The sequence below is a fragment of the Methylorubrum subtropicum genome (assembly GCF_038442325.1).
GTDB lineage: Bacteria > Pseudomonadota > Alphaproteobacteria > Rhizobiales > Beijerinckiaceae > Methylobacterium > Methylobacterium subtropicum.
Genome location: NZ_JBBXMW010000005.1, coordinates 57,672 through 114,569, shown reverse-complemented (window position 1 = coordinate 114,569; position 56,898 = coordinate 57,672). Strand labels below are relative to the sequence as shown.

At 69.4% G+C, this 56,898-nt stretch carries 50 protein-coding genes (2 of these 50 running past the window's edge); 22 read left to right on the top strand and 28 right to left on the bottom strand.

All coding sequences use genetic code 11. The features are described from left to right. The 7 genes from AAHG03_RS09450 to AAHG03_RS09420 all read right to left on the bottom strand — a co-directional run. Positions 1–1,119, bottom strand: partial view of a phage tail tape measure protein gene (locus AAHG03_RS09450; protein WP_342150374.1) — the 5' portion only. Its footprint begins 861 nt before the window's first position; 1,119 of the gene's 1,980 nt are visible here — the first part of the coding sequence; its start codon is at positions 1,117–1,119; the stop codon falls past the left edge of the window. A gap of 273 nt (positions 1,120–1,392) precedes the next feature. Beyond that, on the bottom strand, positions 1,393–1,773 hold the full coding sequence (locus tag AAHG03_RS09445) for a phage tail assembly chaperone (RefSeq protein ID WP_342150373.1): 381 nt from the start codon (positions 1,771–1,773) through the stop codon (positions 1,393–1,395). Further along, positions 1,774–1,962 carry a hypothetical protein gene (locus AAHG03_RS09440; RefSeq protein ID WP_342150372.1) on the bottom strand — a complete coding sequence of 63 codons (189 nt, stop codon included), beginning with the start codon at positions 1,960–1,962 and terminating at the stop codon, positions 1,774–1,776. A 177-nt stretch (positions 1,963–2,139) separates the two neighbouring features. Further along, complete coding sequence (locus tag AAHG03_RS09435; protein WP_342150371.1) at positions 2,140–2,490, bottom strand: hypothetical protein; 351 nt, start codon at positions 2,488–2,490, stop codon at positions 2,140–2,142. Beyond that, positions 2,487–2,762, bottom strand: coding sequence for a hypothetical protein (locus tag AAHG03_RS09430; protein WP_342150370.1), 276 nt, complete (start codon positions 2,760–2,762; stop codon positions 2,487–2,489). Before AAHG03_RS09430 ends, AAHG03_RS09435 begins: the two co-directional genes overlap by 4 nt. Before the next feature lie 160 nt (positions 2,763–2,922). Beyond that, positions 2,923–4,182, bottom strand: coding sequence for an AAA family ATPase (locus tag AAHG03_RS09425; protein ID WP_342150369.1), 1,260 nt, complete (start codon positions 4,180–4,182; stop codon positions 2,923–2,925). After that, positions 4,179–5,114 carry a DUF7146 domain-containing protein gene (locus tag AAHG03_RS09420; protein WP_342150368.1) on the bottom strand — a complete coding sequence of 312 codons (936 nt, stop codon included), beginning with the start codon at positions 5,112–5,114 and terminating at the stop codon, positions 4,179–4,181. The genes AAHG03_RS09425 and AAHG03_RS09420 overlap by 4 nt, the downstream gene beginning before the upstream one ends. An 879-nt stretch (positions 5,115–5,993) precedes the next feature. Here AAHG03_RS09420 and AAHG03_RS09415 point away from each other — a divergent pair. After that, a complete protein-coding gene (locus tag AAHG03_RS09415; RefSeq protein ID WP_342150367.1) occupies positions 5,994–6,791 on the top strand; it encodes a hypothetical protein in 798 nt (265 codons plus the stop codon). 167 nt (positions 6,792–6,958) lie between these two features. Here AAHG03_RS09415 and AAHG03_RS09410 read toward each other — a convergent pair whose 3' ends face one another. The 3 genes from AAHG03_RS09410 to AAHG03_RS09400 are packed head-to-tail and all read right to left on the bottom strand — an operon-like array spanning position 6,959 to position 9,641. Then, entirely contained in the window at positions 6,959–8,158 is a 1,200-nt protein-coding gene (locus AAHG03_RS09410; protein WP_342150366.1) for an NAD(P)-binding domain-containing protein, read from the bottom strand. A 47-nt stretch (positions 8,159–8,205) separates the two neighbouring features. After that, positions 8,206–8,778, bottom strand: a complete 573-nt coding sequence (locus AAHG03_RS09405) for a GNAT family N-acetyltransferase (protein WP_342150365.1) — start codon at positions 8,776–8,778, stop codon at positions 8,206–8,208. A gap of 2 nt (positions 8,779–8,780) precedes the next feature. Further along, positions 8,781–9,641 (bottom strand): HalD/BesD family halogenase, encoded by an 861-nt coding sequence (locus AAHG03_RS09400; RefSeq protein ID WP_342150364.1) that lies wholly within the window; start codon positions 9,639–9,641, stop codon positions 8,781–8,783. Between the two features lie 444 nt (positions 9,642–10,085). On the opposite strand from AAHG03_RS09400, the gene AAHG03_RS09395 reads away from it, so the two are divergent. The 3 genes from AAHG03_RS09395 (at position 10,086) to AAHG03_RS09385 (ending at position 14,013) form a co-directional block, all read left to right on the top strand. Further along, positions 10,086–11,069 (top strand): isopenicillin N synthase family dioxygenase, encoded by a 984-nt coding sequence (locus AAHG03_RS09395; RefSeq protein WP_342150363.1) that lies wholly within the window; start codon positions 10,086–10,088, stop codon positions 11,067–11,069. A 102-nt stretch (positions 11,070–11,171) separates the two neighbouring features. After that, positions 11,172–12,512, top strand: a complete 1,341-nt coding sequence (locus AAHG03_RS09390) for a nucleotidyl transferase family protein (protein WP_342150362.1) — start codon at positions 11,172–11,174, stop codon at positions 12,510–12,512. 247 nt (positions 12,513–12,759) lie between these two features. Then, the gene (locus AAHG03_RS09385; protein ID WP_342150361.1) at positions 12,760–14,013 is read left to right on the top strand and encodes an MFS transporter; all 1,254 of its coding nucleotides are present in this window, start codon (positions 12,760–12,762) and stop codon (positions 14,011–14,013) included. Between the two features lie 7 nt (positions 14,014–14,020). Here the strand turns inward: AAHG03_RS09385 and AAHG03_RS09380 are convergent, their stop codons facing one another. From AAHG03_RS09380 to AAHG03_RS09370, 3 genes are all read right to left on the bottom strand, one after another. After that, positions 14,021–16,552 (bottom strand): ATP-binding cassette domain-containing protein, encoded by a 2,532-nt coding sequence (locus AAHG03_RS09380; RefSeq protein ID WP_342150360.1) that lies wholly within the window; start codon positions 16,550–16,552, stop codon positions 14,021–14,023. Between the two features lie 217 nt (positions 16,553–16,769). Beyond that, positions 16,770–17,798: a sugar ABC transporter substrate-binding protein gene (locus tag AAHG03_RS09375; protein WP_342150359.1), complete on the bottom strand. Its 1,029-nt coding sequence runs from the start codon at positions 17,796–17,798 to the stop codon at positions 16,770–16,772. A gap of 56 nt (positions 17,799–17,854) precedes the next feature. Beyond that, on the bottom strand, positions 17,855–18,784 hold the full coding sequence (locus AAHG03_RS09370; RefSeq protein ID WP_342150358.1) for an ABC transporter permease: 930 nt from the start codon (positions 18,782–18,784) through the stop codon (positions 17,855–17,857). A 298-nt stretch (positions 18,785–19,082) separates the two neighbouring features. Between AAHG03_RS09370 and AAHG03_RS09365 the strand changes: the two genes are divergently transcribed. The 7 genes from AAHG03_RS09365 (at position 19,083) to AAHG03_RS09335 (ending at position 26,995) form a co-directional block, all read left to right on the top strand. Further along, positions 19,083–20,450, top strand: coding sequence for a histidine kinase (locus AAHG03_RS09365; RefSeq protein WP_342150357.1), 1,368 nt, complete (start codon positions 19,083–19,085; stop codon positions 20,448–20,450). After that, positions 20,447–21,139 carry a response regulator transcription factor gene (locus AAHG03_RS09360; RefSeq protein ID WP_342150356.1) on the top strand — a complete coding sequence of 231 codons (693 nt, stop codon included), beginning with the start codon at positions 20,447–20,449 and terminating at the stop codon, positions 21,137–21,139. Before AAHG03_RS09365 ends, AAHG03_RS09360 begins: the two co-directional genes overlap by 4 nt. Positions 21,140–21,297: 158 nt before the next feature. Continuing rightward, positions 21,298–21,831, top strand: a complete 534-nt coding sequence (locus tag AAHG03_RS09355; RefSeq protein WP_342150533.1) for a gamma carbonic anhydrase family protein — start codon at positions 21,298–21,300, stop codon at positions 21,829–21,831. A 790-nt stretch (positions 21,832–22,621) separates the two neighbouring features. Beyond that, entirely contained in the window at positions 22,622–24,769 is a 2,148-nt protein-coding gene (locus AAHG03_RS09350; RefSeq protein ID WP_342150355.1) for a TonB-dependent receptor, read from the top strand. Further along, on the top strand, positions 24,769–25,077 hold the full coding sequence (locus AAHG03_RS09345) for an iron transporter (protein ID WP_342150354.1): 309 nt from the start codon (positions 24,769–24,771) through the stop codon (positions 25,075–25,077). Before AAHG03_RS09350 ends, AAHG03_RS09345 begins: the two co-directional genes overlap by 1 nt. Further along, complete coding sequence (locus AAHG03_RS09340; protein ID WP_342150353.1) at positions 25,074–26,651, top strand: PepSY-associated TM helix domain-containing protein; 1,578 nt, start codon at positions 25,074–25,076, stop codon at positions 26,649–26,651. Before AAHG03_RS09345 ends, AAHG03_RS09340 begins: the two co-directional genes overlap by 4 nt. Beyond that, the gene (locus AAHG03_RS09335; RefSeq protein WP_342150352.1) at positions 26,648–26,995 is read left to right on the top strand and encodes a DUF3325 domain-containing protein; all 348 of its coding nucleotides are present in this window, start codon (positions 26,648–26,650) and stop codon (positions 26,993–26,995) included. Before AAHG03_RS09340 ends, AAHG03_RS09335 begins: the two co-directional genes overlap by 4 nt. A gap of 12 nt (positions 26,996–27,007) precedes the next feature. Here AAHG03_RS09335 and AAHG03_RS09330 read toward each other — a convergent pair whose 3' ends face one another. Then, positions 27,008–27,235 (bottom strand): hypothetical protein, encoded by a 228-nt coding sequence (locus tag AAHG03_RS09330; RefSeq protein ID WP_342150351.1) that lies wholly within the window; start codon positions 27,233–27,235, stop codon positions 27,008–27,010. A gap of 135 nt (positions 27,236–27,370) precedes the next feature. Between AAHG03_RS09330 and AAHG03_RS09325 the strand changes: the two genes are divergently transcribed. Continuing rightward, complete coding sequence (locus tag AAHG03_RS09325) at positions 27,371–27,544, top strand: hypothetical protein (RefSeq protein WP_342150350.1); 174 nt, start codon at positions 27,371–27,373, stop codon at positions 27,542–27,544. On the opposite strand, the gene AAHG03_RS09320 is transcribed toward AAHG03_RS09325, so the two are convergent. Further along, complete coding sequence (locus tag AAHG03_RS09320; protein WP_342150349.1) at positions 27,545–28,438, bottom strand: glycine betaine ABC transporter substrate-binding protein; 894 nt, start codon at positions 28,436–28,438, stop codon at positions 27,545–27,547. A 135-nt stretch (positions 28,439–28,573) separates the two neighbouring features. Here AAHG03_RS09320 and AAHG03_RS09315 point away from each other — a divergent pair, with 135 nt between their 5' ends. Further along, positions 28,574–29,197, top strand: a complete 624-nt coding sequence (locus AAHG03_RS09315; RefSeq protein WP_342150348.1) for a hypothetical protein — start codon at positions 28,574–28,576, stop codon at positions 29,195–29,197. Positions 29,198–29,280: 83 nt separating this feature from the next. Beyond that, the gene (locus tag AAHG03_RS09310) at positions 29,281–29,565 is read left to right on the top strand and encodes a hypothetical protein (protein WP_342150347.1); all 285 of its coding nucleotides are present in this window, start codon (positions 29,281–29,283) and stop codon (positions 29,563–29,565) included. 63 nt (positions 29,566–29,628) lie between these two features. Here AAHG03_RS09310 and AAHG03_RS09305 read toward each other — a convergent pair whose 3' ends face one another. Both AAHG03_RS09305 and AAHG03_RS09300 read right to left on the bottom strand, forming a co-directional pair. Beyond that, entirely contained in the window at positions 29,629–36,876 is a 7,248-nt protein-coding gene (locus AAHG03_RS09305) for a choice-of-anchor I family protein (protein ID WP_342150346.1), read from the bottom strand. Between the two features lie 457 nt (positions 36,877–37,333). Next, positions 37,334–37,603 carry a hypothetical protein gene (locus tag AAHG03_RS09300; RefSeq protein WP_342150345.1) on the bottom strand — a complete coding sequence of 90 codons (270 nt, stop codon included), beginning with the start codon at positions 37,601–37,603 and terminating at the stop codon, positions 37,334–37,336. A 366-nt stretch (positions 37,604–37,969) separates the two neighbouring features. Between AAHG03_RS09300 and AAHG03_RS09295 the strand changes: the two genes are divergently transcribed. Next, positions 37,970–39,118 (top strand): DUF2778 domain-containing protein, encoded by a 1,149-nt coding sequence (locus tag AAHG03_RS09295; RefSeq protein ID WP_342150344.1) that lies wholly within the window; start codon positions 37,970–37,972, stop codon positions 39,116–39,118. A gap of 102 nt (positions 39,119–39,220) precedes the next feature. Here the strand turns inward: AAHG03_RS09295 and AAHG03_RS09290 are convergent, their stop codons facing one another. From AAHG03_RS09290 to AAHG03_RS09255, 8 genes are all read right to left on the bottom strand, one after another. Continuing rightward, positions 39,221–39,436 (bottom strand): DUF3606 domain-containing protein, encoded by a 216-nt coding sequence (locus AAHG03_RS09290; protein WP_342150343.1) that lies wholly within the window; start codon positions 39,434–39,436, stop codon positions 39,221–39,223. 55 nt (positions 39,437–39,491) lie between these two features. Next, on the bottom strand, positions 39,492–40,637 hold the full coding sequence (locus tag AAHG03_RS09285) for an acyltransferase family protein (RefSeq protein WP_342150342.1): 1,146 nt from the start codon (positions 40,635–40,637) through the stop codon (positions 39,492–39,494). 107 nt (positions 40,638–40,744) lie between these two features. Beyond that, entirely contained in the window at positions 40,745–41,122 is a 378-nt protein-coding gene (locus AAHG03_RS09280; protein WP_342150341.1) for a restriction endonuclease, read from the bottom strand. 57 nt (positions 41,123–41,179) lie between these two features. After that, on the bottom strand, positions 41,180–42,502 hold the full coding sequence (locus AAHG03_RS09275) for an AmpG family muropeptide MFS transporter (RefSeq protein ID WP_342150340.1): 1,323 nt from the start codon (positions 42,500–42,502) through the stop codon (positions 41,180–41,182). 127 nt (positions 42,503–42,629) lie between these two features. Beyond that, positions 42,630–44,669, bottom strand: a complete 2,040-nt coding sequence (locus AAHG03_RS09270) for a family 2A encapsulin nanocompartment cargo protein cysteine desulfurase (RefSeq protein WP_342150339.1) — start codon at positions 44,667–44,669, stop codon at positions 42,630–42,632. Further along, a complete protein-coding gene (locus tag AAHG03_RS09265; RefSeq protein ID WP_342150338.1) occupies positions 44,656–46,047 on the bottom strand; it encodes a family 2B encapsulin nanocompartment shell protein in 1,392 nt (463 codons plus the stop codon). Before AAHG03_RS09265 ends, AAHG03_RS09270 begins: the two co-directional genes overlap by 14 nt. A 396-nt stretch (positions 46,048–46,443) precedes the next feature. After that, a complete protein-coding gene (gene cysE, locus AAHG03_RS09260; protein ID WP_342150337.1) occupies positions 46,444–47,310 on the bottom strand; it encodes a serine O-acetyltransferase in 867 nt (288 codons plus the stop codon). 115 nt (positions 47,311–47,425) lie between these two features. Then, on the bottom strand, positions 47,426–47,617 hold the full coding sequence (locus AAHG03_RS09255) for a hypothetical protein (protein ID WP_342150532.1): 192 nt from the start codon (positions 47,615–47,617) through the stop codon (positions 47,426–47,428). A 253-nt stretch (positions 47,618–47,870) separates the two neighbouring features. Between AAHG03_RS09255 and AAHG03_RS09250 the strand changes: the two genes are divergently transcribed. From AAHG03_RS09250 to AAHG03_RS09240, 3 genes are all read left to right on the top strand, one after another. After that, positions 47,871–48,299 carry a protein tyrosine phosphatase family protein gene (locus tag AAHG03_RS09250; protein WP_342150336.1) on the top strand — a complete coding sequence of 143 codons (429 nt, stop codon included), beginning with the start codon at positions 47,871–47,873 and terminating at the stop codon, positions 48,297–48,299. Positions 48,300–48,500: 201 nt separating this feature from the next. Beyond that, positions 48,501–48,917 (top strand): YeeE/YedE family protein, encoded by a 417-nt coding sequence (locus AAHG03_RS09245; RefSeq protein WP_342150335.1) that lies wholly within the window; start codon positions 48,501–48,503, stop codon positions 48,915–48,917. Further along, positions 48,914–49,336, top strand: a complete 423-nt coding sequence (locus AAHG03_RS09240; protein ID WP_342150334.1) for a YeeE/YedE family protein — start codon at positions 48,914–48,916, stop codon at positions 49,334–49,336. Before AAHG03_RS09245 ends, AAHG03_RS09240 begins: the two co-directional genes overlap by 4 nt. On the opposite strand, the gene AAHG03_RS09235 is transcribed toward AAHG03_RS09240, so the two are convergent. The 3 genes from AAHG03_RS09235 to AAHG03_RS09225 form a co-directional block, all read right to left on the bottom strand. Beyond that, the gene (locus AAHG03_RS09235; protein ID WP_342150333.1) at positions 49,333–49,623 is read right to left on the bottom strand and encodes a hypothetical protein; all 291 of its coding nucleotides are present in this window, start codon (positions 49,621–49,623) and stop codon (positions 49,333–49,335) included. The two genes, AAHG03_RS09240 and AAHG03_RS09235, sit on opposite strands and share 4 nt — an antisense overlap. Before the next feature lie 227 nt (positions 49,624–49,850). Further along, positions 49,851–50,108, bottom strand: coding sequence for a hypothetical protein (locus tag AAHG03_RS09230; protein ID WP_342150332.1), 258 nt, complete (start codon positions 50,106–50,108; stop codon positions 49,851–49,853). Positions 50,109–50,194: 86 nt separating this feature from the next. Then, positions 50,195–50,593, bottom strand: a complete 399-nt coding sequence (locus AAHG03_RS09225) for a flagellar biosynthesis repressor FlbT (protein WP_342150331.1) — start codon at positions 50,591–50,593, stop codon at positions 50,195–50,197. 204 nt (positions 50,594–50,797) lie between these two features. Here AAHG03_RS09225 and AAHG03_RS09220 point away from each other — a divergent pair, with 204 nt between their 5' ends. From AAHG03_RS09220 to mqo, 4 genes are all read left to right on the top strand, one after another. After that, positions 50,798–51,979, top strand: coding sequence for a flagellin N-terminal helical domain-containing protein (locus AAHG03_RS09220; protein ID WP_342150330.1), 1,182 nt, complete (start codon positions 50,798–50,800; stop codon positions 51,977–51,979). A 207-nt stretch (positions 51,980–52,186) separates the two neighbouring features. Beyond that, positions 52,187–53,386 (top strand): flagellin N-terminal helical domain-containing protein, encoded by a 1,200-nt coding sequence (locus AAHG03_RS09215; protein WP_342150329.1) that lies wholly within the window; start codon positions 52,187–52,189, stop codon positions 53,384–53,386. 170 nt (positions 53,387–53,556) lie between these two features. After that, positions 53,557–55,128, top strand: a complete 1,572-nt coding sequence (locus AAHG03_RS09210) for a PepSY domain-containing protein (RefSeq protein WP_342150328.1) — start codon at positions 53,557–53,559, stop codon at positions 55,126–55,128. A gap of 222 nt (positions 55,129–55,350) precedes the next feature. Then, positions 55,351–56,898, top strand: the 5' portion of a protein-coding gene (gene mqo / locus AAHG03_RS09205) for a malate dehydrogenase (quinone) (RefSeq protein WP_342150327.1). Its footprint extends 141 nt past the window's final position; only the first 1,548 of its 1,689 coding nucleotides appear in the window; it begins with the start codon at positions 55,351–55,353; its stop codon lies off the right edge, out of view.

Below are 56,898 nucleotides of genomic sequence, written 5' to 3'. Positions count from 1 at the left end.
GATCTCGGCGCGCTTGAGCGGATCGGCAACGCCCTTGATCTTTTCGAGAAGCTTCAGCGTTTCTTCGAGCGGGTTCATTACGAACCGTCGGCGCATCTTGGTCGAGTTGATGCCGAGCGCATCCAACCCCTCGCCAGCGCTCTTGGAGAACTCCTTGCCCAACTTCATCACGTTCAGCAGCGCTTCGAAGCCGGTCGCTGCTACGTCCGTTCGAACACCTACTTCCTTCATTGCCGCAGCGAACGGAAGGATCTGTTCGATAGACAGTCCAGACGCACGGCCCGTCGCGCCGGCTCGCGTCACGAAGTCGAGCAACCCCGCCTCTTTGGAGGCCGAGCTATCCGCCATCTTGTCGATAGCGTCAGCCATGGCCTCGATACGCTTTTGATCGGCCTCATAGATGTTGCCGAGCTGCGCGAGGTTCTGGCCGGTCTCCTCCGCGCTGAGGCCCCAGGCAACCGTTGCCTTGGCGCCGAACTCCGTGAAGCGCATCAGGTCTTGGCCCGGCCGCCCGGCAAAGCCTGCGCTCGCCAGCATCGAGGCGAGTTCTTCCTTGGTTTTACCAGTGGCCCGAGAGAGATCCAAAAGCTTGTCGCTGTAGGCCTTAAGCGGCGTGCCAGTGCCGTCGGTCGCTTTGCCCACGTCGATCAGGGCGCGCTCAAAACTGATGGCCTGCTCAGTCGCTGTTTTGAGCCCCTGACCGACAACGTAGCCCGCTGCGCCGACACCGAGTTCGCGCCCCCCAAGGCCGCCGCCGATGCCCTCGCCGAGGCCCGTCCCAAATTTGCCAGCACCGCCCCCGCCGCCGCGCCCTCCGCCGTACCCCGATGGCGGCCGTGCAAAGCGGCCCCCGCCGTATGAGCCGCCGAAGCCGCCCCCGCCGCCTGCTCGGGCGGCCTGGTACATCTCCTGCCGGTAGCGCCGCGCTGCGACGGTCGCCCGCTCCAAGTCGCGGACGGTGCGGCCGAGCCCATTGCCGCGGAACCCGATGTCCCCGCCCTTGCCGACATCCTTCAGAGCGCGCTTCATCTGCTCAAGCTGCTTGATGAACTTCGCGGCCTCGCTGGCGCCCGAGTACCGAAACCCGAGCTTCGCCACCAACTCCTCAACGACGGCCATTCCTGCCCCCTCGCGCGTCTCGTGCCGCCCGGTCCTTTGATGCCTTCATAGACTTTGCGCCTGCCGCCTCCCGAAGGTCCAAGATCTCGTGAAAGTCCGCGAGATCATCGAGCGTGTAGACCGTGCGCAGCTCGGCCAGCGTGCAGATATGGGGGTGCGCAAAGCCCGGAGTTGGTCGAAGCAAATACATGCGATGAGAGTTCGGGGCTGATAGGTTCGGAGCGACGCGGCTTATCTCTCTAGGCTTGAGCTGCCCTGCGGGATCGTTGTCGCCTACGTCGTCCCAAGGCTGCCCAGGCTTGCGGACAAAAAATCCCGAAGCTGTACCTCCATCGCGAACCATGCGACTTCGACGGCATCCTCAATTGAGGACGGACGGACACCCATAATAGCCGGATCGCCGTTGACTTGGCACATCGACACAAGGTCTTTGATTAAATCCGTAACATTGCCGGCCTCAAGCTGATTGCGCATCGTTACCGTAACAAAGGTCTTGAGTGCGGTTTCTCGCGTCGTCTTGACTGCGACGCTGGCGAGCAAGACGGCATCGCCCCCGAACACGTCGTTGACTTTAACGTACAGGGCCAGCCCTTCCTCTGCACTGAGCTTGTCGCAGCGGTAAACTGCGTCGCCGATTTTTCTTTCCGCCGCCATTTAGGCCGCACTCCTCTTGCCTTGGGCGCTCAGCCCGACCTCTGGCTTCGCCAGAGCGTCCCGCATCAGGCGCCGGCCCATCTCGCTTACCGACAGGTTCGCGGCCCGCGCCGCCTCAACGAGGCCGGTGCGCAACTCGCGATCAATGCGGATGAAGAGATGATCCGGGTACTTCTGCGGCACGCTCACCACCGAATTGTTCGAGGATCAGTAAAGCACAATTCCGAACACGTGTCTTACGCTCATTTGGAATGGCTACTTCTGGAATCTTACTCGATGGTGTTCGATAGTTGCTTCTAGTTGTTTCTCGTTTCAGGCGGCATGTCGCCCGCGCAATGCTGAGGCTGGCGACCGATGGCGCGGGCCTCACTGCATGATGGCGACACAGCCCGAGCCCTCGCATCGGGCGTGGATGTGCCCATTGCTGGCATCCTTGATCCAGACGAGGCGGCCCGAGCACTCCGGGCAGGCCGCAACTCCGGCACTCTCCGGGTCGGCGGCGATGGCGGCCATGATGGCAGGGAAGCCGTCGGCGGAAATCTCCGTCCGGGCTTCGGCCTTCAGGCCCTCGGCGAGCCCGCGCAGCGCCTCGATGGCCGCGCGCTGGCGCACCTCGCCCGCGTCGTCCCGGAGTTCGATCGTCAGGGCCGAGATGAGGGCCATGTCGGCGGAGTGCTTCAGGCCGGCGCGGTACGCATCGAGTTCACGTGGCGTCATGCGGTGCGGGCCTCGGTCTGGGGGCGGTGCAAGGCGGCGTAGCTGGCGAGGATCTGGCGCCGGTCGAGTGGGGCCAGGTGGTCGAGGGCGGCCAGTGCGAAGGGGAGGCGCGAGGCGTCGCGCTCGGCGCGGTGCAGTTCGTTGGCGAGGGCTTCGCCGCGCGGGCCGGTGGCAAGGCGGACGATGGCCCGCATGGATCGCAGCCGGGCCAGCCGCTCGGCCCGGTCGATGTCGTCGGCCCACGGGCCGAAACGGTCGGTGAGGGCGATCATGGGCGGGTTTCCCCACCTTGAAAGGTGTGGTGGGGACAGGTGGGGACGTGGGGGCCGTAAGTGGCCGTTCCCCACCTCCCCACTTCCCCGCTTCCCTTATAGGGAAGAGGGGTGGGGGTGGGGGCGGCCACAGCCTTCACGGCAGGGTGGGGAAAGAGGTTCATGCAGCCTCCCCAACTTCGACGCAGGGGCGGGGACGGCTCTTTTCGTCGTGGCCCTGCACGACGACGAACATTCCGGTTTCGATCCAGACCCGCAGCATCCGCTTGACCTTCTCGCGGTCGGCCTTGTCGTCTGGATTGAGCTTGAGGGCGTGGGCGATCGGGCGCCCGACCCACTCCTTGGCCTGCACGTTCTCGCGCCAAGGGCCGCCGGACTGCACCGCAGCCTGCGCAGCGCGCAGGTCCGCCACCGACAGGGCCTCAAGCGGATCGGGCCATGTCCACGGCGTCACGACGCCGATGTAGTCGCCATCGTTGTCGAGCGGCCCGTTGCCGAGTGCGACGGACTCCATCTTGAACCACGTCGAGCCCTCGGGCGGCGGCGCGAGATTGGCCTTGCCGTTGTCCACCCGGAAGTGCGCGCGGCGGTTCTCGACGCCGGCCCTCTCCGCCTCCTCCTTCGTCATGCCGTTGAGCGTGCGCGCCGAGCGGGCGGCCGACAGGAGCGCGACGGCGCCCCGGCTGTCCTCGATCGTCACCTCGTTGCCGTTGGTCTTGCGGGCGTGGTGGATCAGCTCGACGGCGCAGTTGGTCTCCTCGGCGATGCGGGCCCATGTCTTGGCAACCCGGTCGATAGCGCCGTTGTCGTTCTCGCTGACCCGGTGCGAGGAAACGAACGGGTCGATCACTAGCACGTCGATCTTATTCTCGCGGATCGTGGCCTTGATTGCTTCGACCACGGGGGCGGCCACCGTCACGCCGTCGCGGTTCTGCTGGGCAATGACGATTTCGGTGTCACGGCCGGAGTTGATGAACAGGCGCCCGCCGATATCCCGGTGCTCTAGATCGTACTTCAGGGCGATCGCCATCACGCGGCGTTGCAACTCGTCGGCCGGGTCCTCGCCGTTCCAGTACCAGACCCGCAGCGGCTCCGTCGGACGCTCGCCAAGCAGGTCCTTGCCGCTGACCATGGCGACGGTCTCGACCAGGGCGAGCGACGACTTGCCCAGGCCGCCGGGGGCGATCGTCGCGCTGACGTACCTGCGGATCAGATGCCGGCCGTAAACCCATTCACGCGGCGGTATCTTCGACGGTTCGCACCACTCGAAAGGCGTCGCCTTGATCTGCGCTGCTACGGCCTGCGTAGGTTCGGAGTCGTCCTCAGGCGGCGGAAAGCGGTCAGCCTCCTCGTCGTCTGGAACTGGCGTGTAGGGGCGGCGCTCGTAGTAGGGGGAGGCGTCGTGCGGGTTGAAGCTCATGCGGCAATCCCTCCCGCCTGAAGCGCGTCGTTGAGGTCGCCGGAGACGCGAGGCACGATGATCTCGACGGCGCAGCCGGCCCGGTGCCAGCGGGTGCCGACTTCGCGCCCGGCGCGGTCACTGGCGCCGCCGTCCCCGGTCTCTCCGAGGATGGTCAGGCCCTCGACGCCGGACAGGACGGGGAAGCTGCGGATCGCGTCTACGCTACCGAGCGCCCACACGGGCCGGATGCCGAGTTGCCGGGCGGCAAGGCCGGTCTCAACGCCCTCGCCGATCGCGAGCCCGAGGCTGACCGCCTCAAACGCGTCGAGCATCACGGCAGCCTCGGCGATGGTGCCGAGCATTTTGCGTTCGATCTTGCGCCCCTCCGGCGTCAGGCCGATCCGGTGAATGCCGGTGATCTCGCCCGTGTGGATGTTGCGGAAGGGGGCCACCATCGCGGGGATGAACCCCGTCCCCCACGGGCAGCGCCGGTGAAACCGGATGGCTTCGCCAGCTACGTCGTCGGACAGGTCGAGGCCGCGCGAGCGCAGATAGGTCTCAACGAGCGTGCCGCGGGGATCTCCGGCAGCGTTCCAGATCGTGCTCGCCTTCCGCTGCCGGCTGGCTTCGTCCTCGGCCTCGCGGCGCTTGGCGTCGATCCGCCGTTGCCGGCGCTGCATGTTCTCGATCGGGTCCGGCGCGCGGCGCTCCTTGTGCTCGCGCCAGTGGTCGAGCGGAAGACCGAGCGCTGACGCGACGTGCTCCTCGCAGTCGCGCCAGTCGTCACCGCAATAGGAGTGTACGACGAAGCCCTTAGGGGAGGTCGTAGCAATCCTCACGGACAGGCTACGATCCTTTCGGCTGTGGCCGGGGCCAGGGGCCAGAACTTGCCGACCGGTGACCTGCCCATTCAGGGCGGATGCGATCTCGCTGAGAGTCAGAGCAACCATGCGAGCGCCTCCTTTGAGCAGGCACTCGATGATTGCGCGCGGACGCTGTCGGCCCTATTTTCAGTTTCGGTTCTTTGCCGAGCCGTTGATTCAGCGCCGTTGCGGGCTCCGACCCCCGCAGCGGCGTTTGTTTCTTCGGTACGCACAACCCGTTCCTTTCGCGGTTGTGCGATAAGGAACAAGAGAGCGCAAAATCAGTAGGTTACGAGCGCTTCCCAAGCTGAATGTCGTCGGTTCGATCCCGATCGCCCGCTCCAACGCGTCCGCTGAAGCGCCAGCCTGTCCAGCGCTCTGCCGCTGACCTCGCGTTCCCCCGGGCCTCGTTCTTCACGGCCCGTTGGGTGATGCGAAGCGTCTCCACCTTGCGTGATTGGCCGACCGTGCCGCGCGAGGAGCGCGCCGTGGTCGAAGCTTGCGAGCCGCCGCTGCCCCAGGCGCTCGAGCCGCCCGCGCCTTCCTGATCCGCCGCCGGCGACCGCGTTCCCTTCCGTGCCGATCCGGTCCTTGCGGCGATCGAGCGCCACAGCCGAAGAGGTTCGAGGATCATCCGCGTGGTGCCCGCCGGTCCGCGGCCTTCGGGCTGATCCGGGTGTGGGCGTTGTCCCGCGTACCCGGGAGATGCTAGAGCATCGCCCTGGATATCGTATCCAGGACGATGCTCTAGGTTCATGTGCCGCATCGGCTTTCTCTGGCAAACCGGTACCCGCCTTTCGGGCCGATGCTCTGGAGCCGTATCCGACCTGATTGCATCAGGTCGGCGTCTCTGAGATCTTGGTTTGCTGAGTATTCTTTCGACGAAGCGCCCGCTTCGTCGGAATGTGTTCTCGATATGATTACCTTTCCGCACGATGCGGTTCGGCGGGAGATGAGGAGATCGGCTTGAAGCAGATCGGAATCTTCTTGGCCCATCTGCGCTCCGCAAGAATAGACGCCCATTTTCAACGCTTGGCGGATGAGACGCGGTCCATCCTGCCGTGGACGATGGGCTTCAATCCGGGCCGCGGAGCGGATCTGGATATCGGAGTCGCATACGAGCCGGCAGCGAAGGCGATGCCGCGCCGCTGGCAGGCCATGGTGGAGAATGGCGGCGTCCGCAACGGTCTCCTCGACGTCGCGATCTTCTCGAGTCTGCTGGCGATCGAGGCCGACCATGTCTGGGTCGTCGAGTACGACGTCGATTTTGCGGGACGTTGGTCGGACTTCTTCACGCAGTTCGAGAACTGCCACGCCGATCTCCTGACGACCAGCGTCGTTTCTCAAGCGGACATGCCCGGATGGCATCATTGGCCGCGGGTGAGAGCGCCCGTCGCCTTGTCGGAAACGCAGTTGCACCGGGCCTTCCTGCCCATCATGCGCCTCTCGCGGAGGATGGTGGGCGCCTACGTCCGAGAGGTGAATGCCTGGAATTGGACCGGTCACTACGAAGCCATCGTGCCGACGGTCGCGATCCACCTGGGGCTGCATGTCGAGGATATCGGCGGAACGGGGCGGTTTTGCCCGGAAGAGCGTCGCGGGAAAAATTATAGCAACAATATCGGCGGGCCGAAACTGAACAGCGGATCCTTCATCTTTCGCCCGATCCGTCCGCGGTATTTTCACGAGAGCCCGCAGGATTTCGAGCAGAAAGATCTGTTGTATCACCCCGTCAAAGCCGATGTCGCGCCGTGGGAGATCTAGAGCATCGGCCCGAAAGCCGGTGCCCGGCTTTCGGGCCGATGCTCCAGGTCGTCGTTCTGCCGCGCCGTCTTGCGGCGAATCGGTGTCCACGTCGCCGGAATGCGCCCTGGACACCGATTCCTCATCGCGCAGCCGACGTGGCGACCGCGGTGCCGGGCCGAACGTATTCAGGCGGCCAATGCGGACTGACCGATGGCCCTCGAGATCCGCCGGGACGTGAACCCGGCGCCGACGGAGAATCGCATGATGGGGCCGGCGCTCGGCGCCGTGATCGGCCCGGCGAAATACAGGCCCGGCACGCTGGATTCGAAACTCGAGGACAGGCTCGGGGCGGCGGCGACCACGGCGATCCGCTTCCTGATCTCCTCGCTGAGGAAGCTCAGCTTGCGCACGTCCGTCCGGTAGCCGGTCGCCGCGATGACGTGGTCGGCCACGAGCGTCTCGGTTCCCGATGCGGAGCCCAGTTCCAGCCGGACACGGCTGCCGTCCTCGGCGGCCGCGACGAGGTGCCGGCCCAGATGCATCGCCACGCCCTCGATCCGATCGCGCATGAACCAGCCCGCGGCCGGGCCCAGCGTCCGCTTCAGGGTGCGGATCTTGTAGTCGTCGGGGAAGTAGGGATAGATCCAGGGAAGCACCTCGGTGAGGATGAGGTTCTTCCATCCGGGGCCGACCCCGGTCATGGGCTGCCGGATGCGCTCGTGGATCGGGCGCGGCCACCGCTCCTCGGCGTTGAAGTCGAGAGCCGGCCGCCGGGCGACCAGCCGTGCGTTGGCGCCCGCCTCGTGCAGCAGGACGGCGAGGTCGATGGCCGAGGAGCCGCCGCCCACGACGATGACGTCCCGGCCCTTGTACTTCCCGACCGCCTTGTTCGCCGAACTGTGCGACCGCAACGCGTCGGGAAGGTCGGCCAGCACGTCCGGGATGTTGCGGAAGTAGGACAGGCCGACGGCCAGGACGACCTTGCGGGTGGTGAAGCTGCCCGCATCCCTGAGATCGATGCGGAAGCCGCCCGCGGTCCGGTCCACGAACCGGACCTCGTCGTCGAGCGCGTCCGGCACGAACCGCTGCTGGAAGGCCAGCCCGTATTCGCTGAACATCTTCAGCGAGACCGGCAAGCCCATATGCTGATAGGGCATGCCGCGTTCCGCGCAGTACTTCTCCAGGGTGTACGACCCCCTGGGATCGTACAGGGTGCTGGAGATGCCGGCGGATTTCAGCATCATGCCGTCGGGCATGGCGGTGAGCCAGGTATGCATCGGCGTCCCGACGACGCGGCACTCGGACCCGGCGGCACGCAGGTGGGCGGCGATCGAGAGGCCGTAGGGTCCGGCGCCCACGATCGTCGTATCGACATGAGAAAGCATTCACGGCCTCGTTCGGAGGTTATCGTTCCACGCGACGACGGTCGGGATCAGGCGCGGCGCATCGCGATATGCGAGATCTGATCCTCGATGTACTGCTCTCCGTAGGCAATGAAGCCGAACGAGGCATAGAATGTCTTCAAATAATACTGCGACGAGATCTCGATCGGCAGGGCGCCGCGGGTCGTATCGATGCGTTCGAGAACCCGCGCGACCAGGGCCTTGCCGAGTCCCACCCGGCGCAGGTCGTGCCGGACGGTCACCCGCCCGAAGCTGACGGCGCCCGGCTTGAACAGGCCCTCGGGCACCGCGCGCGCGTAGGCCACCACCTCGTCGGCGAAGGTGCAGACGAGGTGGGCGCAGGTGAGGTCCTTGCCGTCGATGTCGGCGTAGGCGACGTTCTGCTCGACGATGAAGATCGCCTGCCGCAGCTTCAGGATGCCGTACAGGGTCCGGGGCGGCAGTTCGTCGAAGCGGTACCAGGACCAGCGCAGGCCGGCCTCAGTCACGCTGCGGTCGTCGGGACGGTCGAGGCCCGGCAGGCCGTCGCCGTCCCAGGGGGGAGAGGCCGCCTCGTCGCAGATGCGAGGCCTCGCCCGGCGCAGGGATGTCGGTTCCGACATGGTCAGGCCGCCGTGCAGGCCGGCGCGCGCGCCGCCCGGCCGGCATCGGAATCGGGCGCGTAGAGGAGGCTCGCCGTCTCGCCGTAGCTGCCGACCGGCTCGGTCTGGAACGCGAGGTTGACCACCCACCGCTTCTCGCCCCGGGCGGTGAGCGGGGCGACGCGGTGCAGGTTGAGGTCGGCCCGCAGGAGATAGGCGTCGCCGACGCCGTGATAGCGCTGCTCGACGAGGTCGTTGTCCCGCGACCACGCGACGAGGTCGGCGATGCCGGTATCGACGGAGCGGTCCTTGCGCCGACAGAGATCGTGCCAGTTGACGATCATCTCGGCCTCGCCGCCGCCGCCGGGCGCCGGCGCCTCCGCGAAGATCACGAGGGCGAGCGGCGGGTCGTCGAGATGCCAGCCATGGGTGTCGCCGGTGGTCTGGAGGAAGTTCGCGACCATGAACTCCTCCGGATGGCGGCAGGAGTAGATGCGCCGGCCCGCGACGCGCTCGACGAAGCTGCGGATGGCATGGTGGTAGTACAGGCCCGCCAGCTCGGACGAGTTCTTCCGGATCAGGCTGCCGCCGAGCACCGACAGGCGCCGCGGCGTGTCGTAGCCCGGCATGTCGAACCCGCGCCGCATCGCGACCTTCTCGAGCTTGGACATCTCGAGGCGGAACTGCGCCAGGGCGCCCCCCGACAGGAAGGCCGGGAGGCGAACGTACCCGTAGCGCACGAACTGCTCGTGCAGGGCGGCCAGTTCCGCAGCGGAACCGTCGCCCGGTAATTCCATGGTCGAGAGCGCGTCCGCCAACAGATGCGATACGCCGAACGCGTCGGATCTCTGCTCCAAACTCTCGTTTGCGGCATGAGCGAGCATGCGTGTTTCCTCCGGCCTTGCGGCAACAGCTTCTTGATTACTTAGTTTTTGGGAATTCGCCCCTGGCGTGAGGCTTGAGGATAGGGACACGGGGAAGGCGAGGCGGTCAAGGGTAAATTTCTTTAGAGTCGAAAAATATCCAGCGCATTAACCCTCAGGTTTGCTGTTGTGCACGAAGAGGAGCCGGAATGCGCGGTCTCTCGCCAAAGACGGGCAATTTGCCCGCGCGCCATCGGGCAAATTGCCCGACATCCGGCCGCCCGGCTCAAGAACAGGAATGCTTTTGGTGAGGTATTACAGCGTCTTGGTGCCGATCGTTCGGTATCGAACCATGATCTCGGACGGTCATTTTGACTTGTGTGAGGATTCTCGGCGGTTGCAAATGCGTCCGGGCCGGACAAGAACCGCCCCAACGGATACGAAGAAACAGCGCCGGAGGAATCTGTGGAAATTCAGACGATTCCCGTCATCGATGTCGGTCCGCTCAGGTCGGACGACCCTTCCGGATGGGAAGACGTGGGTCGTCAGCTCGGCGATGCCTGTCGGGAGATCGGCTTCTTCTATGTCGTGAACCACGGCATCCCCGAAAGCCTGATCGAGGAGACGTTTTCGAGCGCGTCCGAGTTCTTTTCTCTGCCGCTCGACGAGAAGATGAAGCTGTCGATGGCCCGCCGGAGCCGGTGCTTTCGGGGCTACTCGCCGGTCCTGTCGGAATTGGCCGACGGCAAGCGGAATTCGTACGAGTTGCTTGAGTTCAGCGTCGATCTCCCTGCGAGCGATCCCGACGTGGCCGCCGGTAAGCCGCTCCACGGCCCCAACATCTGGCCCGACCTCCCGGCCTTCCGGGACCGGGTGAACCGGTACACCGAGCAGCAATGCGGACTCGGCTTCGACCTGATGAAGGGGATCGCACTGAGCTTGGGGCTCGAACCGGACTACTTCACCAAAGCTTTCGCAGGCCGTTCCTTCTGGCAGTTCAGGACGGTTCACTACCCCGAGCCGGAGAACGTGCGGCGGATGTCCGACGCGTTGCCGACCGATCCGTCGCTCGGCGGCATCGAGATCGGCGACTTCAATTGCGGCGCCCACACCGATTACGGCTGCCTGACGATCCTCCTGTCGAACAGCCCCGGATTGCAGATCCTCGGGCGGGACGGGCGCTGGTTCGACGCCCCCGTCATCCCCGGCGCCTACATCTGCAACATCGGTGACATGCTCCAGTACTGGACCGGGAAAGCCTACGTCGCGACGAAGCATCGCGTCCTGACCGATCGGTCGCGGATCTCGCTGCCGTTCTTCTTCCAGCCGAACTACGAAACCCTCGTCGATCCGTCCGCGGTGCAGCCGGACAGCGATGCCGCGGCCCTCAAATACGGGCCGTATGCCTACGAGAAGTACAAGGGCATCTATCCGAACTGTCCCGCCTGAACCCCGCCCCTCGACCGGAGGACGGCCTCCGGTCCCGGCGCTCGACCGACGCCGGCCCGATGCCGATCGGGTCGGCCACGCTGCTTGCCGAGGATGGACAGGATGCTGCGCCGACCGGAAATCTTTGGGCGTTTGTTCGTTCGCGGCCGGACGACCGTCTATGCCGCCTCGGCCCTCTCGGGGGTCGCGGCCGGCGCCGCCGTGTCGGGCGCGGGCATGGCCGGCCTCGTCGCCGCGCTCTGCCTGTGTGCGGCCGGCACGGTCCTCCTGCCCCGGTACGTCCGGCGCGGCATCGCGCTGGAGGACGCGCTCAACCTGCGCACCGGCCTCCTCCTTCCGGGACGCGCCGTCCGGGCCGCCGCGGGCGCGGGACCGGTTCTCGCCGGCCTCTCGGTTCCCGCCGCCGCCTCCGCCGTTCCCGGCGTCGTGTGGCTCGGGCTCCTGCTGTGCCTCGCCTCGGCCGGCACCCAGGCGTTCGCGGCCCGGCTCGCCTATCGCGGCCGGGGGGACCGGGTCTCGAACGCGGTCCTGGCCTATGCCCCGCCGCTCTGGTCCCTGGCGCTCGCCCTCCATCCGGCGACGGCGCCGCTCGGCCTCGCGCTCCTGGCCGCCGCGGCGGGCCTCTTCGCCGTCGATCTCGTGCGCGGGCTCGGTTCCGACCACGCGGCCCGGTCGCGGCAGCGCGGCGGCATCGGCCTCTTCTTCGGCACGTTCAACCCGGTCCACCGGACGCATATCGACATCATCGCCACCGCGATCCGGACGCGCGGGCTCGAGCGGGTCTACGTCCATCCGACGACGGTGCCCAAGCTCCACCGCGATGCGCTGGCCTCGGGCGAATTGCGCTACGACCATCGGGACGGCATGCGGGTCTATGCCCGGACGGCGAAGGCCGACCCGAACAGGAACTACTTTCCGACCGGAAATATGTTCTACGAGTACGAGGTCCGCAACGAACTGCTCAAGGCCTCGATCCGGGACGCGGGCCTCGACGGCGTCGTGCAGGTGCTCGAACGGCCGGCGCTCTACGAGCGCGAAGGCTTCCTCGGGCTCGCCCGCCACATTCAATCGCTCCATCCCGGCAGCCGCTTCCACGGCCTGCACGGCAGCGATCCGGGCGGCATGTGGGTGCGCAACATCTTCGAGGCCTGCGGGCGCATCGTGCCCTATCCGGTGCCCCGCACCGACCGGATCTCGGCCACGGCGATCCGGAAGGGGGCGACCGGCATGACGACGCCGACCGTCGAGCGCTTCCTGGCCGCCGTCCGCGGCGGCCAGGGCTTCACCTTCCCGAGCGGCTTGACCTTCCCGAGCGGCTTCACCGACCGCCCCGGCGACCCCTCCGCTCCCGAGCGCGCCGCCCCCGCATCCGCCGGCCCGCGCGCCGCGGCGACCGCGCCCGTCCCCGCCGAGGGCGACGGATATCTCCGTTCCGGCGCCTGATCGCGCGGCTCCTTCGGACGGCACTTAGAGCCGTGCTCGATCAAACGGGAACGTGCGCACGGCTCTAAGCTTTTGTTTTGCCGCGCATTCTTTCGACGAACCGGCAACCACTTCGTCGGAATGCGCTCTAGCGCATCGTCCTGGATATCGTATCCAGGATGATGCGCTAGGTTCTTGTGCCGCATCGGCTTTTTCCGAAAGCCGGTTCCCACCTTTCGGGCCGATGCTCTAGCTCCACGAGGCTTCCATGACGACATCGCAGCCGACCGCCGCGGAGGCCTCTCCGGGGGCCGCCTCCGGCCATGGGCCGGGCGCGCAGGAGGCCGGCGCGGCGAAGTGGATCGCCGTGCTCTCGCTCGGCGTCGCCTCCTTCGCCCTGGTCACGAGCGAGTTCGTGCCGGTCGGCTTCCTGCCGGCCATCGCCCGGGAGTTCGACGTCAGCGCGGGTCAGGCGGGGCTGCTGATCACGGTGCCGGGCGTGGCCGCGGCGGTGACGGCGCCCCTGGCGGCGGTCTTCAGCGGCCGGCTCGACCGGCGGCACATCCTGCTGGTCCTGACCTTCCTGTTCGTCGCCTCCAACGTCATGGTCGCGGTCTCGACGAGCTTCGGCCCGGTCCTGTTCGGGCGCGTCCTGCTCGGGATCGGGGTCGGCGGGTTCTGGACGATCGGCGGATCGCTCGGCCCCCGCCTCGTCCCCGGCCCCGGCTCGGTCCGGGCCACCGGCATCATCCTCAGCGGCATCGCCCTCGGCACCGTCGTCGGCGTTCCCCTCGGCACGGTGATCGGCGAGACGCTGGGCTGGCGTCAGGCGTTCTGGGCCACCGCCGCCGTCTCGCTCGGCATCCTGGCGGTGCAGTGGCGCGTCCTGCCGAGCCTGCCGTCGCGGACCGCCGCGTCGTTCGGCGGGCTGCGCGCCTGCGCCGGCTACGGCCCGGTCGCGATCGGGCTCGTCATGACCCTGCTGACCTTCAGCGGCCACTTCGCGGCCTACACCTACGTGACGCCGCTGGTGGCCGTGAACCCGACGATCGACGCCGCGCTCGTCGGCCTGCTGTTCGCGATCTACGGCGTGGGCACGATCCTCGGCAACCTGTCGGCCTCCACCCTGATCGGGGCCGACGTGCGGCCGGTCCTGCTCGCCGCCTACACCGGGATCGGCCTCGCGGTCGTGAGCCTCGGTCTTCAGCCGCAGGGGCTCGCCCCGGTCTCGGCCTGCCTGCTGGTCTGGGGCATCGGCTACGGCGCGCTGCCGGTCTCGCTCCAGACCTGGATGTTCCGGGCCTATCCCCAGGCGCCCGAGAGCGTCACCGGCCTGTTCGTCTTCACCGTCCAGTTCTCGATCGGCGCCGGCTCGCTGCTCGGCGGCACGTGCCTCGACCTCATGGGCCCCTCCGCGCCGTTCTGGGCCGGCGGCCTGTGCGCGCTGACGACCGTCCCGCTCGTCCTGCTCGGGACCGGGGCCCTCGCCACGAGCCGCCCGTCCGCCGGCCGCAACGCCTGAGCACCGGTCACGTCATCGCGGCCGATACGATGGCCTCCTCGCGCGCCTCGGCCGCGTCGAAGGCGGCGACGACGCGCCCGGCCCGGGCGACGACGATGCGGTCGGACAGGCTCAGCACCTCGGAGAGGTCCGACGAGATCGCCAGCACCGCCTTGCCCTCGCCCGCCGCCCGCCGCAGGGCGGCGTGGATTTCGGGAATCGCGCCGACATCGACGCCGCGGGTCGGCTCGTCGGCGAGGATCACGTCGGGAGCCTGCGCCAGGGCGCGGGCAAGCACCACCTTCTGCTGGTTGCCGCCCGAGAAGGTGCCGAGGGGCCCGCCCGCATCGATCGCGGTCACCCGCAGCGCGTCGAGCCAGGGGCGGGCCATGCGGGCGCGCATCGACTGCCGCGGATAGAGGAAGCGGCGTCCCGGCCGGGTCGCCAGGATGCCGAGCACGATATTCTCCTCCACCGACAGGCTCTCGAACAGCCCCTCGGTCTTGCGGTCCTCGGTGACGTAGACGAGCCCGGCCCGCACCGCCGGCCCGGCCCCCGAGAACGCGACCGGCCGCCCGTGCAGCCGGATCGCGCCGCCGCCGCGCCGCGGCGCGTAGAGGCCGACCGCGTGCCGGGCCGTCTCGGTGCGGCCGGCGCCGACGAGGCCGGTCAGGCCGACCACCTCGCCGGCCTTCACCTCGAAGCTCATGTCCCGGACCGCGGCGCCCGCCCGCACCCGCACGACCGCAAGGGCGGGCGGGGCGCCGTCGCGATCCGCGGGCGTTTTCTCGCGACGCGGCGCGGCTTCGTCCGGCACGGTGCGGCCGACCATCATCCGCACGAGGTCCGCCCGCGTGACGCCCGCGACCGGGCCGGTCGCGACGCGGCGCCCGTCGCGCAGGACCGTGACGGTGTCGGCCTGCGCCAGCACCTCCTCGAGGGCGTGGGTGACGAGCACCACCGCGCTCCCCTGCGCGCGCAGGTGCCGGATCAGCCGGAAGAAGGTGGCCCGCTCCGGCGGGGTCAGGGCCGCCGTCGGCTCGTCGAAGACGATCAGGCGCGCCCGCCGCCGGACCGCGCGGGCGATCTCGACCACCTGCCGCGCCGCCGTGTCGAGATCGCCCGCCCGCGTCCGCGGGTCGATCCGCCAGCCCCAGGCCGCCATCGCGGCCCGCGCCTCCGCCCGCGCCCCCGCACGGTCGAGGAGGAAGGGCTCGGCGCCGAGCTGAAGGTTCTGGGCGACGGTGAGGTCCGGGACGAGGCTGCTCTCCTGATAGACCATCGCGATGCCGGCCGCGTTCGCGTCCGCGGGCGTGGCGAAGGCGAGCGGGCGGCCGTCGAGCGCGATCGTTCCCGCATCGGGGCGGGTCTCGCCCGCGACGATGCCCGAAAGCGTCGACTTGCCCGCCCCGTTCTGACCGACGAGGGCGTGGATTTCGCCGTAGGCGAAGGCGAGGTCGATGCCGTCGAGGGCGACGGTGCCCGCGTAGCTCTTGCCGATCCCGCGCAGGTGCAGGCCGCCGCCGGGCGCGCCGGCAGACTCGGGAACGGTCGCCTCGGGCAAGGTCGCTTTGGGAACCATCGCCTCGGGAACGGTGCCGCCGGGCGCGGCGTCCGTGACGGCTGCGGCGCGCCTGCCCTCGCGTCTGCGGGCGAACCCGATGCCGGCCCCGACGGCGAGCAGCAGGCTCGCGCCGATCACCGCCGAGGCGGCGTTGCCCGGCGCGTTCAGCCTCAGGAGTCCGCCGGACAGGAGGGAGAGGCTGGCTGCGCCGACGAGGACGTTGACGACGCCGCCCCGCCCGCCCGTGAGGCTGGCGCCCCCCATCACCAGGGCGGTCAGCGCGGCCACCTCCCAGCCCGATCCGACGTTCGAGCCGGCGGCGTCCTGGCGGGCGGCGTAGAGGATCGCGGCGCCGGCCACGATGGCGCCCGCCGCCGGATAGACCCAGAACCGCACCCGCTCCACCCGCACCCCGGATTGGCGGGCCGCCCGCGGGTCGGACCCGGTGGCGATCACGTGCATCCCGAGCCGCGTGCGCGTCAGCATCGCGTGCAGCCCCAGCGCGACGGCCCCGAGCACCAGCAGGTTCACCGGAACGCCCAGGATCTGGCCGCCGCCGAGGAACTGCCAGACCGCGCCGTCATGGGCGGCGGATGCCAGCGCGAAGGTGAATTTCTGCGAGACGAGGTCGTAGACGCCCCGCAGGACGAGGAGCATGGCCATCGTCGTGAGGAACGGGCGCAGCCCCGCCACCGCGACGAGGACGCCGTTGACGGCCCCCAGGCCGGCGCCCAGCGCGATCACCGCCGGCACGGTCAGGCCGAGGGAAAACCCGTAGACGCGAAACAGCAGCAGGGCCGCGAGGTTGGCGAGCGCGAAGATCGCCCCGAGCGACAGGTCGATGCCGCCGGCGAGCACGACGAGGAACAGGGCGAGCGCCACCAGCCCCGGCTCGGCGAAGTCGGTCGCGAGGAGCTGGAGATTTCCGACCGACAGGAAGTTCGGCACGAGGAGCGCGAAGGTCGCCGTGATGACCGCCAGGACCGCGGCGGCCATCCGGGTCTCGGGCGTGCCGGAGCGCTTTCCGACGAAGTGGATGCCGGTTCGTCGAAAGGAAGCGCGGCCCAACAAAGGCTTGGAGCTGCGTCCCGACCCAATGGGGTCGGGCGCAGCTCCAAGGCGCTCGACGGCTCGACGCATGGAAACATCCTCGACGCTCGGCACGGGACGCCCCGCCCCCTTTGTCGAAGGAGGCGGGCGTCCCCAGGAAGGATTAGCGGTCGGCCGGCGGATCGAGGTCGAAGCAGGAGGCCCGGTCCTTGCGGCCCTCGACCCAGTAGCTGTTCGAGAGATAGACGAGCTGCTTCGTGCCGGGCTTGGCGCCGTTCTGCAGCACGGTGAGGACCGCGTCGGTGATCTGCCCGCCCTGCACGTCGGAGCGGTAGGACAGCACCTTGTGGAACAGGCCCTGCTCGACGGCGTCGCAATCGGCGCGGGGGCCGTCGGTGGTGGCGTAGACCTTGACCTTCCCCTGCAATCCGGCCGCCTTCACCGCCTGCGCGGCGCCCTGCTGCATCGTGCCCCAGAAGCCGTAGGTGGCGCACAGGTCCGGGTGCTGCTGCAGCACGGTGGCGGTGATCGCGTTGGCCCGGTTGCTGTCCCAGTTGGCGGCCTGGCTGGAGACGACCTTGATCGAGGGTTCCCCCTCGAACACCTCCATCGCGCCCTGGAGCTGTTCGAGGCTCGCCGCGGCGGTGGCCTCGCCCTGCACCAGCGCGACCTTGCCCGAGGAACGGCCCCCGCCGCATTGCCGCACGATGTCCTGCGCGACCTTGCGGCCGAGATCGACGTTGTCGACGCCGACATAGGCGTCGGTGGCGGTGTTGGACATCATGTTCACCTGGATGACCGGGATGCCGGCCTCCATGGCCCGCTTCAGCGGACGGGCCAGCACCGAGACGTTGGCGTTCTGGACGATCAGCACGTCGGGCCGCTCGTTGATCACCGCGTTGACCGCCTGCAACTGCGCGTCGGGGCTGAAGTTCGGATCGCGCACGACGAAGTTCACGCCGTAGCGCTCGAAGTTGTCGCGCATCACCTTGGTCCAGATCATGCCGATCGTGGTCGAGAGCGTCAGCGGCACCCAGGCGACGGTCTTGCCCTTCACCGCCCGGTCGAAGGCGGGGCGCAGCTGCGCGCGCGGATCGCCGGGCGCGGGTGCTTGCGCGAGCGCCTGCCCGGCCGGCTGGAGCGCGGATGCGGTCAGGCCCAGCAGGGCGAGGGCGCGTGCGGTCCGTCTCATGGTGTCCTCCCTTGAAGCTTTTTCGTGATGGTTCGTGGCGGGGCGCGGGGGGGGCTTCAGATCCCCGCCGCCGGGGCCTCGCCGCGGCGCAGCACGCCGTCGGCGAGGAGGACGAGGAGCAGGGCCAAACCCTTGGCGATGCTCTGCATCTGCGAGCCGACATCGAGGATCGTCATCGCGTTCATCATCAGGCCGACGAGGATCGTGGCGGCCATCACGCCGAAGATCCCGCCCCGTCCGCCCGAGAGGCCGACGCCGCCGAGCACGACGACGAGGAGCACGTCGAAGATCAGCGTCGAGTTCGCGAGCTGCAGATCGACGAGGCCGGACGAGGACAGCATGATCAGCCCGGCGACGAAGGCCGCGAGCGCCGAGACCAGATATTGCAGCCAGGCCGTGCGCAGCACCGGCAGGCCCACGACCGCCGCCGTCCGGGGGTTGATCCCGGCCGCGCGCACGAAGCGCCCCGGCACGGTCCGCTCGAGGAAGAGGTGGGTGAGGACGGCGCAGGCCGCCAGCACCAGGGGGGGCACCGGAACGCCGCCGAGGCTGCCGCCGAGACCCGCCAGCCAGCCGGCGTCGGCGGGCAGGTGGATGCTCGCCCCCGGCAGGATGCTGGACCGGGCGAGGCCGACGAACAGCATCGCGGTCGCCAGCGTCGCGAACAGCGGCGGGATGCCGGCGAGCGTGGCGGCGCCCGCGTTGACCGCCCCCATCGCCAGCGCGAGGCCGGCGCCGCCGAGGAGGGCGACCGGCAGCGGGACGCCGGCCGCCAGCATCTTCGCCACCGCGCCGGTCGAGATCAGCGCGACGGCCACCTGCGACAGGTCGATGTTGCGCCCCATCACCACGAGCGCCATGCCGAGCGCGAGGATGCCGACGACGGAGATGCTGCGCAGCAGCGCGAACAGGTTTCCCGCCGTCGCGAACCGGTCGAGCGTGAGCGCGAGGGCGAGCGCGCCCGCGGCCGCCGCCAGGGCGACCACGGCCGACCGCTCGATCCGCCGACGCCCCCAAGGTGAGTGAAGAATCAAACCAAAATATCCGGCAGGCAAGATCGGCGCATTGCCACAAATCTCCACGGATATGATGGATGAATACAGACGAATACCGATTTGAGGCTACTGGCATTCCGAGGAAATGCAACCCCGAACAGGGTGGTTCGACATGGGCAATTTGCCCGACCTTCGCCGTATCATCCTGCGCCGTCTCGCTTGCGCGGGCGGGATCGTGCGAAGAATGATCCGGGTACAACGTCCGGTATCGATGGAGGACGCCGCGCCGATGCGATTGCTGCCGGGTCTGGTTCTGCGCTTCGTCGGGGTCGCGATGCTCTGCCTGGCGGCGACGTCTGCCTGGGTCCTGTTCGACGCGCACCGGAGCATCCAGGCGCAGGCCGCGGCTTCCGCCGACCGGGTCGTGCGGGTGCTGCAGTCGCATGTCTGGCTCGGCAGCGCGCATGCCGCCGCCCGGCTCGCCTCGCCCAACTGGCAGACGGCCGCGACCCTGCGGGAGATCGCCCCCACGGTCTGCGTCTCGTTCCTGCCGGCCGGGGAGGCGCCGCAGCGGCTCTGCAGCGACTGGGCCGGCTATCGCGACAGCGCCCCGCGCTGGTTCGAGACGTTCTACGACGCGGTGTTCGGGGAGAGCCTGCCGGTCACGCGGCCCCTGATCATCCAGCGAAAGGAGGCCGGGCTCGTGGTGGCCTCGCCGCTGCCCGAGGCCGCCATGCGGCAGGCCTGGCACGAGGTGCTGCTGGCCACCGGCGCCGTCTTCGCCGCCGTGGTGGGCTTCAGCGTCCTGGCCTTCCTGATCCTGGGCCACGCGCTGCGGCCGGGCCTGACCATCATCCGCGGCCTGAAGGCGCTCGGCGGCGGCCGGACCGATCTCCACCTGCCGCGGTTCGGCGCGAGCGAGTTCCGCCTGATCGCGGAGGCCGTCGAGGATCTCGCCGAGCGCTTGGCCCACACCAACGCGGAGCGCCTGCGGCTGACGCGGCAACTGCTCCAGATCCAGGAGGACGAGCGGCGGCTGCTGGCGCGCGAGCTGCACGACGAGTTCGGGCAATGCCTCACGGCCACGAGCGCGCTCGCCGCCTCGATCGAGATGGGCGCCGCCGAGCGGCCGGATCTGGCGAGCGACGCGGTCGCCATCGGGACGATCGCCTCGCGCATGATGGGCACGCTGCGCGACGCGCTGGGCCGCCTGAGGCCGCCTGATTTCGACGAGATCGGCCTCGGGGCGAGCCTCGACCAGTTGATCCAGAGCTGGAACCTCAAGACGGTCCGCAAGCCGGTCTTCTCGCTGAGCGTCCGCTGCGACCTCTCGGTGATGCCGGCCTCGGCCGCGCTCAACGTCTACCGCATCGTCCAGGAATGCCTGACGAACGCGGTCCGGCACGGGACGCCGGACCGCGTGCAGGTCAGCCTGACGGGGAGCGGACGGACCGGCGAGGCGATCTCCGTCGTCGTGGAGGACGACGGCGGCGGCGATCCGGCGCGCATCGCCAACGCGTCGGGCTTCGGCATCCTCGGCATCCGCGAGCGGGTCGCGGCGCTCGGGGGGCGGCTCGCCATCGCCCGCGCGGAAGGCGGCATCCGGGTCGCCGCCCTGATCCCGCTCACCACCGAACCCCTCTGCGAGGCCGCATGAGCGAGGACGTCACCATCCTGCTCGTGGACGACCACCCGGTCGTCCGCGAGGGCTACCGGCGGCTCCTCGAGCGCCAGCCCGGACACCGGGTCGTCGCCGAGGCCGAGACCGCCGCGGACGCCTACAAGCTGTACAAGGCCTGCACGCCGACGATCGTCATCATGGACTGGTCGCTTCCGGGCCCGAGCGGCCTCGAAGGGCTCCGCCACATAAGGCAATGGGACAAGCAGGCCCGCATCCTCGTCTTCTCGATGCACCAGAACATCGGCTTCGCCCTCAAGGCGCTGGAGGCGGGCGCCTGCGCCTACGTGACGAAGAGCAGCCCGCCCGCCGAACTGGTGAAGGCGATCCGCACCGTGCTCGCGGGCGGGCGGGCGCTCAGCGAGGACATGGCGCGGGCCGTCTCCGCCGGGACCGCCTCGCGCCCGGCCACGCCGATCGCGGACCTGTCGCCCCGGGAAGTCGAGATCCTGCACCTCGTCGCCTCGGGCTTGACGACCGAGGCCATCGCCGAGGCGCTGAACCTCAGCACCAAGACCGTGCAGAACAAGCATTACGGCATCAAGGCGAAGATCGGCGCGCGCACCGACGCGCATCTCGTCTGGCTCGCCATGCAGGCCGGCCTCGTCAGCGAGCGCACGGTCGACCTGATGCCGATGATCGCCGAACCGAACGCGCGGAGGGTGTAGGGCCCCCGGGCGGACGCGGTGACGGGCCGGGCCTTCGCCCCCCGCCCGCGGCCGGGTCGCCCGCGATGGCGATCACGCCCCGCCTCGACATCCTCCGCCGGACGCTCGACATGGGAACGGGCGCCTGCGGCGGGCGGGCGGACGGACGAGGAGGCACCATGACGCTCTACCGGCTGGGCGAGCACGCCCCGACCATCGCCGACGCGGGCCGCATCTGGATCGCGCCGGGGGCGCACGTGATCGGCCGGGTGCGGCTCGGCCTCGATGTCGGCGTGTGGTTCGGCGCGGTGATCCGCGGCGACAACGACCCGATCACGGTCGGCGACCGCACCAACATCCAGGACAACGCGGTGCTGCACGCCGATCCGGGCTTTCCGCTCACCCTCGGCGCGGGCGTCACGGTCGGCCACGGCGCCATCGTCCACGGCTGCACCATCGGCGACGACACGCTGATCGGCATGGGCGCGACCGTCCTCAACGGCGCCCGCATCGGCCGCGGCTGCATCGTCGGCGCCAACGCCCTGGTGCGCGAGGGGGCGGAGTTCCCCGACGGCAGCCTCATCGTCGGCGTGCCGGCCCGCGGCATCGCCTCGGGCGACCCGGACTACGCCGAGGCGACGCGGAAGGCCGCAGAATCCTATGTCGGCAACGGGCGGCGCTTCCGCGCGGACCTGAAGCCGATCGAAGGCTGATTTTTCTCCAGTCCTGAGAACACGGTCGGGGCTGAACGGTCGCAGCTCCGCCCGCGCGGCTCTGCCCGATCCTGCGCCCGCTTCCCGTCCGACGCCCATCGCGGCGTCGGGCGACGATCCGTGCCGCCTCGAAGCGGCCCGGCGCGTTCGCCATGCCGGTCGAACGGCTCGGCCCCGTCCGCACGCCCGGCCGGACCCTCCGGCAATCCGGCCGCACGGTCGGTGGCCGTCGCCGAGAGCGCATGCGCCGCTTCTTGGAATCACTCCAGAATTACTTTTGAATAAATCTATAATACAAAACTTTGCGTTCCGAGAAATGTCTGTATGAGTCCGCTCACATCGCCGTGATGCGCGAGCATAGCGAAGGCGATCCCGAGCGACCTGCATTCGCCTCTTGGCCGGAACAATGATTCAATACCATCAAATGATAGGTATCGGGTGCGCCTGTTCGCGAGCGCTGCACCCGCTGGGTTCCGCTCCGCTATCCACAACTGATGGCCTCGTGCCGCCCGGCACACGGGCGCAGGGCGCCGTCGGCCCTATGCCCGAGCCCGTCGCGAGCCGGGGCAACGTCGGCACCCGAACCATGACGCCGATCGTTCGGTCGCGCGTATCCATCTGGTCGTTGGGGCGAGACGCATTTGAATAAATTGCGTCAAATATTGTTGAATTAGTCAATATCCCGAAAATTCGGCCCAGATCCACGAACAAGGACACGATTGTGCGCAGTATAGGTTCGGCCCTTGCGACGACTTCGATTCACGCCCTGATCGGTGCCGCGTCGGTCGGTTTGGCTTGGGCGGGTTCGGCCTCGAGCGCGAGGGCGCAGGCGGAGACGCAGCTGGAAGAAATCTCGGTCGCGGGCTCGGGGACCGGCTACGGGCGGGCGGGCCAGGGCGTCGGGCTCCTGAGAGACCTACCGCCGCCCTACGCGGGCGGTCAGATCGCCCGCGGCGGCTCGCTCGGCGTGCTCGGCACCAAGGATGTCCTGAACACGCCGTTCAGCACGACCAACTTCACCCAGCAGATCATCCAGGATCAGCAGGCGCGCACCGTCGCCGACACGCTCGTCAACGATTCCTCGGTGCGCCTCACCACGGCCGGCAACGGCTTCAGCGACGAGTTCGTGATCCGGGGGTTCCCGGTGCAGGCCCAGGACGTGGGGCTGAACGGCCTCTACGGGCTGGTTTCCTCCAACCGCGTGGCCGCGCAGTACATCGAGCGGATCGAGCTGCTGAAGGGGCCGGGCGCCTTCATGTACGGCATCCCGCCGGGCGGCAGCGTCGGCGGCAGCATCAACATCGTGACGAAGCGCGCGCTCGACGTGCCGTTCGTTCAGGTCACGCCGCAATTCATCAGCGCGGGCAATTTCGGGCTCCATCTCGATGCGAGCACGCGGGCCGGCGACAACAAGGAATGGGGCATCCGGTTCAACGGCCTGGCCCGCACCGGCGAGGCCACGATCAACGACGGCAACTGGCAGACCGGGCTGGGCGCCCTCTCGCTCGACTATCAGGGCGAGCGGCTGCGCTGGGCCCTCGACGTCATCTCGCAGAACGACGACACCAAGAACTTCCGCCCGCAGGTGAATTTCCTGCCCGACATCCCCTTCATCCCCCGCCCGCCCGACGCCCGCAGCAACTGGTACCCGGGCACGCTGCTCAAGCAGCGGGACAACACGGTCGCGACCTTCCTCGAATACGACCTCACCGACTGGCTGACGGCCTATGGCGGGATCGGCTATCGCGCGGGCTCCAACAACCAGACTTTTCCAGATTCGCGCGTCTTCGGCATCTCGAACGGGGTCGATGCGCTCGGCAACTTCCGCCTCATCAACGCCTATTACGATTCCACCAGCAACTCGGTCAGCGGCAATGCCGGCGTGAAGGCGCGCTTCGACACCGGCTTCGTCAACCATTCGATGAACCTCGTCTTCACCGGCTTCTCGCGAGAGGACGCCTACGCCTACATCGCGAACTCGGCCGGCGAGTCGGTGCCCTCGAACATCTACGACCCCTCGCCGCTGCCGGTGGTGAACGGGGAGCGCATCGCGCCGCGGCGCTACGCCGACACCACGCTGACGAGCGTGGCGCTCGCCGACACGATGTCGATCCTCGACGACACCGTGCTGCTGACGGCGGGCGTCCGCTACCAGGTGGTGAACCAGAGGGGCTACGATCAGACCACGCAAGCGCGCACGAGCGAGTACGACGCCGACGCGGTCTCGCCGCTCGCCGGCATCGTGTTCAAGCCGTGGAAGAACGTCTCGCTCTACGCCAACTACGCGGAAGGGTTGAGTTCGGGCACCGTCGTGGCGCAGAACTACGTCAATCGCGGGTCGATCCTCGCGCCCTTCAAGTCGGACCAGCAGGAGGTCGGGATCAAGGTCGATTGGGGCACCGTCACGACGACGGCGGCCCTGTTCCAGATCAGCCGGCCCGAACTGGCCGAGACCGTGGTCGCCGGGGGAACGACGCTCGGCTACAACGGCGAGCAGCGCAACCGCGGCCTGGAACTCTCGGCCTACGGCGCGATCCTGCCGAGCCTGCGCGGGTTCGGCAGCGTGACCTTCCTGCGCCCCGAACTGACCAAGCCGGTCAACCCGCTCCAGCGCGGCAACGACGCCGCGGGTGTGCCGGACCTCACCGCCTCGGCCGGCCTCGAATGGGACACCCCCTGGGTGCCGGGTCTCGCGCTCAACGGCCGGGTGCTCTACACCTCGGGCTCCTATCTCACGAGTGCCAATACGGTGCGGTTTCCCGACTGGACGAGGGTGGATCTGGGCCTGCGCTACGCCACGCTCGTCTACGACCGGCCGACCGTGTTCCGGTTCAACGTCGAGAACGTCGCCGACGACCGCTACTGGCTCACCACGGGCACCTTCGTGACGGTCGGCTCGCCGCGGACCTTCATCGCCTCGGCGTCCTTTACCTTCTGATGGCCGCGTCGAGACCCATCGAGCGGGCCGCGATCCTCGGGCGCGTGGTGCTGGCGGCGGGCGGCGGCTACGCGGTGGCCGCGCTCTCGACCGCTTTGCTGTCGGTGACGCTGCCGATGCCGCGCTCAGAGGCCGTGACGACGGCGACACTCCTCAGCTTCGCGATCCTCGCGGGCGTGGTCGTGCTCGTCTTCGCCCTGGCCACGCTCCGGCGCGCCGCCGCCTTGGTCCTCGGCGCGATCCTCGTCCTCGGCGCCGGCCTGTGGCTGGCGGCGGGGCCCTTCGTCCTGGCAGGAGGTGCATCGTGAAGGGCGGTTTCCGTCAATCGATGGCGTGGCTCCACACGTGGTCCGGCCTCGTGGTCGGCTGGGTGCTGTTTGCGATCTTCGTCACCGGCACCGCGAGCTACTACCGCGCCGACATCACCCGCTGGATGCGGCCCGAACTGACTCAGGTTCAGTCGGCGGCAGCGGCCGACCTTCCCGCGGTCGCGGAGCGCGCCGTCGCCTATCTGGAGGCGAAGGCGCCCGATGCGTCGAGCTGGTTCATCGGCCTGCCGCAGCCGGATCGGCCGCTGCTCGACCTGTTCTGGCGCCACGGGCCCGGCCGGCCGTCCGGCCACGCGCTGCTCGATCCGCATACCGGCACGGAAGCCCCCGTGCGGGAGACGACGGGCGGCGACTTCCTCTACCGCTTCCACTTCGAGCTGCACATGCCGCCGCTCTGGGGGCGCTGGATCGTCGGAATCTGCGCCATGACCCTACTGGTCGCACTGATCTCCGGCATCGTCACCCACAAGCGGATTTTCTCGGATTTCTTCACGTTCCGCCGGGACAAGGCGCCGCGGCGCAGCTTCCTCGACGCCCACAACGTCACCGGGGTGCTGGCGCTGCCGTTCCACCTGATGATCACCTATACCGGGATCGTCACGCTCTCGCTGATGTACATGCCCTGGGGCGTCACGACCGCCTACCAGGGCGACAGCCTGACCTTCTTCGCCGAATCCGGCCAGATCACCGCGCCGCGCCTGCCCGCCGACCGGCCCGCCGCGACGGCCCCGGTCGGGCCCATGGTCGCGCAGGCGCTCGCCACCGTGCCGGAGACCCTGGAGGGGCTCTCCATCGTCAACCGGAACGATGCCCACGCCACCGTGGTCGCGGTGTTCGAGGAGCCGCACGGCCTCTCGCACGAGCATCCGCAGGTCGCCTTCGACGGCGTGACCGGGGCGGTGCTGGAGGTGCGCAGCGGCGGCCTCAAGCTCGCGGCCAAGACCTTCACCACGATGGTCGGGCTGCACGAGGCGCATTTCGCCGGGCCGGCGCTGCGGCTGCTGTTCTTCCTCTGCGGCGTGATGGGCTCGGCCATGGTGGCGACCGGCCTCGTGCTGTGGTCGCTCGCCCGGCTGCCGAAGGCGGAGGCGGAAGCCCCCCTCGGCCTGCGGCTCGTCCAGGCGCTCAACATCGGCAGCATCATCGGCCTGCCCGCGGCGGTCGCGGTCTACTTCCTCGCCAACCGGCTGCTGCCGCCCGAACTTCCCGGCCGCTCGGCCTGGGAAATCCGCGCCTTCTTCGCCGCCTGGATCGCCGCCGCGCTGATCCCGCTCGCCCGGCCGCACCGCCGGGCCTGGAGCGAGGGGCTGGTGCTGGTCGCAGGCCTCTGCCTCGCCGTCGTGGCCGCCGACATCGCCATGGTCGAGGCGCATCCCCTGCGTCGGCTCGGCGAGGGCGAGGCGCTGTTCCTGTGGTTCGACGGGGCGATGCTGGCGCTTGCCGCCCTGTTCGCCTTCGCGGCCCGCAGGGTCGCGCGCTACCGGGGCCCGTCCCGCTCCGAGCCTCGGCGCGCGCCGGTCTTCGCGGCCCCGGGGGAGCGGGCCCGCGCATGACGCCTGCGATCCTCGCGCTCAATCTCGGCTTGAGCTTCGCGGCGCTCGCCGCGCTCTGCCTCAGCCTGAACCGGCACCATGCGGACATCTTCGGCACCAAACCGAGCGGGCGGCGGGTCGTGCTGCTGCGCGTCCTCGGCTGGGCCGGCCTCGTGCTGGGCCTCGTCGTCGCCGGGGAGGCGGAGGGCTGGGACTTCGGGCCGGTGCAGTGGATCGGCGCGCTGTCGGGCGCGGGCGTCGGCCTCGTCCTGCTGCTGTCCTACCGCCCCCGCCTCGTCACCCCGGCCGGCGCCGCCGCCCTCGGTCTGGCGCTGGCGGGGGGCGCGCTGCTGCATTTCGCCTGAAAGCCGAGGCTCCTACCGCAGGCTCTGCCACAGCAGAACGATGATCGTGAAGCCGAGGACATTGTAGGCGAGCGCCCAGGCCAGGAAGATGCGCAGCGCCCGGTTCGGCCGCGCGGTTCCGACGGCGCGCGGGCCAGGATGGGGCACCGGCCGCGCCGGCAGCGCCTGGGGCACCGGATCGGACAGGAACCGCGTCAGGCATTCGGGCAGCGGGCGCTGCGGGCGACCGTCATCGGACATGGCGGCAACCTGAAGGGCCTTCGCCGGGGATGCAATGCCCTTTGGCAAGGTGCGCCACTTGTCGCTGGCCTCCGCGGCGGGACGGGCCTATCCTCGGGCTTCGTCACGGGGGGCACTCGAACGGGGAGCATTCCCATGCGTGCTCTCAATGTCTTCCTGGCGGCCTTCGCGCTCGCCACGGGCGCGTTCTGGTTCACGATGCTGTCGAGCCCGCCCAGGACCGTGGCGGCGCCCCGCGCCATCGCCGACGGCTGGCAACAGAGGCCGCCGGCACCCCCGATCGCCGACGATTACGACGCGGAATTCTGATCAGCGCTCCGGCCGAACGAGGCCGCTGTCCTTCAGGAAGGCGGCGGCGACGTCCCGGATCAGGCGCCGCTCGACATCGACCGCCGCGTTCAGCCGCGTCATCGTCGCGCCGTCGAGCTTCGACGCCAGGGCCTCCAGCGCCTCGACCAGGGCCGGATGGGCCTGCGCCGTCTCGGTCTTCACGACCGGCGCGAGGAAGTAGTTGAAGAAGAACTCCTTGTCGTCGCGCAGGATTTTCAGGTCGTAGCCGCTGATGCGCCCGTCCGTGGCGAACACGACGCCGACATCGACGCCGAAGATGCGCAGCGCCTGATAGATGTAGTCGGTATCGACCTGCCGGATGGATGCACGCGGGAAGCGGCTGCCGTAGGCGCGCTCCAGCGGCTCCAGCCCGTCGGGGCGCTCCGCGAATTCGGTGTTGATGCCGACGATCAGGTTGGCGCCCTTATCGATGGCTGCGAACAGCTCGGAGATCGTCGTGATCTTCGTCTCCTCGGAGCCTTTTGCCCGCATCGCCAGGGCGTAGGTGTTGTTGACCTCCGTCGGCTTGAGCCACGTGTAGCCCTTGGCGAGGTCGAGCTGGCGCACCCGCGCGTAGGCCGCATCCTTGTCGTAGTTCGCCGTGTCGCCGTAGGTCAGGAACAGGCGCGTGGTCGTGTATTCCCAGTAGATGTCGCCTTCCTTGCGATACATATGCTTGTGCATCTCGGAGGTGCTCAGGCCCTGGATTTTTCGGACCTCGAAGCCTTTCGAGGCGAGCAGCTGCCGCGTGAGTTCGGCGACGAGTCCCTGTTCGGTGAAATCCTTGCCGACGACGAGAAGGGGCTCGGCCGCGGCCGGACAGGCCGACAGGGCCAGGACGACCAGAACGCGCGCCAAGGCTCTGAAACGCACCGGGAAGCTCCGTGTCCGTCCGCGCGGGAACCTTTAGCAGGGATCGGGGCGGCGGGCGAAAGGCGGGACGGCTTGCAGCGCCCGCGCTTCCGGGCTGAATGCGCCGGTACGTTTCCCTCACCCGCTCCCGCCCACATGCCGAAGCCGCAACCCACCCTGTTCGACGCGGTCCGCGCGCGCCTGCCGCTGTTCGACGGCCTGCCCGACGGCGTGATCGAGCGTCTCGCGGCCGGGGGCTACGGCCGCGGGCTGCTGACGGCCTCGGTCCGGGCGCGGCTGCGCAAGGCGGGCTTCGCCGATCAGGCGATGCTGGCGCTCGCCTCGCCCGCCGAACTCATGGCGGTGCGCAAGATCGGCCCGCTGCGGGTCGAGGCGATCCGGGACCATCTCCTCGGCGAACTCGCCCGGCTCGTTGCGGGCGCGCGGGCGGACCACGACCGGGAGGCGACCGACCGGCGGCGGCTCGAGCGGCTGCGCGCCCTCCCGGGCGCACGGTTCGGCCGGGCCGGCGAGACCTGCGCCGACCTCGCCGCGCGGCGGTGCGACGCGCTCCGGGCGGAGCTCGAAATCCCGGCCGCGGATTTCGACCGCCTCGTCGATGCCCTCGCCCGGGCGCTGCGACCGGAGCAGCCGCCGCTCCCCGCGGTCGAGGACGAGACCGCGCGTGCGGCGCAGGCCACCCGCACGCGCGCCGAGCTGCTGCGAGAGCGGGACCGCGAATGGGACGAGGCGGCCCCCGACACCCGGCCGATCCGGTAGCCCCTCGGCTGCGACGATCCGGAACAGGCCCCCGCCCCTCCGGTTCCCCCCGAACGCTCAAGACGACGACAGGAGGAAACCCCATGCGCAAGACGGCAGCGATCCTCGCCGGCACGCTTCTGGTCGCGACGGCCGGCCCGGCCCTCGCCGGCGGCTCGGGATCGTCCGGAACGAGCAATTCCGGCACGGCGAACAGCACCGGGCCGAACGATGCCGGATCGGGCGCCTCGCCGGGGGCCTCGGGCAGCGGCCCGACGACCGGCGACAAGAGCCGGTCCGGCACGGCGAACAGCACCGGCGCCAACGACGCCGGCTCGGGATCGTCGCCGGGGTCGAAGGGCGCGGGCACCGGCTCGGGCACCCGGTAAGGGGCGCCGCGCCGGACTGGCCGGCCGGGACGACGGCACCCGCCGTCCCGGCCGCGTGGTCGGTCAGGCGACCAGGAAATCGCCCGCCGTCAGGGGCGCCTTGTTGGTCAGCGTGGCGAACTGCACCGCCGCCCCCGCGCCCGAGCCGTCCGCGTCGTAGGACAGGGCGCCGGTGCGGCTGTCGTAGACGATGCGGTCGTTCGCATCGACCGTCCCGCCCGCGCCGACATCCTTGAACGCGTCGGCGCTCACCGCGCCCGGGCTCAGTGCCGTGAAGATCTCGGCCGAGAGCCGGATCGTGTCGGCGGCGCCGTTGAAGTCGGTCAGACGATCGACGTTGCCGTTGCCCAGCGCCGTCGAGAACACGAAGGTGTCGGCGCCGTTGCCGCCGGTCAGCGCGTCGTTGCCGAGGCCGCCGTCGAGAATGTTGGCCCCGGCATTGCCCGTGATCGTGTTGGCGAACTCGTTGCCGGTGAGGTTGAGGGCAATCCGGCTGGTGGCGATCGTGGTCGCCAGGGTCTCGATCTCCTGCCCGGCCATGAGCGTGTAGGACACGCTCGTGGCGACGCGGTCGGTGCCCGCGCCGGCAGCCTCGATCACCCGGTCACCGGCATTGTCGACGACGTAGATGTCGTTGCCGGTTAGACCCTGCAGCACGTCGGCGCCCGTTCCACCGTTCAGCACGTTCACCCCGGCATTGCCGGTGATCGTGTTGGCGAACTCGTTGCCGACGAGGTTGAGGCCGATCCGGCTGGTGGCGATCGTGGTCGCCAGGGTCTCGATCTCCTGCCCGGCCGTGAGCGTGTAGGAGACGCTCGTGGCGACGCGGTCGGTGCCCGCGCCGGCAGCCTCGATCACCCGATCACCCGCATTGTCGACGACGTAGATGTCGTCGCCGGTCAGGCCCTGCAGGATGTCGGCCCCCGCGCCGCCGTTCAGCACGTTCACGCCGGCATTGCCGGTGATCGTGTTGGCGAACTCGTTGCCGACGAGGTTGAGGCCGATCCGGCCGGTGGCGATCGTGGTCGCCAGGGCCTCGATCTCCTGACCGGCCGTGAGCGTGTAGGACACGCTCGTGGCGACGCGGTCGGTGCCCGCGCCGATGGCCTCGATCACCCGGTCGCCGGCGTTGTCGACGACGTAGATGTCGTTGCCGGTCAGGCCCTGCAGGATGTCGGCGCCCGCGCCGCCGTTCAGCACGTTCACGCCGGCATTGCCGGTGATCGTGTTGGCGAATTCGTTGCCGGTGAGGTTGAGGGCGATCCGGCTGGTGGCGATCGTGGTCGCCAGGGTCTCGATCTCCTGACCGGCCGCGAGCGCGTACGAGACGCTCGACGCGACCCGGTCGGCCCCTTCCCCGTTCGCCTCGACGATGCGGTCGGCGGCGTTGTCGACGACGTAGATGTCGTTGCCGGCCCCGCCGATGAGAAGGTCGCGGCCGGTGCCGCCATTGAGCAGATCCTGGCCGGAGCCGCCCAGCAGCAGGTCGTCGCCCGCCAGACCGAGGAGAATGTCGTTGCCCGCCGCGCCGTCGAGCCGGTCGATGCCGTCCGTGCCGCGGTAGGTCGCCGAGACCGCCGCGGTGATCCGCAGCGGAACCTCGAAGCCGCGGGCGGCGCCGCCCTCGGCGTAGGTGAGGCCGAGCATCTGGCGGCCGGTCGGGGCGTCGTCGGCCACCGTGTAGGTGAGCGCCGCGAGCTGCGCCGCGCTCAGCGTGTCGCCGACCGCGATCGTCGCGTCACCGAGGCGCAGCGTGCCGGAATCGGGCAGGTCGGCGACGGTGTAGCTCACGCCCGCCGCGCCCGGCGGCTCGATCGAGAGGGGGGCCGCGACGCTGCCCTGCTCGACCGAAACGGTTGCGTCCGCGTCTGCCAGAACCGTGTCGTTGCGGACATCGAGGTTCTGGATGCGATCGTCCTCGGTCGGGGCGGTGTCGCGCTCGCCGTAGGGCCTGTCGCGGAAGAAGGCCGACAGGTACTCGGCGAAGGCGTCCTGCTCGGTGCCCTCGGCGGCGAAGTCCGCCGCCTGGCCGGCATCCGGGACGGTGGCGGCATCGAGCGCCACCACGTCGGCGAAGCTCGGGTTGGCCGCCACGAAGTCGCGGAACGGGTAGCCGTCGCCGCCGGTCACGAGGAAGCTCAGCGTCACCACGCGGATGGCGGCGGGCGCGTCGGCCACGACCGCACCGTCCTCGACCAGCGTGCGGGTCGGGTTGCCGGCCTCGTCGATGAGCGAGGCCGAGACCACGCGCTGGCCCGCGGGGAGGTCGGGATCGTAGCTGTAGCTGATGCCGCCGATCTGGGCGAACTGGCCGGGCGTCGCGCCCGGCGCCGTCGCCGCCACCGCGTGCTCCAGCACCGCGAGGAGCTGGTCCGCCGTCACGGTGATGAGCGAAAGCGCGTTGTTGAAGCGGAGCGAGTTGGCGATGTCGAGCTGCGAGACGTCGCCCTCGGCCTTGCCGGCCTCGGGGTTCGCCGCCGGGGGAAGCTCCGCGGGGTTGGCCGGATCGGCGCTGACCGTGCCGATCGAGTCACGGATGCCGCCGCCGTTCTTGATCGAGACGAGGACGGTGTCGTCGGCTTTTTTGGCGTACCAGAGGTTGGCGTCGGCCGAGAGGTTGCCGAGGTTGGTCTCCTCGGTGCGGACCTCGCCGCGGCGGCCTTCCAGATAGACCGAGGTCTTGCCGAAGACGTTGGCGTCCTGGCCGTTGATCACTGCGCCGACTCCCTCGGCGATGTCCCGCACGAGGTCGCCGCGGGTGCCGTCGGCGAAGGGGTCGGTGTCCACCGTGCCGTCGCCGTCGATGTCGATCGGGTCGGCGTAGAGATCATCCACCACCGCGTCGGTCGTGGCATAGGCGCCGTTGAGGCTCGGATCGAGGCTGTCGGCGATGATGTCGCCGTTCTCGTCGAACTCGACCACGAGGCGGCCGACATACGAATACTCGTTCGCCGTGTTGACGATCACCGTGGTCTTGCCGTCGGCGTTCGTCGTGACGAAGGGGTAGGTCTCTTCCGCCGTATCGCCGGGCTGGAGGCCGCGGGCGACGTCGTCGGCATCGGCCATCAGCGTGTGCGAGCCGCCGGCCACGATCACGTCCACGCCCTTGAGCAGCGGCGCCAGCGCCTTCTCCAGCGCGAGCTGCTGCAGGTGCGAGACGAGGACGATCTTGTCGATGCCCTGCGCGATCAGCGCGTCGATGGTCGGCTGAAGCACCGCGGCGAGCGCCGCCATGTCGTCGCTCTGGGGGCCCTTCACCCTGACGCCGCCGGTCGAGGACAGGCTCTGGACGATCTGCGTGGTGGCGCCGACGATGCCGATCCGCTCGCCGCCCTCCTCGATGATCGTGGCGGGCGCGATCTTCTTGTTGGCGGTGCCGACGCCGACCGCAGGCGGGAAACCGGTATAGTCGGCCGCATCCCGGATCTCGCCCGTGTAGAGCCCGCGCAGGTTGGCGTCGCCCGAGAAGTCGAGGTTGGCCGACAGGTACGGGAACTGCGCGCCGGGGAAGCCCGCGGTCTGGCGCATGATGTTGGCGAGCGCGCTGGTGCCCGCGTCGAACTCGTGGTTGCCGATCGCCGAGGCCTCGACGCCGATGATGTTCAGCATCGAGATGTCGGCGGTGCCGAAGCCGGGCGTGATGTTGAGCGTGCCGGCGGCCAACCCGTAATGGGTCTCGAGCGCGGTCTCGTAGACCTCCTTGAGCGAGGCGTCGCTGCCGGCGGCGAAGAACGGGCTCGGCAGGAAGTTGTCGCCCGACGACAGCGTGATCGAGTTGGCCTCGGTGTCTTCCAGATAATCGACGATCGCGGCGAAGTTGCCGGCGCGGTCGACGGCGTTCAGCCCCGCCTCGAAGTCGGAGGCGTGCAGGATCTGGAGGCGGTAGGGCGTGGCCGCCGGCAGATCGACTTCGTAGGCCGTGACCGTGCCGCTGACCTCGTTGGCGACCAGCAGCATGCCGGTCCCGGTCGGGCTCTCGCCGGCCGGCACGAACTTGACGATCTCCGGCGCCTTGTCGCCCGCGGCGGGGGCGAGATACTTCACGTAGGCGGGGTTGGCCGGATCGGTGACGTCGTAGATCATCACGCCGCCCTGGCGCTCCAGGCCGACGAAGGCGTAGGTCTTGTCGCCGATGGTCGCGACGTCGATGCCCTCGGGCTCGCCCGCCTTGTTGTCCGAGCGGGTGTCGAAGCTCGGGGTCTGCTCGCCGTTCTGGTTGAACACCGTGCCGGCCTCCGGCAGCGCGGCGATGATCTTCTCGAATTCGCCGCCGGTGTCGGACACCTTGGTGATGGTGCCGTCGGCGTTCTGGCGGAAGATCGACATCCCGCGCCCGCCGAAGGTGACGATCTCCTCCACGCCGGCCTGCGTCGGGTCGGTGTCGCCGTCGATGTTCGAGACGGTGAGACGGCCGGCATAGTCCTCGCTCTTGAGCGCGGCCTCCTGGCTGCCGAACACCGCGTCGTTGAGGTCGAGGGCGGAGAGGCGCGACTCGTCCGAGCCGTCGACCCGCGAATCGCCCTCGTTGGCGGTGGCGAAGTAGGTGACGCCCCCGACCGTCCAGGTCGAGACCGCGTCGGGCATCAAGAGGCCCTTGATCGGGGCGGTGACGATGTTGATCTTGCCCTGGCTGCTCGATCCGGTGCCGGGCCCGTCACGGTCGGAGAAGTCGCCCTCGTTGCCGGCGAGCGCGTGGTCCACGGTGCCGAGCGGCAGGATCGAGAGCAGGACTGGGCTGGCGCCGGTGATGTCGTAGGTCGCGACCGCGTTGTTCTCCTGAAGCGTCACGTAGGCGCGGGTGCCGTCGGCCGAGACGTCGATGTATTCGGGCTCCAGGCCCTGCGAGGCCGAGAGGCCTTCGAAGAGGCGCACGCCCGCCGCGCGTAAGCCCTCCTCCGAGCCGTCGAGCGCCCCGAAACCGGTGGTCGCGACGGTGGCGTTGGCCGCGCCCTGCGACAGGTCGATCAGCGAGACCGAGCCCGCCGAGTCCACCTCGCCCGCGCCGGGGTTCTCGCCCTCGTTGGCGACCAGCAGCTTGGTGCCGTCGGGGGTGAAGGTCAGCATGTCGGGCAGCGAGCCGACGGTCAGCGTCTTGATGAGCTGGCCCGTGGCGGTCGAGAACAGCGCCACCGTGCCCGGATCGGACTTCACCGGCGCCTCGATCGCGACCGCGAGCACGCCGTTGGCGACCGCGATGGAGTTCATGCCGCTCTCAGAGGTATAGCCCGCAACCAGCGTCGCCACGTCGATCTCGCCGATCTTGGCCGGCGCGGTCGGGTCGGCGAGATTCACGATCTCGACCCGGTCGGTGATGTTGTTCATCACGAACATGCGGTCGCTCGCGGCCTCGAAGGCGACGACCTCGGCCGAGCCCGAGCCCGAACCGGTGGCGTAGGTGCCGAGCAGGCGGGTGGCGAGGCCGTCGGTCGCGACGGGCGTCGTGGTCGAGCCGGTCAGCGTCGAGTCGCCCTCTTCGAGGATCGCGACGCCGTTCACCGCGGCGGCGGGGACGACGAGGCTCGCCAGCAGCGGATCGTGGTCGCTGGTCTGGTCGGCGAATTCGGCGTTGATGTGCACGATGTCGAACTCCGCTCCCTGCCGCAGGCCGCCGGTGACCAGGACGTGGTCCAGCGTCTGGGAGTTGCCTTCAAAGACGTAGTCGTAGCGCTCGGCCTCAGGCAGCGAGTCCATGAGGTCGGACAGGATCGCGGTGCCGCCCGGCGTGTAGGTGGCCGTGGCATCGATCGGGTCGCTGCCCGGCACGGAATAGTCGGTGAGGCTCGCCTCGCCCTTCAGGACGCTCAGCGGCTGCTCGCCGGGGAACTCGTTGAGGTCGCCCACGACCATCACCTTGGCACCTGCGTCCCGCGCCAGCAGGCGATCGACGAAGCCGTTGACGGCCTGGGCTTGGGCGGCGCGCTGCACCTCGCCCGCGTTGAAGGGCGGTTGGTCTGAGCCGAGCAGGGGCGCGCTGCCGCCCTTCGAGGTGAAGTGGTTGTTCACCACCGTCACGGTCTGACCGTTGAAGGTGAAGTCGGCGGCGAGCGGCGGACGCGAGCCGAAGAAGGGGTTTTGGACGTCGGTCTGCTGGCTCGCGTCGGCGGCGGTCAGCGGGGCGCCGTCGGCGCCGATCGTGCGCAGGGAATCCTCGACGAGGCTGACTCGGTCGGTGCGGTAGACGAAGGCGGTGCGGATGTTGCCGCCCGGCTGGCCGCCGTTGGTACCGTCGCCGATGAACGGGTTGTCGATGAAGGCGTAGGTCACGCCCGCGGGTGCCGCCGCGTTGAGGGCGTCCACCAGCGCCTGGAGGGTCGCGGCGGCGCTGGTCAGCCCGTCGTTCGTCGGGCCGTTGCCGTCCTGCACCTCTTGGAGCGCGACGATGTCGGCGGCGTTGAGCGCGCCGAGGATCTCGGAGGCGACGCGCTCGAACCGGGCGGCGCCGTCGCTCGGGTCGAGGTTCTCGGCGTTGTAGCTCGCGACCAGCAGACGGCTGGCGGAGCCGAACAGGGTGCCGTCCTCGCGCGTCAGCGGGCTCGGCTCGGCGACCGTGTAGGCCTGCGTCGCGCTGACCTGATAGGTGCCGAACTCGTAGGTGACGATGCCGGTCACGTCGGAAAGCCGGGCGCCGACATCGACGGCGGGCGTGGTGAAGCCGCGCAGCAGGCCGGAATCGTCGTCGATCTGGATGCGCTCGGGGTTGAAGTCGCCGCCTGCCGCGTCGGTGTCGCCGAAGCTTAGGCTGCCGAGATCGGTCAGGAGGTTGCCCCGCGGGGTCAATCCGGTCGCGCTCGCGCCGTTGGCGGCGTCGCCGTCGTCCACGATCGTGAAGATTTCGCCGAAGCTGCTGGTCGGGCCGGTGGCGACGGGCGCCTTCACGGTCACCAGCATGCCCTCCAGGCTCTCGAAGAAGGCGACGCCGTCCGTGAGGTTCTCGGTTGGCGGCAGCAGTCCGCCCGCGCCGCCGATCTGGACGGGGGCGATGTCGGGGGCTTGCTCGGCCTGGGCCAGCACCTGCACCGAACCCGCGACGGTGGCGGAGAGCTGCGTCGTCGTGAGGCTGCCGCGCGCCGCCCCGCTCGGCAGGAACTCGCCGACGAGCCCGGTGGCCTCCACGAGCTGGCCGACCGTGACCGCGGGGGCCGTGCGGGTGAAGACGAACAGCCCGTCCGATGTGGCGGCGTTGCCGTCGCCGGTCGGGTCCTGGATGTAGAAGCCGTTCGAATCGACCGCGGTGACGACGCCGCTCGTCGTCACGCTGGTGCCGTTGACCGGCGAGGTCGCTCCCGAGCCCTGGATCTCATAGGTACGCACGAGCGTCATCCCCCTCTGAAGACGGCAAGATGAGCCGGCCAATTATTCGGTCCGGTCGTCGTGCAGCCTCGAAGTCCGCCAGATTTCGTATGACGTCCCGGATGATCGGCCGCGCATGACGGCGTCGTGCATCGCTCAAGCGGGACGCTTTTTGTTCAGGCTTTGCTAAAACAGCGGCTCGTGACAGGCATGTGAAACGCCGATCACGCTCGCATGACCGGTTCGGCGTGCGGCGACACCCGAGCCCGGTCGCGGCGGGCCCGGTTGCGGCACGAACGAAAACGGCGGGGCTCGCGCCCCGCCGTTCGAAACTCTCAAGATTTACGGCTCGGTCGTTACGAGCCGAGCAGCACGTTGGCCGAGCCGATCACCGTCATCGCCACGCCGCAGGCGAACACGCCGATCATGCCGTAGGAAAACGCCTTCATCATGTGATCTCCCATTCCCGAGGCGGCGATCAGCAGCGGTAGCCGCCGGAGACCTGACCGTACTGCTTGGTCGGGAAGTGCTGCTGGTTGGCGTTGCCCTCCGCCGCCGAGCTCATCGGGCAGCGGTCGTAGAGGGGGCCATCGGAGCCGTTGATCGAGCCCGTGGTCGTCACGTCGTAGGGAAGGGTCGAGGTGTAGCGTCCCTTCGGGGCGCCGGCATCGAAAGCCAGGGCGGACGAGGCCGGAGCAGCAACGCCGAGAACAATCGCGGCGACGGCGGCGGCAATACGGGTCTTCATGGTGATCGCGAAACTCCTTACGCAGTGATGCCGGACCATCCGACATCGTTTCGTCTTGCGTAAGTCGAATATAGGTACCGCTTGCCCGGCGTGACGTGCCGCGACGCACGCATCGGAGCGGATGAAATTCGAGGGCCGACCTTGCAACCTCGCCGGAGGGCGCAAATCCGAACGACGGCCGGCTCCGGGCCCGGTTGCGAGGCGAAAACCACCGGGCTTTTAGCTGCCATTAACCAAAATCCCGTTCAATGACGAAGGCTTAAGGTTATCCCTTTCCTAACGGCGAAGCCCTCCCGGGCCTCACCCGCGCGTCCGCGGGGGAGGGCGGGCGGCCGTGTGGGACCCCCGCGTTGCCGAGTACCCCGCATGGACATCGCCGCGCTCGTCCAGGGCCAGTCCGCCCGGCCCGTCCGCCGCCCCCGGCGCCGGCCCGGCCTCGCGGTCCTCGCCGTCACCGCGCTGAGCGGCCTCGCGCTCGCCGGCCTGCTGCGGCAGCGGGAGGCGCCCGCCCCGACCGAGACCGCGACGCTCCAGGCCGCCGCCGAGACGCCCGAGGCGAGCGAGGCATTGCCGGCCGCCGACCTCGCCTGGATGCTCGATCCCAACCCGACCCTCGACGCACCCGGCTTCGCGCCGCGCACCACGCTGTCGGCCTCCCTCGACACCGCCTTCCGGCCGCCTGAGCCGGTCGCGCCCGCGCCGCAGGTCGCCGAACTCGCCCCCGACATCGCCGCCCCGGCCGAGGCGCCCGCCCCAGTCGCGCGTCCCGCCGCCCGCCTCGCCCTCACGGTGCCGCTGCCGGTGCGCCGCCCGGCGGAGTTCCGCTACGAGCCGCGGGAACAGGTCGCCCGCCTCGCGACGCCGAACCCGCGCGCGGGTACGCGGCAGGCGCGGGAATCGACCCGTCAGGTGTTCAGCGCCGCCGTCACCGACGACCGCTCGTTCTTCGAAAAGCTGTTCGGCGGCGCCTCCACGCCGTCGCAACCCGCGTCTGCGAACACGGCGATGGCCTATGCCGGGCAGGACGGCGGGGCGGCGGAATCGGCCGCGCGCCGCCGGCTCGTGCCGGGGCCGGTGGCCGAGCCGGGGGTCGCGGTCTACGACATCAGCGCGGCGACGGTGACGCTGCCGAGCGGCGAGGTGCTGGAGGCCCATTCGGGCCTCGGCGTCGCGCAGGACAATCCCGATTACGTCCACCTGCGCATGCGCGGCGCGACGCCGCCCGGCGTCTACGACCTGCGCGAGCGCGAGGCGCCGTTCCACGGCGTGCGGGCGATCCGCCTCAACCCGGTCGGCGGCTCGGCGGCGATCCACGGGCGCGACGGCATCCTGGCCCACACCTACATGCTGGGGCCGAGCGGCGCCTCGAACGGCTGCGTCGTGTTCAAGCAGTACGACCGCTTCCTGCGGGCCTATCTGCGCGGCGAGGTGAGGCGCATCGTCGTCGTGCCGGGCACGGCGCCCGGCATCTTCGCCAGCCGCCGCGGCGCCCGCCGCTCGGCCTCCGCCGACTAGAGAATCGTCCTGGACATGATCCAGGACGATTCTTTAACTTGCTGTGCCGCATCGGCTTTTTCCGAAAGCCGGTTCCCACCTTTCGGGCCGATGCTCTGATCCTCAAACAATGCCGCTCGCCTCGTAGGGCCAGGGCTTGCCGAGATGGGCGGCGACCTGCGCCGGATCGGAGCCGACCGCCTCGACCGCCGCCTGGACCTGCTCCACCGGCACCTCGAAGCGGCGCGCCCAGTAGGCGCGGTCGCGCGGCTCCCTCAGGACCACCGCGGCGGGGTCGCCGCCCGGATCGCCGTCCACGCCGCTGCGCTCGTTCGCCATCGTCCCGCCGCTCCGTGATCGCCCGGATCGCCGGGCCTTCCGGGCGGGGAAACCCTCACGGGGCGGGGGCGGGTTCCGGGCGCAGGCCGGGCGCGGCGCGCCGGGGCTTGGCCGGCTCCGGCACGATGTGGAACGCGGCCGGGCGCCGGAACAGGAAGTCCGCCCGCGTGCCCCGCACCAGCCGCTCGAAGGCCAGCGGCACGGTGACGGCGACGACCGTGACGATCAGGCTGGCGAGCCCGATATCGAGGGCGATCCCCGACTTCTCGGCCCCCTTGGCGATCAGCGTGCGGGTCAGCGCCATCGGCAGGAAGAAACCGAGATAGATCACGATGGAATTGCGACCGCAGGCGCGCAACGCCGCCGTGACCGGCCCGCCCGCCCGCGTCATCAGGCTGGCGAAGGCCACGATGGCGAGCGCCCCGACCGTGCCGAGCGCGAGGCTCACCCCCGGCAGCCCGGCGACGGAAGGGTGCTCGGGCATGCCGGTGGGCGTGAACACCAGCACCGCCTCCACCACCGCCCAGACGGCGAGGCCGACGAGCGCGAGGCCGGCGCGCGCCCGCACCCGGTCGGCGAACCCAAAGATCCACTCGGCGAAGAGGTAGCCGCCGAAGAAGTAGACGTAGCGGCCGCAGAACTCTTCCAGCAGGAGCGGAAGCCCCATGGGCGGCAGCATCTGCAGCCCGGCCGCCACCGCCAGGGTGACGAGCGGCGGCACCCGGCGGTGCAGCAGCTTCGTCACCACCGAGAACACGGCGAGCAGGTAGACGAACCACAGCGTCGAGTACGGCACCACTACGGCCTCGGCGAGATGCCAGCCGAAGGCCGCGAGCTTGCCCTCGGCGCCGACCGCGTCGGCGGTGATGAGCCCGGCCTTGAACACCGACTGGATCAGCACCCACAGGACGTAGAAGTAAACGAAGTGGACCACGCGCCGGTCGGCGAACAGGCGCCAGTCGCGGTCGATCACGCGGCCGAGGAACAGCCCCGAGAGCAGGAAGAAGTCCGGGATGCGGAACGGCTTGGCGAAGGCCACGAGGGTGTGCAGGAAGCCCTCGCCGCCGAGCACCTCGCCGGTGCCGAGCGTCGAGTGCATCGTCACGACGAGGAGGATGCACAGGCCCTTGGCGACATCGACCCAGGCGAGCCGGGCGGATTCCTCGGGGTGCGGGCGAAGGGGTTGCGTGGCGCCAGCCATGGGAATCCGGGCCTCCTGAGCCGGGCGATGAAGCCCGACCCTGGGGTCCCGCGGTTAATCCGGCCTCGACGGCCGGGGGAAAGCTTGTGGATCGGTTAACGAGTCCGCTACCGCCGCGCCCGGCCCTCGCCGCGGCGCTCCCGCGTCTGGCGCGTCGGTGCGTGAAAATCGTCGGGCTTGTCCCGCACCCATTCGAGGAAGCGGGCGATCTCGGGATCGGCCCGCAGCGCCTCGACCTCGGCGAGCCGCCTTGCGATCTCGGCCTCGCTGTAGCGGGCGTGGATCGCCGAATGGCAGATCTGGTGCAGCCGCACGGTCGCCCCGCGGGCCCCGCCCTTCAGCTTCGGCGTGAGATGGTGGAGGCTCTGGCGGGCGTGCCGCGGAATCGGTCGCTCGCAAAGCGGACAGATCGGCAGGGCCTCGGGCTTGGGCCCGTGCGTCTCGGGATCGTCGTCGCGCCAGCGCCGGATTCGCCGTCCTACCAAGCCCGTCCCCCCTCATGCGTCAGGAGAACGGCGCGGGCGGCGAATCTTTCCGTCCGCTCAGTGCCCTGCGGACGGCGGCGTCTCGTCGGAGAGGCCGACTTTGGCCCAGACGTAGACGGCGAGCAGAGCCACCGGCACGCCGATCAGCGAGGTGAGGACGAAGAACCACGAAAACCCCGTCCGCTCGACGATGAAGCCGGAAAACCCGGCCAGGATGCTGCCGGGGAAGGCGCAGAGCGAGGTGAGCAGCCCGAACTGGCTCGCGGCGTGCTCGGTGGAGGCCAGCGTCGACATGTAGGTGATCAGCACCACCGAGGCGAAGGCGTAGGCGAACCCGTCGATGCCCACCGTGATCGCGAAGGTCCAGAACGCCGTGCCGCCGTCGCCGCCATGCGCCGCGAGGTAGGCGAGGCTCAGATGCGAGGCCGAGGCCGCCACCGTGCCGACGAGCAGGCTCGTCAGCAGGCCGATGCGCGGGATCAGCGCGCCGGCCAGGAACGTCCCGCCGAGCCCGATCCAGAAGCCGAACAGCTTGGTGACCGTGGCGATGTCGGTGTTGGAAAAACCCTGGTGTTTGAACAGCGGCACCGCCATGGCGTTCGCCACGTAGCCCGGCATGCGGAAGCCCGCGACGAGCAGCAGGATCGCGGGCGCCATGGGTCCCAGCCGCCGCCACAGGTCGCGGATCGGGCTCCAGACCGTGTCGAGGAAGCCGGCGCGCGGCGGATGAGGCGTCCGGTCCGAATCCGGCTCGGGCGCGAAGACGGCGGCGACCATGCCGACCAGCATCAGGGCGCCCATGCCGAGATAGGCGCCGCGCCAGCCGATCCGGTCCGCCAGGACCAGGGCGCCCGCGCCCGCCGCGAGGTTGCCGATGCGCCAGCCGATCTCGGTCCACGAGGAGAGCACCGCCTGCTTCTCGGGCGGGCGCACGCTGGTGATGCGCCAGCCGTCGATGACGAGGTCGAGGGTCGCGCCGGCAAATCCGAGCGCCACCGAGAAGGCGATGGTCCAGCCGAGCCAGTGCGCCGGGTCGCCGAAGGCGATGCCGGCCAGCATCGCCATGACGCCGAGCTGCGCCACCACGATCCAGCCGCGGCGGCGCCCGAGCCAGCGGCCGAGCCCCGGCGGGTCGTAGCGGTCGAGGAAGGGCGCCCAGACGAACTTGAACTTGTAGGCGAGCGTCATCTCGCTGAGCAGCCCGATCGTCGCGATCGAGATGCCGATGTCCGACAGCCACGCCGATTGCGTCCCGTAGACCAGTAGGAAAGGGATGCCGGAGGTGAAGCCGAGCCCGAGCGCAGGGGCGATGCGCCGGTCGGTGAACAGCGCCGACCAGAACGGCGCGGGCTCCGAGGCGACCTTCGTCGGCGCGTTCATGCTGGTCCGGCTCCGCTGCGCTTCACTGCATAGGCCGTGCCCTGGCGACGGCTCAAGCGGGGCTAAAACGCGAAGCGGCCCCCACGGGGTTGCCATGGGGGCCGCTTCGTCTCGCGTGATCGCGCCCTCAGTGCCGCGGCAGGGTCCGCAGGCCTTTCAGGAACACGTCCACGTCCTCGCGGGTGTTGTAGAAGGCGAGCGAGGCGCGCACCGACTGATCGACGCCGAAGCGGCGGAGCGCCGGCAGGGCGCAGTGGTGGCCGGAGCGCACCGCGATGCCGTGGGCGTCGAGGTGGTGGGCGACCGTCTCGTTCGTCACGCCATCGACCGTGAAGGACATCACGCTCGCCTTGTGGCGGGCGGTGCCGATCAGGCGCAGGCCCTTGATGTCGGCCAAGCCCTCTTGGGCATACTCCAAGAGGTCGTGCTCGTAGGCCGAGATCGCCGGCAGCCCCACGCTCTCGAGATAGTCGAGCGCCGCGCCGAGGCCGACCGCGCCGGCGATGTCGGGCGTGCCCGCCTCGAACTTTTCCGGGGCGCCCTTGTAGACGGTCTTCGAGAACGTAACGTCCTCGATCATGTGGCCGCCGCCCTGCCACGGCGGCATCGCCTCCAAGAGGTGTTTCTTTCCGTAGAGCGCGCCGATGCCGGTCGGTCCGAACACCTTGTGGCCGGAAAACACCAGGAAGTCGGCATCGAGCGCCTGCACGTCGATCGGGATGTGCGGCGTCGATTGCGCGGCATCGACCAGCACCGGCACGCCGTAGGCATGCGCCAGCGCGATGATCTCCTGGATCGGGTTCACCGTGCCGAGCGCGTTGGCGACATGCGTCACCGAGACGATCTTGGTGCGGCCCGAGAGCAGCGCCGCGTATTGCTCGAAGATGATGTCGCCGCGATCATCGACCGGGATCACCCGGATCGTCGCGCCGGTCTGTTGCGCCAGCAATTGCCAGGGCACGATGTTGGCGTGGTGCTCGATCGTCGAGACGATGATCTCGTCGCCCGGCCCGATATTGGCGCGGCCGTAGGAATTGGCCACGAGGTTGATCGCCTCCGTGGTGCCGCGCAGGAAGACGATGTCGTCCTTCGACGGCGCGTTGAGGAAGCGCCGGGTCTTCTCGCGCCCGCCCTCGAACAGGTCGGTGGAGCGCGCCGCCAGCGTGTGTGCGGCCCGGTGGATGTTCGAGTTGTGACGACCGTAGAACTCGGAGGTCGCGTCGATCACGCTCTGCGGCTTGTGGGTGGTGGCCGCGTTGTCGAGCCAGACGAGGCGGTGCCCGTTCACGCTCTGGTGCAGCGCCGGAAAGTCCTTGCGGACGTGCTCGACATCGAACGGCGCGCCCGCCGGCACCGACCCGTGCGAGGTCACCCGCGGGGCGGGGCCGTGATGGCGCGCGGGCTCGACCCGCGGCTGGGCGTGGCCCTTCGCCTTACGGGCCGGCGGCGGGGCCGGGCTCAGGAAGTAGTAGTCGCCCGTGTTGTCGGGCGCCGGCACGCTCGGATGCGGCAGGTGCCCATGCTGGGCGAAGTGTTCCTGCGCCTCGTCCTTGCCGCCCTTGCCCGGAGCGGCGGGCACGAGATGCGGCGCGAGCGCGTGGGCGAAGCCGTTGGCACGCGGATGGTCGGCTGCGACCTGACGGTGCAGGTCGTGCCCGCCGGGAATCGCCGCCGCCACGTCGGGCACGCTCGGCACGAAGTACTCCGGAAACCGGTTCTGGTTCGGGAGCGGGTGCACCGAGGGGATCCCCGCCACATCGAAAACATTCGCGCTCGCAGGCGCGGGCGTCGAGCCGATGGGGTTGGCGTGCGACGGGCCGGAGAGGCCCGGCAGACCGACCGGCGGCGCGCCGAACGAGCGAGCCGCGAGCGCCGACGCGTCGGGTTGGACGCCTGACGGCAAGGCCCCCGACGGCGCAGAGGGCGTACCGAGGGTGGCGCCGGGCAGCGCAGGCTGCCCGGAACCGGAGGGAAGGGTCTCGAAGCCTTGAGGGGCTTGAGGCGTCTGCGGCAGGTGGGGCTGGAACGGGGCGCTCGACGCCTGTCCCTGGCCGTAGATCTCGCGGGCGAGGCGCCCGACGAGGTCGGCGTGCGCCCGATCACCCGCGCTGCCGGTCGGGAGACCGAGCGCCGAAATGCCCCCGAGCCCGGCGTTAGGCGTAGTCATGGTAGTTGCCCAGCAGCACGTTATCGAGACGGGCGATGGCGTCCTCGACCAGCACGGCGGCCGAGAAGTAGCGGGTCACGAGGTGCGAGGCGATGGAGTGGTCGTTGGTGCCCATGTAGCGCACCGACAGGCCGGGCTCGATCTCGCCGGTCACGCCCGACTTCTGCAGGCCGACCACGCCCTGCTCGCCCTCGCCGACGCGCAGCAGCAGGATCGAGGTGGTCTGCGCGCCCGTCGCCGGATCGATGTCGATCGGCAGCTTGTCGCTGGGCACCAGAGGCACGCCGCGCCACGTGATGAACGGGGCGCCGAACAGGTGGACGACGACCGGCGGCACGCCGCGGCGGGTGGCCTCACGGCCGAAGGCCGCGATGGCGCGGGGATGGGCCACGAAGAAGGCCGGCTTCTTCCACACCAGGGTCAGCAGCTCGTCGAGGTCGTCCGGGGTCGGCGGGCCGGAGCGGGTCGGGATGCGCTGGCGGCCGGAGACCTCGTTGAGCAGGCCGAACTGCGCGTTGTTCAGAAGCTCCCACTCCTCGCGCTCCTTCACGGCATCGACCGTGAGGCGGATCTGCTCGCGCAGCTGATCGATCTCGTTGGAATAGAGGTCGGTGACGCGGGTATGGGTGTTGAGGATCGTCTGGATCGTCGAGAGGTGATACTCGCGCGGATCGATCTCGTAATCGACGAAGGTGGTCGGCAGGCGCGGCTCGCCGGTATGGACCGCCAGGAGTTCGATGCCCTGCTCGCCGTAGGAGTTGGTGTGGCCTTTGAGGCGGTCGCGCTCCTCCTGATACTGGTCGATGCGCGCGCGGATGCCCTCGTCCTCGACCGCGGCCGGATCGAGCGTCAGCAGCGTGACTGCCGAGAGTGCCTTCACGGCCGGCGCGGGACCGGCCTCGCCGACGAGCGCGCCCTCGCCGAAATAGTCGCCGCGGGTAGCGAGCCCCTGGCGCAGGCGCCCCTTGTAGGGGCCCGACAGGGTCAGCTCGACGGTGCCCTCGGTGACCACGACGAGGCTGCGGCCGGTCGAGCCCTCCTCGGCGATGGTCTCGCCGGCCTTGTGCCGGCTCTCCTTGAATTTCTGGGCCAGCGCCGAGAGTTCGGCGTCGCCCAAGCGGCTGAACAGCGGCACCGCGCGCAGCGAAGCGGCGCGGACCGAGCGGGCGCCGTCGTCGTGGGCCAGTTCGACCCGGCCGGACTTGGCCAGCACCACGGCGCGGCGGTTGACGCGGTAGACGCCGCCCGCGACGTCGACGAAGGGCAGGAGCCGCAGCAGGAAGCGGGGGGTGTTGGCGACGTTCTGGACCGAGGTGACGGTCGCGGTCGCTAGGTTGCGCGCGGCGGAGGCGCTCACGCTCAGGCCCGGTCCACTCATCTGTCGTCGTCTCCGTTGTCGTCTTTGGGATGGGCCGCATCGACGCTGCGACGCGGACAAAGCTCCGCATCGCCGCCGCGCTGGTCTTGGGCGTGCCCGGCCTGGATTGAGAAATTTAGTTGTTCCGCTGCCTGTGCTTGTCTTGGTCTTGCGGAATGTCGGGAAGCTAGGGGCCAGCGGTGATTCGGGTCAATAGAAAGGTTTTCTCAATTTACGGGCATTCGTAAATGTGTTTCCTACGAAGTGTCATATAAGCAATAATACGTTCTACAAAAGCGTCGCAAAGGAGAATGATCTCCTGCATAATCCAGAATGCCAGCTCGTCTTGGCAAGGATTTTTGGGGGCCTAAGCCCGATGGAGGCGTGCGCCGCCGCCGACGGTCCGGCCACGGCGGCTCAGATGCCGTCCCCGTAGCCGACGAAGGACTGGTCCATGCTCTGCGCCGGGTTGTCGTCGATGGCGAGACGCGAGACGACGCGGGCCGGCACGCCCGCCACCGTGGTGTGGGCCGGCACCTCGTGCAGGACGACCGCGGCGGCGGCGACCTTCGCGCCCTCGCCGACGCGGATGTTGCCGAGCACCTTGGCGCCGACGCTGAGCAGCACCCCGCGGGCGATCTTCGGGTGGCGGTCGCCGCTCTCCTTGCCGTTGCCGCCGAGCGTGACGGATTGGAGGATCGACACGTCGTCGGCCACCACCGTGGTTTCGCCGATGACGACGCCGGTGGCGTGGTCGATGAACACGCCCGAGCCGATCCGCGCCGCCGGATGGATGTCGCAGCCGAACACCTCCGAGATGCGGCTCTGGAGATGGAGCGCCAGCGTCGCCCGGCCCTGCTCCCACAGCCAGTGGGCGACCCGGTAGGCTTCGAGGGCGGCGAAGCCCTTGTAGAACAGGAACGGGTCGAGATAGCGCCGACAGGTCGGGTCGCGCTCGCGGATCGCGACGAGGTCGCGCACGGCCTGGACCGAGAGGTGCGGATCGGCCTCGAACGCCGAGAGGCAGAGGTCGCGCACGGTCAGCCGCGACAGGTCGCCGTCGCCGAGCCGGTGGGCGAGGCGATAGGCCAGCGCCCCCGAGAGCCCGCGCTGGTCGAGCACGGTCGCCTGGATCAGCCCGGCATAGAGCGGCTCCTCGATCAGCGCGGCCTCGGATTCGGCCCGCAATTCGCGCCAGACCTCCGCCTCGGCCGTGCCCCGATGGGTGGCGCGCAAGGGCGGCTGGGCAAGGCCCGCGCGGGCCTCGATGGTGCCGATGGTCATGCGGGAGGCGGTCCTAGAGCATTGGCCCGAAAGGTGGGTACCGGCTTTCGGAAAAAAGCCGATGCGGCACAACAACTTGGACAATCGTCCTGGATTTCATATCCAGGACGATTGTCTAGTTCACCCGCCGGAACATCGCCGGCAGGTAGGCCTGAAGGATCTCGTGGCCCTCGAACTCGACATCGACCGTGGCCGCCTCGCCCTCGGACGGGTGGATGCCGACGACCCGGCCGGTGGCGTTGCGCCAGATGCCAAGCGTCTCGGCGAGGTCGAGCCGGGCGAACCGCACCGCGTCGCCGGGGCTCATGCCGCCGACCGGCCCGCCCCGCTCCGGCCCCCGGCGCCCCGCCGGACGCGGCACGGAAAATCTCTTCCAACTCCGTCCGTCGTGAGGGAAGACTTCCATCGCGCGGTCTCCTTGCCCTGGCAAAATCTTCGCTAAGTCTCTGTTATAGCTTGATAATTATGGATGAGCGGCCGCTTGGCAAGCCTTGTCCCGGAAGATTCCGCAGGCTAACCCGCCGGGGACGGCCCGCTCGCGGGCGCAAAGGTTCGACGCCATGAAGCGCACGATCATCGACCAAAAGTTCTCCGTGGCTGGCCAGCCCTCGCCGGAGGAGATCGCAGCGCTCGGCCGCGAGGGCGTCGCGCTCCTCATCAACAACCGGCCGGACGGCGAGGAGCCGGATCAGCCCGGTTCCGCGACCGAGCGCGCGGCGGCGGAGGCGGCGGGAATCGGCTATCTCGATCTCCCCGTGACCGGGCCGACGATCACCCGCGCGGCGGTCGAGGATTTCTCCGCGGCGGTCGCGGCGGCGCCCGGTCCCGTGGTCGCCCATTGCCGCAGCGGCACGCGCTCGCTGACCCTGTGGGCGCTCGGCGAGGTGCTGGCCGGGCGCCTGCGCCGCGACGATGTTTCCGAACTCGGCGCTCGCCACGGCTTCGACCTGTCGGGTGCCGTGCACTGGCTCGACGCCAACGAGCAGTGAGGAACCAGTCGAGCCGGCGGCCCTTCCTACCCACCCCCTCATCCTGAGGTGCCGCGCAGCGGCCTCGAAGGAGGGCGCCAGGGATCGCTGAGACTTCTGGAGCCCTCCTTCGAGGCTTCGCTACGCTCCGCACCTCAGGATGAGGGGATTGGATGGGATGGGGCGTAAGGCTTCGAAGCCTCGAAACGAGAGGAGACGACGATGCACCCTTATCTCGCCGGCCTTACCGGCGGCGCCCTGATCGGGCTGTCGGTTGCCGGGTTGATGCTGCTCAACGGGCGCATCGCCGGGATCAGCGGGCTGGTGGCCGGGCTCGGGCAGGATCGCGGCGAGCGGCGGCTGACCGACCTCGCCTTCGTCGCCGGTCTGATCGCCGGGCCGGCCGTGTTCGCATGGCTCGCCGGGGCGTGGCCGGAGATGCGCTTCGTCGCCTCGCTGCCCGTGCTGGCGCTGGCGGGCCTGCTCGTCGGCTTCGGCACGCGGATGGGCTCCGGCTGCACCAGCGGCCACGGCGTCGCGGGCCTCGCCCGACTCTCGCCGCGTTCGCTCGCGGCGGTGCTCACCTTCCTCGTTGCGGGCATGCTGACGGTCGCGGCCCTGCGCGGGTTCGCACCATGATCGCGCGTCTGACCGCCGCGCTTGCCATGGGCGTCGTCTTCGGCCTCGGCCTGTCGCTGTCGGGCATGCTCGACCCGGCCCGCGTCCAGGGCTTTCTCGACGTGACGGGGGCCTGGGACCCGACCCTGATGTTCGTGCTCGGCGGCGCCGTGAGCGTGGCGCTCGCGGGCTTCGCGCTGGCCCGGCGCCTGCCGCGCCCGGCGCTCGACGCCCGCTTCGACCTGCCGACGAACCGCCGGATCGACGCGCCGCTGCTCGGCGGGGCGGCCCTGTTCGGCATCGGCTGGGGGCTGTCGGGCCTCTGCCCCGGCCCGGCGGTGGCTGCACTCGCGACGGGGGCGCCGCCGATCTTCGTGTTCGTGCCGGCGATGCTGGTCGGCATGGCGGCGTTCCGCCTCGTGCAGGCGCGTCTGGGTTAGGGGCCGCGCCGGGGGCGGAAGAAGCGCGGGATGAACCGGCTGCGGCCGGGCGGCGGCTGCGCCGCGTCGTGCCCGTCGGCGGGCGCGTCCGGTTCGGCATCGTCCGCTTCGACTTGGAGCCGGCTCAGCACGTCGGTCACGAGGTCCGGGACCGGGTGGCGGCAATCCTCCAGCAGGTGGACCGCCTCGCCGAGCGCCGTCACCTTGGCGGCCGAGGGGGCCCCGAGCAGGCTCTCCGACAGGATCTGGTCGGCCAGCTCCCCGGCCAGCCGGGACACTTCGGACAATCGTTCTGGGGAAGGGCTCGGTTGCGACATCGCACGATCACGCCTCGACAGGCCTCGTCGGATGCGCGGGCAGGCGAGGAGGCGTCAACATAGGTAACAATCGGAGCTAGCAAGATCCGACTTTGCGTGAAATCTATATTGAGGTCGTGGTTTCGGCAATGGAGGGGCTCGATCGCGTCTCAAGCGGCCCACAGGCATTGCCGAACACGCTGCGCGCCGGCCGGTCTCTACGGTTGCCCGACACGGTCGCCGAGCGCCACGAGGGAACTGATCCGCTGCAACTCCTCCCGGGCGAGGCGGATCGCGGCGTCGAACCCGCCCTCAGACCCGCCCTCTTCTGCGGGCAGCCAGATCGCCCACTCGCACAGGAGGCCGCCCTGCGATCCGTACTCGAAGCGCACCCGCACGCGGTCGCTGCCGCTCGTCGGGTCCATGGTCCGCTCCACCGCCCGGACCTCGATCCACGTCTCCGCCGCCGCCGTCATCGACGTCTCACTCCCGCCTTTGAGGGGGCGGGAGCATGCCGTGAGCCGGCTCGTGACGCCGCAAAGTATGTAAGGGCGGAAGCGCGCTATTCCTGCGGCTTCGCCAGATGCTCCTGCAGGCTGCGCTCGTAGGCGACGAGGTCGCGACCGCGCTTGACCGCGCGGTGGTATTGCTGCGCCGACAGCTCGTCCTGGATCGCCAGGATGTAGGGGGCCATGCTGGGGGCGGCCTCCATCAGCGCGTTGGCCTGCCGCACGAACAGGTCGTCGGCCTCGGCCGGGTTGTCGGCGAGGTAGATCAGCTGGAGCGTCACGCACAGGCGCTTGGCGGCGGTGTCGGCCTCCGCCTCGAAGATGATCTCGCTCTCGCGCAGGAACTTGCACTGGTTCTCGATCATGAACACCGACCGCCGGTCGCCGTTGCGGATCACCGCGCCGTTGATGATCAGCCGTTCGTTGGGCTTCAGTTCGATGCGGAGCGGCATGGTTAGGAGTTCCTTGATCGATCGAGGGAAGAGGAAAGTCTCGAAGCTTCGTTAACTATCGCGGCAAGTGTTGCGGCTCGACTTGGCTTGAACCGGCTAATACGGGGCGAAACCGTCGATCGGATTAAGGTCTCGGCAAGGCGCGGGGTGAAATGTCGGGGAGCCGCCAAAACGACGGCTTCGAGACCCAATAGGATCGCCCCCATGTCCTCCGGCATCACCCTTTCCGCCGCCACCCGCCAGAACCTGCTCTCGCTGCAGGACACCGCCTCGCTCACCTCGACCACCCAGAACCGCCTCGCCACGGGCCTGAAGGTGTCCTCGGCGCTCGACAGCCCGGTCAACTTCTTCACCGCCCAGTCCCTGTCCAACCGTTCGGCCGACCTCGGCGGCCTGCTCGACTCGATCTCGAACGGCGTCCAGGCGATCCAGGCGGCCAACCAGGGCATCACCTCGATCTCGAAGCTGATCGACTCGGCCAAGTCCACGGCGAACCAAGCGCTCTCGACCCAGATCACCACCACCGGCACCGCCACGGCCGACTTCGATGCGACGACCGGCGGCGACGTCAACTTCTACGTCAACGGCACCGCCAAGTCCGTGACGATCGCCGACGGCACGACCATCGACGACGCCATCTCCGCCCTCAACACCGAGGCCGGCAGCAAGATGTTCTCGAAGGACAAGACCGGCGAGAAGATCGTCCTGAACGCCAGCTCCGACGTCGAGTTCGCCGACACCGCGAGCCAGACGTTGCTCGGCTTCACCGCCGGCACCGGCACGGCGCCCGATCTCGGCGACGCCACCACCCGGCCGACGGTCGCCCAGGCCAGCGAGCTCACGGTCTCCGGCGTCGAGAGCCGCAAGAAGCTCGCCGACCAGTACAACAGCCTGCTGACGCAGATCACGCAGCTGTCGAAGGACTCGAGCTTCAACGGCGTCAACCTGATCTCGAACGGCGACAGCAGCAACAAGCTGCACATCGCCTTCAACGAGAAGGACACCGCCAACCTCGACGTCCAGGGCCAGGATCTGACCTCGGACGGCCTCGGCCTCACGTCGATCACCGCGGGCACCAACGGCACCGGCAACTTCCTGCTCGATGCCGACATCAAGACGACGCTGACCACGCTGGGCAGCGCCACGGACACCCTGCGGGCGGCGAGCTCCACCTTCGGCTCGAACCTCTCGGTCGTGCAGAACCGTCAGACCTTCTCGAAGAACCTGATCAACGTGCTCGACACGGGTGCGGCCAACCTGACGAACGCCGACCTCAACCAGGAGGCGGCCAACTCCCAGGCGCTCTCGACCCGCCAGTCGCTGGGCATCTCGGCCCTGTCGCTGGCCAACCAGGCGCAGCAGAGCGTGCTCCAGCTCCTCCGCTGATCCTTGAAGTTCGCCCGCGCTCTCGGCGCGGGCGAACACTGTCCTCAATCGGAACGCGAAGACGGCCGGAGCCCCGCTCCGGCCGTCTTCGCGTTCCGGGACGAAGAAATTCGCCAGGAAAAACGCGACGTTAACCTGCCGGAAACCCGTTCGTGCTGAATTAACCTTAATGCCGGTTAGGCATGCGCTTCCAACGGGTAGCCCCTCATGTCTTCCAGCGTCACCCTTTCCGCCGCCACCCGCCAGAACCTGCTCTCGCTGCAGGACACCGCCGCCCTCACCTCGACGACGCAGAACCGCCTCGCGACCGGCCTGAAGGTGTCCTCGGCGCTGGACAGCCCGGTCAACTTCTTCACCGCCCAGGCCCTGCAGGGCCGCTCGGGCGACCTCAACGCCCTGCTCGACTCGATCTCGAACGGCGTGCAGACGATCCAGGCGGCCAACCAAGGCATCACCTCGATCCAGAAGCTGATCGACTCGGCAAAATCCACGGCGAATCAGGCGCTCTCGACCCAGATCACCACCACCGGCACCGCGACCAACGACTACGTCCCGGCCAACGGCACGATCACCTTCTACGTCAACGGCGGCGACGCCAAGAGCGTCGATATCGACGACACGACCACGATCGACCAGGCCATCGCCGCGCTGAACACCGAGGCCGGCACCAAGATCTTCGCCAAGGACAAGTCCGGCCAGAAGATCGTCATGAACGCGAGCGCCGACATCGAGTTCGCCGACACCGACAGCCAGACGCTGCTCGGCTTCACCGCCGGCACCGGCACGGCGCCCGATTACGGCGACGCCACCGTCAAGCCGACGGTGCCCCAGGCCAGCGAACTCACCGTGTCCGGCGTCGACGGCCGCCGCAAGCTCGCCGAGCAGTACAACAGCATCCTGACGCAGATCACGCAGCTGGCGAAGGACGCGAGCTTCAACGGCGTCAACCTGATATCGAACGGCGACCCGTCGAACCGGCTGCACATCGCCTTCAACGAGAAGGACACGGCCAACCTCGACGTCCAGGGCCAGGACCTGACCTCCGACGGCCTCAGCCTCGCGGCGATCGGCCCGAACTCGGGCTCGGGCTCGGTGATCAACGGCCAGGGCAACTTCCTGCTCGACGGCGACATCAAGACGACGCTGACCACGCTCGGCAACGCCACCGACAACCTGCGGGCGGCGAGCTCCACCTTCGGCTCGAACCTCTCGGTGGTGCAGAACCGCCAGGACTTCACCAAGCGCCTCGTCAACATCCTCGACACGGGCGCGGCCAACCTCACCAACGCCGACCTCAACGAGGAGGCGGCGAACTCCCAGGCGCTCTCGACCCGCCAGTCGCTCGGCATCTCGGCGCTGTCGCTGGCCAACCAGGCGCAGCAGGGCATCCTCCAGCTGCTCCGCTGAGGTCATGGCGCTGCCCCTCGGGGGCGGGGCCAAACCATCGCTCGAAGAGCGATGGGCCGTATTCCGGGCGCGAAGAGCGCCCCGCGGAGTGGGCCTCGGCTCCGCCGAGGCCGCCTAACGAAGCGAAGAGCCAAAGCCGCGGACGTGGCTGCCGGCGCTTGAGGCCAAGCATGAAACAGGACGATCGCTCGCGCGATCGTCCCGCTCTCCCCAAGGGCGGCCCGATCGTCTATGGGCCCGGCGGCGGCGCGTCCGCTCTCGGTGTCCCCTTCGTCGGTCTCCCCTTGAACGCTTTCGGCAAGCGCGCCCTGCGCTGGCTCCTTCTCGGCCATCGCTGGCTCGGGATCGTCTTCGCCCTCGTCTTCGCCGTCTGGTTCCTGTCCGGCGCGGTGATGATGTATGTCGGCTTCCCGCGGCTGAGCGAGGCCGAGCGCCGCGCCGCCCTGCCGCCGCTGGCCCTGCCGTCGCTGGCCCTGCCAGCCGGGATGATCGGCCCCGACGCCGCGCTCACGGCTGCGGGTCTCGCCGGGCCGCCCGCCCGCATCGATCTCGGCATGCTGGGCGACGCCCCGGTCTACCGGGTCAGCGCCCTCGACGGCACCCGTACCACGGTCTTAGCCGCCGACGGCCGGGTGATCGACCGGGTCGATCCCGCGCTCCTCCTGACGATCGCAAAGAACCATCCCGCCGCCCGCGCCGTCGAAGACCTCGGCACGGTGACGTGGGACCAGTGGAGCGTGCCGCAGCGCTTCAACCCGCTGCGCCCGTTCCGACTCGTGGCGCTGGGTGATGCCGCCGGCACCCGGCTCTACCTGTCCGAGCGCACCGGCGAGGTCGTCCTCGACACCACGGCCACCGAGCGGTTCTGGAACTGGCTCGGCGCGGTGCCGCACTGGATCTACCTCACGCCGCTGCGGGCTGAGCCGGCGCTGTGGCGCGACGTGGTGCTGTGGGTCTCCGGCATCGCCATCGCGGTGGCGGTCAGCGGATACATCTTGGGCCTGTCGCGGCTGCGGCTAAAACCCCGCTACGCCACCGGACGGACCACGCCCTATCGCGGGGTCTCGGCGTGGCACCATCTCGGCGGCCTTCTGGGCGGCACGGCGCTCCTCACCTTCATCGTCAGCGGCTGGCTGTCGATGAACCCGAACCGCTGGTTTTCGCCGACCATGCCCGACGCCGCGGCGCTCGCGCGCTACGCCGGGGCGGAGACGGCGCCGTTCCGCTTCGACTCGGCCGAGGCGGCCCGGCTCTGCCCGGACCTGAAGGAGGTCCGGTTCACGCAAAGCGGCGGCGTGCCGGTGGCCCGTGCCCTGTGCGGGCAGGCGCCGCCGCGCCCCTGCTGCGGCGGCACCGCGCCGGACCCGGACGCCCTGGCCCGCGCGCTCACGACCCTGATGCCGGGGGAGAGGGCGCCGCGCATCGAGCGGATCGCGGCCGAGGATGCCTACTGGTACGGCGACCGCGAGACGCGTCCGCTCCCAGTGCTCCGCGCCGTCTTCGCCGATCCGGCCGCGACCTGGGTCCACGTCGATCCGGACACGGGCGAGATCCTGGGGCGGATGGACCGCTCGAACCGGGCCTCCCGCTGGCTGTTCAACGGCCTGCACACCCTCGACTTCGCCCGGCTGCCCCGCCCGGCCTGGGACGCGGTGATGCTGCTCTGGCTCTCGGCCGGTTTTCTGGTGGCGGCGACCGGCACGGTCATCGGCTGGCGCCGCCTCAAGCGCCGCTTCGGCTGATTCTTTCGCCCGCGCCTGTCATCCGGCGCCCGCTGAAACCCCTTTCGCCGTCGCGGCCCACGGCCCCGGTATCAAAAGCATGGCAGCCATGCTGACTCATCGCTGTCGATTCAGTCGTCCGCAGGCTAGCGGACGGGGGTCAAATAATTTTTGAGTCGGCCACAAAATAAAATGAAAAATAGTGGGAGCGCCGACCGCAAACTCAGGAATGGGGGACCCTCCATGCACAATCGTTCCAAGCCGCAGGCTCTGCCGCTGAACCGTCGCCAGCTCATCGGCGGCGCGCTCGCGGGCGCGGCCGTGACCGCGCTGCCCGGTGGCCCGCTCTTCGCCGCGGGCGAGGCCCGCAAGGTCGACGTGCTGCTGATCGGCGGCGGCATCATGAGCGCGACGCTCGGCGTGTGGCTGCGCGAACTCGAGCCGAACTGGTCGATGGAGATGCTGGAGCGGCTCGACGGCGTGGCGCTGGAAAGCTCCAACGGCTGGAACAACGCCGGCACCGGCCACTCGGCGCTCGCCGAGCTGAACTACACCCCCGAGGATTCGAAGGGGAACGTGAAGATCGAGAAGGCGGTCGAGATCAACGAGGCCTTCCAGGTCACCCGCCAGTTCCTCGCTTGGCAGGTGCAGCAGGGCGTGCTGAAGAACCCGCGCTCGTTCATCAACTCGACCCCGCACATGAGCTTCGTCTGGGGCGACGAGAACATCGCCTACCTGAAGAAGCGCCACGAGGCGCTGAAGGCGAGCCCGCTCTTTGCCGGGATGGAATACTCGACCGACCCCGAGCAGTTGAACAAGTGGGTCCCCCTGATGATGGAGGGGCGCGACCCGAAGCAGAAGATCGCGGCCACTTGGACGCCGGTCGGCACCGACGTCGAGTGGGGTGAGATCACCCGCCAATACGTCGCCTCGCTGGCCGCCCGCCCGAACTTTTCGCTGCGCACCTCGACCGAGGTCGAGGGCATCGAGCGCAACAAGGACAACACCTGGCGCATCACCTCGAAGAACCTGAAGGACGGTTCGCGCCAGACGGTCGATGCCAAGTTCGTGTTCATCGGCGCGGGCGGCGGCGCGCTGCACCTGCTCCAGGAGTCAGGGATTCCCGAGGCGGCCGATTACGGCGGCTTCCCCGTCGGCGGTTCGTTCCTCGTCAACGAGAACCCGAGCGTGGCCCTACGCCACCTCGCCAAGGCCTACGGCAAGGCCTCGGTCGGCTCGCCGCCGATGTCGGTGCCCCACCTCGACACCCGCGTGCTCGGCGGCAAGCGCGTGATCCTGTTCGGACCGTTCGCGACCTTCTCGACCAAGTTCCTCAAGGAAGGCTCGTATTTCGACCTCTTGACCTCCACCACCACCAGCAACGTCTGGCCGATGGTGCGCGTTGGCGTCGATCAATACCCGCTGATCGAGTACCTCGCCGGCCAGGTGATGCTCTCCGACGAGGACCGCTATCAGGCCCTGCGCGAGTATTTCCCCCACGCCAAGAAGGACGAGTGGAAGCTGGTCCAGGCGGGCCAGCGCGTCCAGATCATCAAGCGCGATCCGGAGAAGGGCGGTGTGCTCAAGCTCGGCACCGAGGTCGTCGCGGCCAAGGACGGCAGCATCGCGGCGCTTCTCGGCGCCTCGCCCGGCGCCTCGACCGCCGCGCCGATCATGCTCGAAGTGCTGCAGAAGGTGTTCGCCGACCGGGTGAAGAGCGCCGAGTGGCAGGACAAGATCCGCAAGATCGTCCCGAGCTACGGCACCAAGCTCAACGCCGACCCGCAGAAG

Bases quoted from the DNA above. Each gene is read 5' to 3' on its own strand.
- AAHG03_RS09435 (WP_342150371.1), bottom strand. From the start codon at position 2,490: ATGACGCCACGTGAACTCGATGCGTACCGCGCCGGCCTGAAGCACTCC.
- AAHG03_RS09250 (WP_342150336.1), top strand. From the start codon at position 47,871: ATGAAGCGCACGATCATCGACCAAAAGTTCTCCGTGGCTGGCCAGCCC.
- AAHG03_RS09380 (WP_342150360.1), bottom strand. From the start codon at position 16,552: ATGGCCGCCGCGGTCCTGGCGGTCATCACGGCGACCTTCGCGCTCCTC.
- AAHG03_RS09215 (WP_342150329.1), top strand. From the start codon at position 52,187: ATGTCTTCCAGCGTCACCCTTTCCGCCGCCACCCGCCAGAACCTGCTC.
- AAHG03_RS09325 (WP_342150350.1), top strand. From the start codon at position 27,371: ATGCGTGCTCTCAATGTCTTCCTGGCGGCCTTCGCGCTCGCCACGGGC.
- AAHG03_RS09430 (WP_342150370.1), bottom strand. From the start codon at position 2,762: ATGATCGCCCTCACCGACCGTTTCGGCCCGTGGGCCGACGACATCGAC.
- AAHG03_RS09285 (WP_342150342.1), bottom strand. From the start codon at position 40,637: ATGGCTGGCGCCACGCAACCCCTTCGCCCGCACCCCGAGGAATCCGCC.
- AAHG03_RS09310 (WP_342150347.1), top strand. From the start codon at position 29,281: ATGCGCAAGACGGCAGCGATCCTCGCCGGCACGCTTCTGGTCGCGACG.
- AAHG03_RS09400 (WP_342150364.1), bottom strand. From the start codon at position 9,641: ATGCTCGCTCATGCCGCAAACGAGAGTTTGGAGCAGAGATCCGACGCG.
- AAHG03_RS09275 (WP_342150340.1), bottom strand. From the start codon at position 42,502: ATGAACGCGCCGACGAAGGTCGCCTCGGAGCCCGCGCCGTTCTGGTCG.
- AAHG03_RS09300 (WP_342150345.1), bottom strand. From the start codon at position 37,603: ATGAAGACCCGTATTGCCGCCGCCGTCGCCGCGATTGTTCTCGGCGTT.
- AAHG03_RS09445 (WP_342150373.1), bottom strand. From the start codon at position 1,773: ATGGCGGCGGAAAGAAAAATCGGCGACGCAGTTTACCGCTGCGACAAG.
- AAHG03_RS09375 (WP_342150359.1), bottom strand. From the start codon at position 17,798: ATGAGACGGACCGCACGCGCCCTCGCCCTGCTGGGCCTGACCGCATCC.
- AAHG03_RS09425 (WP_342150369.1), bottom strand. From the start codon at position 4,182: ATGAGCTTCAACCCGCACGACGCCTCCCCCTACTACGAGCGCCGCCCC.
- AAHG03_RS09385 (WP_342150361.1), top strand. From the start codon at position 12,760: ATGACGACATCGCAGCCGACCGCCGCGGAGGCCTCTCCGGGGGCCGCC.
- AAHG03_RS09225 (WP_342150331.1), bottom strand. From the start codon at position 50,593: ATGCCGCTCCGCATCGAACTGAAGCCCAACGAACGGCTGATCATCAAC.
- AAHG03_RS09420 (WP_342150368.1), bottom strand. From the start codon at position 5,114: ATGGTTGCTCTGACTCTCAGCGAGATCGCATCCGCCCTGAATGGGCAG.
- AAHG03_RS09270 (WP_342150339.1), bottom strand. From the start codon at position 44,669: ATGACTACGCCTAACGCCGGGCTCGGGGGCATTTCGGCGCTCGGTCTC.
- AAHG03_RS09355 (WP_342150533.1), top strand. From the start codon at position 21,298: ATGACGCTCTACCGGCTGGGCGAGCACGCCCCGACCATCGCCGACGCG.
- AAHG03_RS09295 (WP_342150344.1), top strand. From the start codon at position 37,970: ATGGACATCGCCGCGCTCGTCCAGGGCCAGTCCGCCCGGCCCGTCCGC.
- AAHG03_RS09365 (WP_342150357.1), top strand. From the start codon at position 19,083: ATGCGATTGCTGCCGGGTCTGGTTCTGCGCTTCGTCGGGGTCGCGATG.
- AAHG03_RS09210 (WP_342150328.1), top strand. From the start codon at position 53,557: ATGAAACAGGACGATCGCTCGCGCGATCGTCCCGCTCTCCCCAAGGGC.
- AAHG03_RS09240 (WP_342150334.1), top strand. From the start codon at position 48,914: ATGATCGCGCGTCTGACCGCCGCGCTTGCCATGGGCGTCGTCTTCGGC.
- AAHG03_RS09315 (WP_342150348.1), top strand. From the start codon at position 28,574: ATGCCGAAGCCGCAACCCACCCTGTTCGACGCGGTCCGCGCGCGCCTG.
- AAHG03_RS09255 (WP_342150532.1), bottom strand. From the start codon at position 47,617: ATGAGCCCCGGCGACGCGGTGCGGTTCGCCCGGCTCGACCTCGCCGAG.
- AAHG03_RS09230 (WP_342150332.1), bottom strand. From the start codon at position 50,108: ATGACGGCGGCGGCGGAGACGTGGATCGAGGTCCGGGCGGTGGAGCGG.
- AAHG03_RS09220 (WP_342150330.1), top strand. From the start codon at position 50,798: ATGTCCTCCGGCATCACCCTTTCCGCCGCCACCCGCCAGAACCTGCTC.
- AAHG03_RS09265 (WP_342150338.1), bottom strand. From the start codon at position 46,047: ATGAGTGGACCGGGCCTGAGCGTGAGCGCCTCCGCCGCGCGCAACCTA.
- AAHG03_RS09360 (WP_342150356.1), top strand. From the start codon at position 20,447: ATGAGCGAGGACGTCACCATCCTGCTCGTGGACGACCACCCGGTCGTC.
- AAHG03_RS09410 (WP_342150366.1), bottom strand. From the start codon at position 8,158: ATGCTTTCTCATGTCGATACGACGATCGTGGGCGCCGGACCCTACGGC.
- AAHG03_RS09330 (WP_342150351.1), bottom strand. From the start codon at position 27,235: ATGTCCGATGACGGTCGCCCGCAGCGCCCGCTGCCCGAATGCCTGACG.
- AAHG03_RS09335 (WP_342150352.1), top strand. From the start codon at position 26,648: ATGACGCCTGCGATCCTCGCGCTCAATCTCGGCTTGAGCTTCGCGGCG.
- cysE (WP_342150337.1), bottom strand. From the start codon at position 47,310: ATGACCATCGGCACCATCGAGGCCCGCGCGGGCCTTGCCCAGCCGCCC.
- AAHG03_RS09405 (WP_342150365.1), bottom strand. From the start codon at position 8,778: ATGTCGGAACCGACATCCCTGCGCCGGGCGAGGCCTCGCATCTGCGAC.
- AAHG03_RS09345 (WP_342150354.1), top strand. From the start codon at position 24,769: ATGGCCGCGTCGAGACCCATCGAGCGGGCCGCGATCCTCGGGCGCGTG.
- AAHG03_RS09290 (WP_342150343.1), bottom strand. From the start codon at position 39,436: ATGGCGAACGAGCGCAGCGGCGTGGACGGCGATCCGGGCGGCGACCCC.
- AAHG03_RS09390 (WP_342150362.1), top strand. From the start codon at position 11,172: ATGCTGCGCCGACCGGAAATCTTTGGGCGTTTGTTCGTTCGCGGCCGG.
- AAHG03_RS09245 (WP_342150335.1), top strand. From the start codon at position 48,501: ATGCACCCTTATCTCGCCGGCCTTACCGGCGGCGCCCTGATCGGGCTG.